This window comes from Chitinophaga solisilvae (assembly GCF_009928525.1).
GTDB classification, from domain to species: Bacteria; Bacteroidota; Bacteroidia; order Chitinophagales; family Chitinophagaceae; genus Chitinophaga; species Chitinophaga solisilvae.
On record NZ_JAABOK010000004.1, the window covers coordinates 521,362 to 579,032 of the forward strand.

The window sequence follows — 57,671 nt, forward strand, 5'->3', positions numbered from 1 at the left end:
TGGAGCTGGCGCCGCATTGCTGGGGTTCCATCGTTTCCTTTATGGCTGGTATCAATGTAGCGTTTGCTTCTCCTGCTGCCACTATTATAGAGTTCTCCCTCGGTGGAAATCCTATGATGTATGAGCTGGTGAAAGAACAAATCACGGTAACAAACGGTATGATATCAGCGCCTGTTGCTCCCGGATTAGGGGTAGTCCCTGACTGGGACTTTGTACGGGAGTTTAAGCAAAAAGTTTAGAAGTGGTACTTGTAAATAGTTAGTTATGGCCAAAGCACTTAAAATTAATCACGTAACACTGATCGTTGATAATCTGGAAAAGGCAGGTAATTTCTATCAGCATGAATTGGGCCTGGAACCGCTGCCCGCCTTCCGGTTTGATTACCCGGTGATGTTTTTCAGGTTCAACGATGAACAGCAGTTGCATATCTCCGAGTGGGAAGACCGTACTTCCTTCCGTGGACATATCTGTGTACAGGTAGATGATTTCAATAGCCTTTTTTTCCGTATGAAGGAGCTGAATACAATTGATGTAAATCCCTGGGGAAAGGTGAGGAAACTGCCGGATGGCGCCATGCAGATGTTTCTTCGGGACCCTGCCGGCAACCTCGTGGAAATCTCCTCTGTACCGGGAGCGGAGATTGATCCCCGTATATTCACAGATGAACTCTACGAAGAGGGATTGTATGTATCAGGTAGAAATGATTTCAGAGGCTACAGGTCTGATGATGCCACCTTATATCATAAGTAACAGATGAGAAAGAACGTATTGCTGCTCGAAACCGTGGCAGAAGAAGCTTTAACCGTCCTGCAGAATAATGTGAACATATTTACAGGATATGATGAGGCCAGCGTAACAGCTGCTTTGAACAATGAGAACATCCATGCTGTCATTACACGCGGAAAAGGCCTGATCAACAGGCCGCTGATGGATGCCTGCCCGCATTTAGAGGTAGTGGCCCGGTGTGGGGTAGGACTGGATAATGTAGACGTTGCGGAAGCAACTGCAAGAAAAATTATGGTGATCAATGCGCCTGGCAGTAATGCCGCTACCATGGCAGAACATACCTTGTCCCTGATGCTGATGCTTATGCGCAATATGTATGGATCAGTATTTCAGGTTAAACAAGGCAACTGGAACTGGCGCAATCAATATGCAGGAGATGAATTGAACGGAAAAACCCTCGGCGTGCTGGGAATGGGGAATATAGGAAAGCGGGTGGCCCGGTTAGGGGAGGCCTTTGGAATGAACGTGCTGTATTGGGGTAAGTCTGTTCAGGACCTGCCTTATAAATATATGGATCTGGAAGATGTGTTGCGGTTTTCAGACGTAGTGAGCCTCCATCTCCCGCTCAATAACGAAACAGATAACATCATGGGAGAAAAGCAACTTGGGATAATGAAAACCGGTGCGTTATTGATTAATACAGCCAGAGGTGCATTAATTGACCATGCAGCACTGTTACAAGCGTTGAATGCAGGTACAATTGCAGGTTTTGCTGCTGATGTATTACCTGATGAGCCCCCGTTGCAGAGTATGGATATAGTACGTCATCCACGTTCAATCATTACACCTCATTCTGCCAGCCTTACCGCCGCCACATACCGGCAGATATGCCTGCTTACCATAAACAATGTGGTAGCAGTACTTACAGGTAAAACGCCTGAACCTGGCAGTGTGTATAACCGCGAGGCGCTTCAGTAATCCAGAAATCAGGTATGTAACCGCTCCGTTAATCTTACCTTGCGTTGCGTACAAAACGGTAATCAATAATCTTTGTTTAAATGGAAAAATTCTGCGTTTGTTTATTGATCCTGATTGGTATCAGCATGGCAACCACTCGCTTACTCCTTGCACAGGCTTCCGGAACGGCTAAAAAACCACTGGTGGTTTTTGTGACAGGCGACCACGAGTACAGCGGTGAGGAAACCCTTCCGTTAATAGCTGCTGCACTGGAGAAGGACTATGGCATGAAAACGGTTGTTCTCAAAGCATCCCCTGATTATAACAGCGAAGAAAATATTCCTGGCCTTGAAGCCCTGGAACATGCAGACCTGGCAGTTTTCTTTTTACGCTGGCGCAGGCTTCCGGCTGATCAGTTGGCGTATATCGAAGCTTACCTGAAAACGGGTAAGCCGGTCATAGGTTTCCGCACCACCACACATGCTTTCCACTTTCCGGAAGGACATGCCAGCGAAAAATGGAATGCCTTCGGTGAATTTGCGTTAAATGCTCCTCCCGGTTGGGGGGGCGCTGCCAAACATACCCACTATGGCCATGAAAGCAGCACTGATGTAAGCGTCATTCCTGAACAGGCAGGTAATCCGATACTTACAGGCGTAGCAAAAAATTTCCATGTACGCTCATGGTTGTACCGTGTTTTACCTGACTATCCTGTAAAAGGTTCCACCTGGCTGCTGATGGGAAAGGCGGTAAATCCCGATAAGGAAGCCATCGAAAACCCGGTTGCCTGGACTGGTACCAACTCCTTCGGCGGCAGGGTCTTTATGACCACGCTCGGCCACCCGGAAGATTTCCGGCAGGAACCCTTTCAGCGCCTGGTGATCAATGCTGTGCACTATGAACTGGGCCTTAAAGTTCCTCGAAAATGGAAAGGCAAATTAGACATTCACGTGCCTTACCGCGTAACCCAATAAGTACATAATGTTTCCTGATCTTGCTAAATATATCTAAGATGCCCAAACCATCAAAAAAATTGATTTATGTGCCTCTTATTCCCATAGCACTGGCGATAATGATTTTGCATGCCTGTAATCCTGAAGGGCCTGCTCCGCTTACTATTTCCGCAACATCCCATATCTCGCTGATCGGTAATAACCTTGGATCGAGGATGATAAATTATGATAATTTTGAAACGGAGCTGTATGTCCGTTATCCGGAATATCAGCTAACTATCCGCAATATGTGCGATGGTGGCGAAACACCGGCTTTCCGGCCACATTCCGGCAGAAACTCCCCCTGGGCATTTCCCGGCGCTGAAAAAACACGGCCTGCGCTGGCGCACCAGGTCGAAACCAATGATGACCCAAGTCAAGGGCGCTTTGAAACACCGGACCAATGGCTCACCAGGCTCAAAACAGATGTGATCATTGCCTTTTTCGGCTATAATGAAGCTTTTGAAGGTAAAGATGGCCTTGCTGAATATAAAGCGGAGCTGGATACATTTATTAACTGGACCCTGAAACAAAAATACAACGGCACCTCAATACCACAACTAGCGCTGGTTTCACCAATTGCGTTCGAAGACCTTTCTGATAAATATGATCTTCCCGATGGTAAAAGAGAAAATGAAAACCTGGCCATGTATACCCAGGCCATGAAAGAAGTGGCGGCGCAGCATAAAGTACTGTTCGTAGATGCCTTTACCCCTTCTAAAAAATGGTATAATAATTCAAAAGACCCGTTGACCATCGATGGCTCCCAACTGAATGAAGAAGGATACAGGAAACTGGGTCTTTTACTGGCGGATAAGATTTTTGGAGCTGCATCTCCCAAAGCAGAAGCCAACCGGAAACTGGTGCACGATGCGGTAAAAGAGAAGAACTGGATGTGGCTCAACGATTATAAGATCCCGAACGGGGTACACGTATATGGTCGCCGGTATGATCCGTACGGACCGGATAACTATCCCGCCGAAATAGAGAAGATCCGGGAAATGACGAGTATCAGGGATACTGCGGTATGGCAGGCTGCTTCCAAAGGAACAAAAATGGATATTGCGGCGGCGGATAAAAAAACCAAAGTATTGCCAACCATTAAAACCAACTATAACCCCAAGGAAAATGGCAGCCTGCGGTATCTCACCGGGAAAGAAGCGGTAGCTAAACTGAAAGTACCTCCGGGGTACAAGATAGAACTTTTTGCTTCGGAAGAACAATTCCCGGATCTGGCAAAACCAATGCAGATGTCCTTTGACAACAAAGGCCGGTTATGGGTGGCATTAATGCCCAGTTATCCGCATTATAAACCCGGCGATGCCAAACCCAATGACAAGATTCTTATTCTTGAAGATACCAACAATGATGGTAAGGCCGATAAACAAACCATCTTCGCGGATAGCCTGCATCTTCCAATAGGATTTGAAATTGAGCCTGAAGGGGTGTATGTTGCCCAGGGTACAAACCTCAAACTATTAACAGATACAGATGGGGATGATAAGGCCGATAAGGAAGAGATATTGCTCAGCGGTTTTGATGATCACGATACACACCATAGCAGTCATGCTTTTACGGTAGACCCTTCAGGCGCCATCTATTCAGGGGAAGGAGTTTTCCTTTACACAAACGTAGAAACATCCTATGGCACCGTTCGTGGAACTAACGGCGGCTTTTACCGGTACGATCCGCGTCGCAGAAAACTGGAACGCACAGCCCAGATGTCTATCCCAAACCCCTGGGGTATTGCATTCGACGACTGGGGACAACCTTTCTTTGCTGAAACATCCAGCCCGGATATGCGCTGGATGCTTCCCGGAACAGTGCTGCCCAGGTATGGCCAGGCTACGCATAAATCCATTCAGCTGATTGAAGACAAACATAAGGTACGGCCTACATCAGGACTGGAGTTTATATCCAGCCGCCATTTTCCGGATGAAGTGCAGGGAGACTTCCTCATCAACAATACCATAGGTTTCCTGGGCACTAAACAACATACATTGGAAGATGATGGAACAGGCTATAAAAGTCATCATCATATGGACCTGCTGGTAAGCGGTGACCCCAATTTTCGGCCGGTAGACCTGGAGTTCGCGCCCGATGGATCTTTATATGTGATCGATTGGCATAACATTTTGATAGGACATATGCAACATAATGCGCGAGATCCGCTGCGGGATCATTCACACGGAAGGATCTACCGTATCACTTATCCGTCCAGACCATTGGTGAAACCGGCAAATATTGCGGGAGCCGGCATAGAAGAACTGCTCAATAACCTGAAGTTGCCGGAATACAGGACTCGCTACAGAACCCGTCGGGAGCTGAGAGGACGTAATGTTTCAGAGGTGCTTGCAAAACTGAAAACATGGACTGCCAGCCTGGATAAAAATGATCCGCGATACGAGCATCACCTGCTCGAAGGCCTCTGGGTAAGCTGGGGAATGGGTAAGGTAGATCAGGACCTGTTAAAGGAGGTATTAAAGGCTAAAGATTATCATGCAAGAGCTGCCGCTGTTGAAGTAGTGCGTTATACCGGGTATCAGATACCTGACCAGGCAGCGTTGCTGATGCAGGCGGTAAAGGACGAGAACAGCCGTGTGCGGCTCATGGCTATTGTAGCCGCTTCATGGATCGGTAAGGAAAAAGGCCTTCCCATTTTGGAAGAAGCAAAAAAAATGCCGCTGGACAAATGGATGATACATGCCTATGAAACTGCCGTAGCGCACCTGAATGGCGAAAATGTGAAAAGGGAAAAGGAGAGGAGCGGCAACTCAAATCTGAAAGGTAATGCGCTGGCACAGTTTAACCAGGGACAGAAAATCTATTCTATAGAAGGATACTGTAAAACATGCCATCAGGCAGACGGTAAAGGGCTTCCTGATTCCGGTTTTCCTCCGCTTGCAGGCTCTGCATGGGTAACAGGAAACGAAGAGCGGCTGATCAAACTGGTGATAAAAGGCTTATTGGGACCGATAGAAGTAAATAATAAAATGTATCCCGGTAAGGTGCCTATGACGCCCTTTGGCGGACTGCTCAAAGATGACGAGATCGCTGCAGTAATAACTTATATCCGGAATTCCTTTGGTAACAAAGCCTCCCCCGTCTCCACCGAAAAAGTAAAAAAGGTAAGAATGGCCATTGAAAATAAAAAGGATTTCTATTCTGCCGAACAATTGCTTAAAGAACATCCAATGGGGAAAAAGTAAAAAGTATACAGCCTGGCATTCAATTTTTCGATTGTTAATTTACGAAGCATCACATGTAAATATTGATTTGTACATCAAGTAGTGTTAGGATTGGTAATTATTATAATGCTTAATCACAAGGATAGTTATCTTAAAATTTCCACGGAGAAACCTGAAATAATCAACTAAAATATAGCGCACCGATATGTTACTGCCCGGGTATTGGCCGGGTATGGAAACCTTATGTGCTAACATAAGGCACCGTCTTTAAGATCTGCAGCCTGACCAATGTTTCGGAATGATAGGATATGATCATTTTTTACCTGATAATTTTTTAATTATGAAAAAATTTTCCACGCTGACTTCGGGAATGCTGGCATTACGTCAGAAAATCATTTATTCCGCCCTTGCCTTATTTATGGGAATTGCCACCCAGGCGCTTGCGGGAGGGCCGGCATCTCTTAATTATTCACACATATCACTGATGGATGTACGTGGTAAGGTACTGGAAGAGACTGGCGGGCCTGTACCCGGGGTGAGCATCAAAGTAAAGAATGTCAACAAGGCAACAACAACAGATGTAGACGGTAAATTCAGCATTAAAGGACTAAGTGAAGATGCTGTGTTGATTATTTCATATATAGGTTATGTCACCCAGGAAGTTAACGTTACTGCCGCTGAGATGGTGATAAGACTTGTGCCACAGGTAAAGAAGATAGACGAGGTGGTGATAGTAGGTTATGGAACCACTAAAAAATCAGACCTGACTGGTGCCGTTGGTGTCGTTAAAGCTGAAACATTGCAGGAACGGCCGTCTTCTTCATTAAACCAGAGTTTATCCGGCCGGGTGACCGGCGTAAATGTGTCCTCAAATTCAGGAAGGCCAGGCGGCAGGACCAACATCCGTATCCGTGGCTCCAGCTCCCTGAGTGTTTCCAATAATCCGTTGTATGTAATAGACGGAGTGATCCTGAATCCGGTGGACCTGAGAAATGGCAGTACCCCCATTGACTATATCAACCCTAATGATATTGCTTCCATAGAGGTGCTGAAAGACGCATCATCTACAGCTATCTATGGCGCCAGGGGCGCCAATGGGGTGATCCTCGTTACAACCAAAAGGGGTAATTCCGGCGGCGGAAGGATTACCTACGATCCTGATTTCAGTATTGGCGTACTGCCCAGAAAACTTGACCTGCTGAATGCAAGGGAGTTTTTGGCCGTAGAAGACCTGGCTTATGCAAACGCACAGAAATATGACCCTGTGGGATGGGCTACAGGTACAAAATATACAGATCCTAAAACCAAACGTACCAACCCTAAATTGTTCGATTCACAGGGAAACCCGCTATACGATACAGATTGGCAGGATGAAGCATTCCAGAGAGCGTTCACTCAAAATCACCAGCTCGGATTTACTGATGGTGACGAGAAAAGAAGTTTAGGTGCTTTTTTAAACTATCGCAGCCAGGAAGGGCTGGCAAAAGGTTCCTGGCAGGACCGCTATGCCGGTCGCATTGTATATGACAGTCAGCTAAGGGATTGGTTAAAGGTAGGAGGTACCATGAGCTATACTGATCAGCGGGAGAAACAGGTGGACCAGCTGGATGGAGGCGGTATCACCATGATGCGGCAGGTGCTGGAAGCGTTGCCTATCATTCCCGTTAAATATGCGGATGGTACGTGGGCAAGTAACCGCGACTATCCCGGAATGGAAGGTGGAGATAACCCTTTAAGAGTAGCGGCAGACAGGATCTCCATCCTGCATACCCAAACCCTCCTTGGTAATTTGTATGCAAATGTTCGCCTGGCGCCGGGGCTGGAGTTGAGATCAACCCTTGGTGTCAATGTCATCAATCAGCGGGAAGATTATTTTGCTGCAAAGGGAATGCAATATATCTCAGATAACGGAAATGCCTCCATCAACAATAACAAATACAACTCGTGGCAGTTTGAGAACTACCTCACCTACAACAGAAAGTTTGCAAAGGTGCACTCTCTGAATGCCATGGCAGGTGTGTCCTGGCAGCATATCGACCGTTTCGAAAATCAGGCGAATACGGAAGGCTTCAACGATTCCTATTATCAGTACTATAACCTGGGCTCCGGTTCCAGCCCTCAGCCTCCGTCCTCTATAGGTACAGCAAACGGGTTGAACTCTTATTTCGGGCGTGTCAACTATGGCTTCCGCAATAAATACCTGGTCACCTTTACCGGCCGTATGGATGGATCTTCCAAGTTCGGACGTGATAACCAGTTTGCTTTCTTCCCTTCTGCTGCCCTCGCCTGGAGGGTTACGGAAGAAGACTTTATGAAAGGTGTTCCCGTTATTTCAAATCTAAAGCTCCGTGCCAGCTATGGCGCTACCGGTAACTCAGAAATTCCGGCCTACAGGGCACTTGCCGGCATGGGAAATTACAGCGTAATTTTTGATGGGGCACGTAATTCCGGCGTTGGTATTGATCGTATAGCCAACCCGGGGTTACAATGGGAAAAAACAAAACAGGTTGATTTCGGCCTTGAACTTGGCCTGTTTTCCAACAGGGTTAACCTGGAGCTGGACCTGTACCGGAGAAGGGTAGATGGCATGTTGCTGGACGCTCCTTTACCGTACACCACCGGGCGTGAAAAGATCTTCTCCAATGTAGGAAGTATGGAAAATAAAGGCATTGAGTTTGGTATCAATTCCACCAATATCCAGACAGACAATTTTTCCTGGAGCACCACGTTCAACATCTCCGTAAATAAAAATAAAGTGCTTGCGTTGGCAAACGGTGATATATCCTCCGGTAACGGCATCATCAGGGTAGGTGAACCGGTAGGATCCTTCTTTGGAAGGCTTAGCCTGGGAACATGGGGTACCAAGGAAGCTGAAGAAGCAAAGAAATATAACATGCTGCCCGGTGATATCAAGTATAAAGATATAAATGAAGATGGCGTAATAAATGACCAGGACAGGGTCATCATCGGAAAAGGTATCCCTGACGGATATGGCACTTTCCTCAACACATTCCAGTACAAGGCTTGGTCCCTCACAATAGACCTGCAGTTCATGTATGGTAATGATGTGCTTGACAGGAGTATACACTCGGCAGAAGACAGGCAGGGTATCGCCAACAGTTATAAAACCGTGCTCAATGCCTGGACGGAAACAAACCAGCAAACACCTATTGCACAAATACGCCCTATTAATGCCTATTACACAACAAATAACGATAGTCATAAAGTAACAGATGGATCGTTTATCCGTGGCCGTAACTTAATGCTTGGATATACCTTTTCATCGAAAGCCGTGTCTACGTTAAAGCTTAACCGCCTGAGAGTATATGCTTCCGTACAAAACTTTTTCCTGGCCACTAAATTTAAAGGATACGATCCTGAAGTGTCCAACTCCAGCTCCCCTTTTGATCAGGGGCTGACTTTGTACGATTATCCAAAACCAAGGGTATTCATGCTGGGGCTTAATGTGGGGTTATAATATTATGCAACCTTTTAATGAAAAATTATGAAAGCAACAATATTGAAATATGGACTGCTGATGTTAACAGCCGGAACAATATGCCTGACCGGTTGCCGGAAATTTTTGGATGAATCGGATCCCAGCAACTATACAGAAGATACTTATTTTACAAAACCTGAACATGCAAGAGCTTCTGTAAATGCTATCTACCAGAGCTTGCGGGCGCCATTGTCCAGTGGTTTTGGCGGTGGTGCCTGGACGATGACGGAATTTGCCACCGGCCAGGCTGCCACAGATCTGGGCCAGGCTGTCAGCAGCTATTTTATAAAAGACCTGAATAACACGGCGGATAACGCCTATGGTGAAAGCTACTGGAAAAATTATTACACAGGCATTGCCAATGCTAATCTCTCCTTAGCCAGAATACCTGGCATTAATATGGATAAGGCAGAAGCCAGAAGACTGCTGGGTGAAGCCCGCTTTTTACGCGCATGGTACTATTTTAATCTGATACAGATGTTTGGCAATATCCCCCTGGTTACGGCACCCGTTGACCTGAATTCAGATCAGTTAAAGCCCAACCAGGCGCCTGTAGAAGAGGTATACAAACTGATCGTGGAGGATCTTACCACAGCGGAAGCATCCGGATTGCCCTGGGCAGATGCCAGCGGTAAGGTAACCATGGGCGCTATAAAATCATTGCTGGCAAAAGTATATCTCACCATGGCCGGATATCCTTTACAAAAAGGAAGTCAGTATTTTGATCTGGCAGCAAAGAAAGCGGAAGAAGTACTGGATTCAAAACAGTATAAACTGTTTGCGTCCTACAATGATCTGCATAACCCGGCAAAGAAGAACATAGAGGAAAATATTTTTATGATTCAGTTCAAAACCCAGGTTATTCCAGGCGACTGGCAGGTATTGATTATTCCTTATAACAAAAATATCTCTGCCTACTCCTCTGAAACAGGAGGTATCTATGCTACAGCTGATTTTGTAAAGTCCTATGACCCTGCTGACCTGAGAGCAAAGGAAGGCCAGTTCTTTTTTACCGAATTCACCAACCAGGACGACAGGACTCAGAAGGTAAAACTCGGAGGGTATTTTATCTACAAACTTTTCGATGTTGTAGCGCAAACTACCACCGCCAACAGTGATCTTAACTGGTCAGCGATCCGCTACGCTGACATATTGCTGGTATTTGCGGAAGCCGCCAATGAAGTAAGCGGACCAGGTGCAAAAGCGTACGATGCCGTTAACCAGGTGAGAACAAGGGCACAATTGCCGGCGTTAACAGGACTTACCCAGACTCAATTACGCGAAGCTATCTGGCGGGAACGTTGGTATGAGCTATGTTTTGAAAATATTACCTGGTTTGATATGGTACGCCTTCGCAAAGCATTTAATCTGACCACCAAAGGCTTTGATAATTATGTAGGTCATAAGTTCTCTTATGGCCCGGTTTTAAAGGAAAGAGAATTGTTGTTTCCAATACCAAGCCGTGAGCTGAGGAATAATCCTAACCTGGTACCGACAAAAGGATATTAATATAAGCAGGATAAAAGCGGTTGGGGGATATGAATGTTTTTTGTTTGCCACCCGGTTACTGGAATGGCTATACGTAGTTTGAAAGGCAAAGAAGGCAAAGACTGAAAAGTGGAGCCAGCCGTAAAGTTGCAGATTTCCGAACAGGACAGGCCCAAAAATTATTTTTGTATCAGCAATAAAACAACAAAGCCTTATGGGACACGAGGCAGAAGAACAGTTGGCTGCCTGTCTACGCACTGTGATAATTGATAGTCATTACAATGTTGGATAAATCAATTACTTATTCATAATAATAAAGAAGGGGCAATTCAATGCTCCTTTTTTATTTCCTGGTTAAAACATTTACATGATTTTGATACATATGCCAGTAACCGGCTAAAGCAATTATCCTGTTTAAGAAATAATGTACGGGACCATAAAACATATATAGTTTATTTTTCAATGATTTTAGATTACGTCTGGCCCCTGTATTACTGGTTGTCATCCGGGTTTTCTCCTGTCCTGTTTTATCTCTCCGGCTCTGCCCCGGAAAATCTTTCTAACGACGCGTTGGCAACGAAAAAAAAATTGTACCTTTTTTGTAATTATGCCAGCATTATTATACATCACATTCAATCCCGATTTAAAAACCTTATTATGTCATCGTTAAATAATTCATCGCAGGAAAATTCTACTTCACACAATTCCGTACTCATTGCTGTTACGCTCTCAGGCACTAGTCCTATAACTGTTTGCGATTCCCATAAACTATTGATGCAGATATGTTTCTGTATATTGAAATGATAAACATTTATCTACCCATTAATATGTATTTCATTGACTTTAGAGTAACCTGAAATTTATTAACCCCATTCACTATGCCCAAAAACAGCTTTGTCCTCCATCCTGCCCAACAGGATATTTATGTGGACCAATTGATCCATCCGGACAGCCCCCGCTATATTGTCACAGGATATCTTATCCTAAACGGCGCCTTCTCCATGGAGGCGTTCAAAAAAGCATTGCACATCGTCAATTCAGGGCATGACATTTTTGCCATGAGTTTCGATCTGGCAGACCAGCAGCCTATTGGTTATGTGGCAGATAAAACTAATCCGGGTACACTCGGATACCAGGATTATCGTCAGCAAAAAGATCCGGAAGAGTCAGCCAGGCAATGGATACAGGAGCAAGGCAATATCCCTTTCCATTTGCAGGAAGGGAGTAAATTATTCGAGCACTGTCTGATCAGGATCAGTGAAGAATGTTATTGGTATTACTTCCGTTTCCACCATCTTTTGATCGACGGAATCGGCTACCAGGTATGGTTGAATGCAATTGCAGAAAAATACAGGCAGGTGGTCGCAGGGGACATACCGGATACTACCTATCCATCTTATGCCACAGAGATAGCAGATATGCTGCCATTCTACAGCAGTGATGAATATCAACGGCAACTACAATACTGGACCAGGAAACTGAAGAACCGGCCAGCAAAGCTCTTCACATTTAAATATAACAACGCAGATACAGGAGGGAAAACCAGCGGTTTGTTCTCCTATGCATTGACGGAAGCGGAGAGAAGTTCCCTGGACAAATTATTATTCCCCGGCATGACGCTTCAAAAGCTTACGGTGGCCGCTTTGATCATCTATTTGGCCCGGGTAAAAGGGCAGTCTGAATTATTGATAGGCATTGTACGGCACAAACGTAAAAATGTTGAACAGCGCAGCGTTGTCGGGATGTTCTCAGGAATCGTTCCATTTATAGGAAGTTATGATCCGGACATGCGCTTGACCGATTTTTTGGACCATATCAGCAAAAGTCAAAAGGAAGATTATAATAATCAGCATGTGACATTGAATGATCTGGGTACATTGCTTAAAGACACATCGTCCGATGATAATCTTTTTGAGATCGTAGTCAATCACCTGATGCTGGACCTGGATCTGGATTTTGGAGCGGGTGTCAGTAATACTTTCCACCAGTGTTGGAATGAATATGAAAAAAGGCCATTGCGCGTATACTGGCAGGATTATGGAAAGCATCAGCCGCTGCAATTGAAGGTCATCTACCATACTGCATATTTTCTGCCCGGAGAAGCCGCTCTTTTTCCTGCCAGGCTGATGTACATCCTGGAGCAATTCCATGGAAATATGAACAACCCGCTGCACAGCATAGATATTCTGCCCCCTGCGGAACGCAGATCCTTGCTGGCATCTGCAGGAGATATGATTCCCCATGACCCGGAGGCAACGATCGTTGGCAGGATATGGCAACAGGCTGAGCGCACTCCGGATAATACAGCCATATCATGCAACGGATTGCATCTGACCTACAGGGAGCTGCTGGGAAGATCAGCGCACCTGGCGGAATATCTGAGAAGCCGTGGGGTCGGAAGGGGAACGTTGGTACCGGTTTGTCTGGAACGATCGCCGGATATGATCATTGCCCTTCTTGCCGTTTTACAGGCGGCTGGAGCGTATGTGCCGATCGATCCGGCATATCCGCGCGAAAGGATCCGCTTTATGATCGAAGACACTTCCGCGTCGCTTGTCCTTACCTCCCGCGAATGTTTGCCGCTTGTTACCCCGGTATTCGACGGAGAGATCATCCTGCTGGATGATGAGGTGCCTCCCGTTGGCCGCAACGTCCCGGTTACTCAAACCAGTACTTCCGGCGCGTATGGACCCGGAGCAGACGATGCAGCCTATATCATCTATACTTCTGGTTCCACCGGCACACCTAAAGGGGTGATCATCGAACACAAAAATGTGATCAGCCTGTTTGATCAGACCAGGGACATTTATGGTTTTCATGCCGGAGATGTATGGACCATGTTCCATTCCTATTGTTTTGATTTTTCGGTATGGGAAATGTACGGTGCATTACTCTATGGAGGAAGGCTGGTTATTGTACCCAAACATATGGCCCGGGATACGCCTGCATTCGCTGCTTTATTGATAGCGGAGAGAGTGACTGTCCTGAACCAGACACCCGCCGCCTTTTACGTGCTTCAGGAATATATGACAGACAATCCGGTAATGTCATCCACTCCGCTGCGATATGTCATTTTTGGGGGAGAAGCATTAAATCCAATGTTATTAAGACCCTGGAAAAAAATGCATCCTGCCTGCCGGTTGATTAACATGTACGGTATCACGGAAACGACCGTTCACGTTACCTTCCAGGAGATCAAAGACGATTTGCTGGATAGCTCAGGCAGCATGATCGGCCGTCCGATCCCATCCCTGGGGGTCTTTATTCTGGACAACGACCATGCCTTGCTGCCAATCGGGGCGCCGGGAGAAATGTATATTGCCGGTGCGGGTCTGGCAAGGGGATATCTGAAACGTGATGACCTGACATCCGCGCGGTTCATTCCAAACCCATTCAGTAAAGGAAACGACAACCGGTTATATAAAACGGGTGATCTGGCCAGATGGCATCCGGGGGGAGTATTGGAGTATCTTGGCCGGATAGATAACCAGGTAAAAATAAGAGGTTACCGTATCGAACTCGGTGAAATAGAAAGCGCCCTGCTCCAAAGCGAGCATGTGAAACAGGCATTTGTCATAGCCACCTCTGACAAGGCGGGCAATGCCGGAGAACAACAATTGGTCGCCTATATAGTGGTCACACAACCCGTCGATCATGACAGTATCTTATGGAGCCTGCGCAGCAGGCTTCCGGAATACATGATCCCCGCAAGTATTATCCAGTTGGAAAAAATGCCGCTTACGGCCAATGGCAAGATCGACAGGGCTGCATTACCTGCCAGAGAGCGCCAGGTCCGTGTCAATGTTGAAAAAAAATGGCCGGTTAATGAAACACAAAGCAGGATTGCTGCCATCTGGGAAGAGATACTCGGCGTGAAGGACCCTGGCATAGACGATAACTTCTTTGACCTGGGAGGAGACTCCATCCGTTTGATAAGGATCGTTAGCCGGATGCGAAAAATATTCGGTAAAGAAATACAGGTGGCTGATATTTACCGAAAGGCGACTATTGCCGCCCTTGAGGCGCTGATAGGGGAGATGGAAAATTCCTCAGAGATCAAAGAAACATACCAGCAGATCCTGGAGTCCTTAACAAGCCAGCAACAAACATTGCTGGCTCAGTTGCCGGATGCCCATCTTGTAGAAGACATTTTTCCGATGAGCGCTGTTCAGCAGGGAATGATCTTCATTTCAGCCCGTGAACCTGAACAGGCCATCTACCACGATCAGTTCACCTATTGGTTGCCTGAAGACACCGATATATCATTGTTCGAAAAAGCACTGTCCCTGATAACCGAAAAACATGGGATACTACGGACTGCCTTTCGCCCTGACTGGCATCCTGCAGGCATGCAAATAGTCTACCGGTCTGTTCCTGTCCATATTGAAGTAATCGATAACAGGCATATTGATGATCAATTTGCCCCGGAACATATCCGTTCCTGGCTCCGGGAAGAAAGGAAGACTCCATTCGATTGCACGCAGGCTCCCCTTTGGAGGACATCGGTCCTCACTTTCAGCACGCGCAGTGTTTTCATTTTGCAGACCCATCATGCCATCCTGGATGGATGGAGTGTGTCAGCGCTGAACACCGAACTCAATAATTGTTACCTGCGGCTCAGGGATACAGATGCACCTGTCAGGTTACCCGCCTTGCAGGGAAGCTACAAGGATTATGTTATCGAAGGTATCGCCGAAAGCAATCATCTTTTGTCCAGGACCTTCTGGCAAGGAGAAATGCATGGTTATAAGCCTCTTGATATCTTTTCAACAGAAAAGATGCTACAGCGATATATCCATAAATATGATCCGGCCATCTTCGAAGCAATAAAAGCAAGGGCAAGGAATGAGAACATCCCGATGAAAAGCTTGTTCCTTGGAGCTTTATACTATACCGTCAGCTTATTTACTTATGAAGAAGAGCTTACTATCGGGCTCGTAACCAACAACAGGCCTATCGTTGAAGATGGCGACAGGATATTGGGTTGCTTTTTGAATACCATCCCTTTCAGGTTTCCGGTCCCATCTCCCGGAACCCGATGGAAAGAATTCATCAGGCAGATCGATCAGAAGCAACTCGAACTGAAGACCTATGAAAGGCTGCCGCTTGCTGAAATAGCAACTGTGAACAAGGAAGTCCGCGACAATGGAAATCCGTTCTTTGATATACTTTTTAATTTTATCAATTTCCATGTATACGACCAGTTGGAAAAAGGGCTGCTCCATGGCTCAGTAGATGATGACAACAGTATCACCTATGGCAATTTTGCCACCACCAACACTTACCTGGATTGTTCGATAAATATCACCGGCAATACGCTGTCGATCCTATTCTCCCAATCCCGGACATTTAAAAGCGGAAAAACGATTGAAATATTCCATCAGTATTTCGAAAGGGCACTGACCCAAATCATTTATAATTTCCATGAAGAGATTGACAGGTCGATGATCCTGACCTCCGGGGACCAGCTGGTAGTACCGTCTGTCCCCATTTCCTATCCGGCAGATAAAACGATCAGCACCCTGTTTGAAGAACAGGTAAGGCTGGTGCCGGAATCGATCGCGCTGCAGGCCGGAAACGCAGTGATAAGTTACAAAGAACTGGACAGACAGGCTAACCAGCTGGCCGGCCTGCTTGTCATGAAAGGCATCCGTAAGGAGCAGCTGATACCTGTATGTATGCACAGGTCACCGGAACTGATCATTGCCATCCTGGGCATATTGAAAGCAGGGGGCGCATATGTGCCATTGGATCCAACCTATCCCATGCAGCGCATTGAACGCATGCTGGAAGAATTGGCGCCTGCATTAATCGTCACCTCAACATTTGCGCACCCCCTTTTGAAGGAGCTGTCACCGCAGTCAGCGCTCATCAATATAGACGATATACAAGAACTGCCGGAAACCGTAGCCGGAAAGGAAATGCTGACCGGCAACAACCCCGACAGCCTGGCCTACCTGATGTATACTTCCGGATCTACCGGACAACCCAAAGGCGTTATGATCACACAACGTGGGGTAGTTAGCCTGGTCAAAGAAGGGAATTTTGTATCCCTCGGGCCATCAGATAGATTGCTTGCCACCGGTTCCCCTTCATTTGACGCCACTACTTTTGAATATTTCGGGATGCTTTTGAATGGCGGCCGGTTAGTACTTTGTCAGGAAGATGATCTCCTGGATACAGACATGCTTCGTTTGGCGATCCGTAATAACGGCATCACCCTGATGTGGTTCACAGCCAGCTGGCTGAATCAACTGATCGAAAACGATATTACGATATTCAACGGTCTGCGGGCTGTCATAGCTGGCGGTGAAAAACTATCGGTGACGCATATACAAAAATTGCGTTCAGCCTATCCTGACCTGGAGATCATCAACGGATACGGACCTACAGAGAATACTACATTCTCACTGACCCATCGCATAAAGGAGGTACCTGATGGTAACATTCCGATCGGTCGTCCGCTTGCGGGCAGATCTGCCTTTATATTGAACGCTCACCGGCAGAATATGCCGGTTGGTGTAACCGGAGAATTGTACGTAGGCGGAGATGGACTATCCAGAGGATATTACCAGCGTGCCGATCTGACCGCAGAGCGTTTCGTAAATGAAGCGGGGCTTGCCACCGGCCGGGTATACCGAACCGGTGATCTGGCCCGTTACCTGTCCGACGGAACTATTGAATTCATGAGCCGGGCGGACCAGCAATTGAAGATCAGGGGATTCCGGGTGGAGCCGGGAGAGATCGAAGAGGTTATCCTCAGGAGCGGTCTTGCAAGGCAGGCAGTTGTGGTTGCCCGTCAGACAGACAGGAAATTCCTGCAATTGATTGCCTACGTCGTATTACCGGTAGGGTCAAATGAAATCACCGCCCTGCAAGCGTATCTTGCCGCATCATTACCTTCCTATATGATCCCGGCCATTATTCATCCGATGGCTTCCCTTCCTTTAACGGCCAATGGCAAGATCGACCGGAAAGGGCTGCCTGACCCGGACCCACAGGCAGCAACAGGCAATGGATATGAAGCGCCTCAAAACAGCCTGGAAAAGGCGCTGGAAGCCGTATGGCAACAGCTGTTGCAGTTGCCGGCTATCAGTCGCAAAGACGATTTCTTCCTGTTGGGAGGGCATTCACTACTCCTGATGCAGTTAAGGGCGCATATTAAGAAAGAATTCGGGATCACTATAACGGTTAGTGATCTGTACAGGCACAGAACGCTGGAAAAACTGGCCTTATTCCTTGCCGGCAAGGCCCCGGAAAATTCATTGATAGAAGACATTATTCCATTTGACCGGCAGGCTATTCCGGCAATACCCCTTTCTTTTGGCCAGGAAGAATTATGGCAGATCGACAAACAATATGGATCCGTTCATTATCACATCAACCGGGTTTACAAGGTTACCGGCGATTGTAACAGAGATGCATTGGCAGCAGCCTTCGCAGGCATCATCAGGCGTCATGAGGCGCTTAGAACCATCATACAGACGGATCAGTCAGAAGGCACCAGATACCAGTCCTTCCTTACCGGAGACGATTGGGAATTACATCAGCTTGATCATTCAACGGCCGATCATTCTGATGCATCCCTCGATGACCTCATCATGTCTCTGGTGAATACCCCTTTTGATCTTTCCAGGCATTACATGCTGAGAGCTAGTCTGGTGCGTTTGGATAAGGAGGAGCACCTGCTGGTCATCGTGCTGCATCACATTGCTGCGGATGGCTGGTCATTATCGATCATCATGAAGGAATTCATGGACATGTACAATGCATTTGTTGCAGGAGGCTCCGGCCATCAGCCTCCTCTTGCACTGCAGTTTGCGGACTATGCATTATGGCAGCATCGGTATATCGCTTCAGGCATGCTGGAAAAAGGGCTGCGGTATTGGAAGGAAAAATTACATGGATACAGACCCTGGCTGCTTCCATCGGATAACAGGGGAAATTCATACACAATGACCAGGGGCGCCATGCTCTATTTCCGGCTGGACATGGAACTGGTCCAATCACTCCGGCAGTTTTCACAACGGGAGGATTGCACGTTGTTCATGACCCTGCTGGCAGCGTTTAAGGTCGCCATATATCGTTACAGCGGCAAACATGACATCTGCATTGCTACGGCAATGGCTGGCAGGAACAGACATGAACAGAAAGGACTGGTAGGTTTCTTTTCCAATAATCTTCTGCCTCTTCGCAGCGACCTGCGTGGCCATCCGGATTTTATTCAATTGCTTCATCAGGTCAGGAAAGTGATCCTGGAAGCATATGAACACCAGGATGTGCCTTTGGAAATGATGTTGGACAATTTTGAATATCCTCCTGACCAGGAGCAATTACCGCTTTTCCAGGCGATATTTCTCTTTCAGAATATGCCTGATGTTCCTAAACTAGACCTGGAAGGTCTTTCGGTATCGGAGATCAGCATCAGGCATGAAACCAGTCAGTTTGAACTGAATATTGCCGCCCGGGAATATCACGATGGCTTGCGGCTCGCAGTAGAATATAATACAGATATCTTTCAGCGGGAAATGATTCAGGCCCTGTTTGAACAGTATATGGTGATCCTGCAGCGTATCATACAATCACCGTATGATAGGATATGAGATGTGCGGCTTTTGATTAATTAACTTGTGTGTCATCTCCGGGCTGAACAGGGGGGAAGATTTTACCGCAGAATAAATAAGATCGAACGCTGTCCGGTCCTCCCGGAGTTTCTATACGATGAGGATAAAGATCCGATTACATTGTCACTTCTTCACGAGTGGTAATCTTAACTTACCTGCAAACAAGTTGCATCAGGTATTTCTATTTTAGATGCCATTAGTTATCAGACAATGTCAATCTAAGTTATGAAGGGTATGCGTAATAACTAAATGCCTGATGCTTGCCAGTATAAAAGTTTGTTTATAAAACCCGTTTATCTATTTAAAATTCAGAAACATGAAAACAACATCCCTATTACTTACCCTTGTAGCAGCTTTCTCTTTATTGAGCCCTAAAGATGCGGGCGCTTTGGGTAGCAGCCAGGAAAATGAAACTGGCAATAAAGCAATGTCCTTTTCTCCAGGTGTTTCTTTAACCATGCGTTCTACGATTGAGAAGAGAGCCTATCGGATTATCCATGAAATAGCGGCAGTTGATTATTCAGAAATCAAGCCGGAAGCCTCTTTTGTAGATGATTTGGGAATGGATGATCTTGATTTTATCGAAATGATTATGGCTGTGGAAAAAGAGTTTGGTCTGGAGATACCAGATGAAGATGCAGAAAAGTTTAAAACAGTGGGAGATCTCATTAAATACCTCAAGGAAAAAGTAGAATAACCTAATGGGAAAATATAGAAGATGATTTTAAGAGCCTTCAAATCCATATTTGAAGGCTTTTTGTAATTGCTGGAATAAAGTAGCTGCAAACCAGCTTATATCTGTTCTGATAAAATTTTTTTCAGCTGAAGCAAACGTAAATAAAATCAGATATAGGTATTCCCGCCATTGTGCGCTCTGTTTAACTGTAGCATAGTGTAAGTTTTCTGGCATGTAGGCGTATGCTAGACTTAATTGAAATCTTTCTCCCTCAAATCTCCACCTGAGTCTAATCCTGTCTACATGATGGTTATCTATATTATTTCCCCTTTTGGGCTACATCTTTCTATTAAATCTCCAATTTTACCACAAACAAAAAAGCCCTACAACTCTTTGTTGTAAGGCTTTCCTTAATTTTAAACTACCACCACCTTTTGATATAAATCTCACCATTGCGCATGATACTGCTTTCTGTGAAGAATCTCTTCTTCATCCATTGCTTCTTGTTTTTAGAAATAATTTTCCAGCTAGGAGGATATTTAAACTTAATAGGTGGTACTGCATCCCCACAGTAAATCATGCAACTAATAGGACTGTCCGAACAGTTATGCCAAAATGTAGGATGCCAGGGGCACCATGAACACACTGAATACATTTCTTTCAGAACAAGGTTATAAGTCCTGCGATGGTCAGTAGTTTTGAGAATTTTCTTTTTTTTCACTTGTAAACACAATTGGTGTTACAAGGCGTCAAGGAGTTTTTTCATGATAAGTAGGGTTTAATTAAGAAGAACCTTATTTTTAGTAAGGCTCTTTTAAGTCGGGGCGACTAGACGACGCCCTGATATCATAATTTGTTGAATTGCAAATATTTGAATAAAGAGCTTTGGATCTACTCACGGTATTGCCCTTGCAATTACGAAGAGTATCTTTCGCAAGATATAATTTGTACCAATTAATTCCAAAATGTAGTAGTGTGGTTCGAGTGCAACACTGCCTAATATATCATCTATATTGTTTTAGTCTATTTTTTCTGTTTGGTATGGGTATCCCTGTTGCCCAGTCTTCGCCCAGATACATAGATCGTAGGTTATGCAGCATAAATTAAATACAGGTGGGGAGGGATCATTGCAGTCTTCCAAAGTTAAATGGAATTGCAAACAAATGATATCAGTAGATGGGACGTGATCATATTATTGCCCGTAATTTACTGCTGATACGCATCAATTAATACCGCTTTAAACTTCATATTACGTTGCATTCAGAGTTATGAAAGAGCAAACAAGCTCTGCTAATCCAGATCATCCGTGACGATGGCTTCCGGCTTAGTAAATTTTAGGGTAATAGGTTTAAATTTTTCAAAGGAGGTTTCCAATGTAGTCTGCAGCTTTGCCTTCAGCTTTGCATAGTTTATGATCTTTACCGCGCCATATACCGAGCTTTGGGTCATTCGCTTTCCCCTGTACTCCCCATCCCTGAAAAATGGCTCAATAATATCAAGGGCATATTTCAGCTCCCAAATAAAAGGGTTTTCTGCATTATGAATAGTCTTATTGGTCCAGTTATACACCTTCAGTACTAATTTTAAATCTACATCAGCTATTTTAATATGGTCAGTCTGTTGCCGGATGAAATCGGGAAAAAAATTATGCGGTATTTTAAGACCATTATGATCCTTGTCCTGAATTTCCAATACACCACAAATACGTTTGAATTTTATTTCCAGAGCCTGCCTCATAGTAAAGACAGCAATATTTTCAGCCATCTTCTGATCAAAAATATTTTGCTTGTAAATCCCGTTCCAATAAAGGTTCTGGCTAATATTTTCCAGTTCATGAGAGGTATTATGAAATGATTTCCATCCCTTGAACAAAACAAAATTCGGATTCTTTTTCCGCTCGAAGTATTCAATAAATGGTTTGAGATCGAAAAGATAGGAACGGATCAAATCTACATGACGGGTAATGGTGGTCAATTTTAATCCAGCATCTTTCTTTTGCAGGTCAGCCACTAGGAGCTTAAAACAATGATTGCCGACACAAAGGCTCACCTTCATATAATTCTCGGATTCAGATTTTGTTTTAGGCTTGCCCTGATGCTTATAAATGGTCCCGACAACATAATCATAGTTTTCGGATTTATCCTTCTTGACATGACGGTCCACAATATCCTGTAAATAGGATGCAAATCCCAGTAGGCAATCTTTGGCGGATTCTTTTACTTTTTTTTTACTGTGCTTTCTTATCGCTAGGTGATGACACTTGAATATCAGCTTCTGCGCAAAATTTTCCATAATACATTTACTTTATGTAAATTTAATCTTCCTTTATTACCAACCTGTATTTTTATGCAATGCACCTCAAAATTGGTATTCTTCCTGCTGCTCTCCACTTTCAAGTTGTATAGCCAGGACTATAGCTCAAAAATTATCGAAAAGACCTAGTATTTCCCTGTCAGGGAATGTTACGCAAACAGCAATAACCGTAAGGCCGCACAAACCGGCTATTACCAGTAAATCAGTTTTCTGGATAGGAAACGCTGTAGAATGAATGATCATGATGGTACCTATATACTTGATAGAAGTACGGTGACTATTACCAATGCTCAGACACGGCTTTTTATTACTTATCATATTTCAGAATGTACCGCTAGTTTCGTTAAAATAAAGGATAAGGGCATGATGTCTACGCTCAATGACCGGTCGATTATTCGTGAAATTGGAAAATACAAAGTAAAAAGGTAAGTATGAGTTCTAGGGGTACACTTGCTGTGAAGTTTAAGTAAGCGTTCGGTGATTGAATTCACTTAGCTTTATAAAGAGCCTAATTACAGTATGCCAAATAATCTATCTCCTGCGATATTTTTAGGCAGTTTTTAAAACATTTTGCTTTGTTGAGGCTTACTAAGTATTCTTACTTTTAGTTTTTACAATTGTTGTTATAAAATATATATCGGTTTCCTTCTCATGATAAAACACAAATTTTAGATGGTATTTTTCATTGAATGGTAATGAAGATACTATTCTTCTATCGTCTCTAATCTTATTGTCGTTTACAAAGAATGCTTCAATAATAGCCGCATAAATGGCCGTAGGGTGGTTTATTTCGTTTCTGTCCGGTTGTGTTGATAGCGGCACACCTTTGTAACTATAATGCTTAAAAGCATGAAATATTCCCCCTTCAAATTCCGTTTCTCCATTTTTTGCATCTTTTTCAGTTCTGATGTCCCTGAACAATTCTAGCCGCAGAATGTCACCTTTTATTTCGCCGTCTTCTAGTTCCACTACCCAGGCAAAGTGTTCTGTATTAAGAAATGTTTCATATTCCGCGAGGTTTCTAATTAGAGGAGGAGGCATGACTTTATAAAGAGCCTCTAACACCTTATAGGCATTTCTTTGACCAAATGATTCAGGGTATTTTTCGGTGGCGGTTGAGATGACATCTTCCAGCATGATAAGAAATACGTTGTTGGGGATAATTACAAACTCTCTGCCTTGAACCGACATTTTTCGATAATTGCTAATGTCCACCCCAATTCTTGCAAACTCTCTTTCTTCGTGTGTTTTTAGTCGCGTAGCTTTTTTCTCAATTAGATTTCTGATATTATCAAATTCTAGTCTACCTATAAAATGTAGCATATAAGATATGTTTTTATGTAGGTTAATTTTCGGATGATGCCCAAGGGACGGTATCAATACTCTTTGCTGCGACAGGCATACTAACAGTCCTGTTAAAGTATTTTCCATTGTATCCAAGTATTTTTAGTATGATCAACTCAATGTACCAGGTACCGAGCTGTGCACCATCAAAGGTTACCATAGGCGAATAATTGCGTAACCGTCTTCTTTTTGCTGGGTCGGCGTGAACATAAGCGTTGCGAATAAAAGAGAAGATAACTGGCCCCGTTGAAATCAGGTCCCGCTCTGTTTCGGCGAAATGAATAAGGTGAGGATATCCTGCGGGGATATCAATCGGTATCCCAAATGACTCAAGTAGGTTGTTTAACTTGTTGCTAAATGGCTTAATGTCTGATTGAGCTGTTACCAGTCCTTTTTCATAACACCAATTGCATAATAATTCAAGACCATTCTGAGCCAGTACGATTGCACCTTCTACACTACCAGAATTATTATTGGCCTCTACATACCAGTGTAATGCCATAGTAAGGCATTCCATATCATCTTCATTCTTATACAGGGTATAGAAATTTTTCCATAACTCAGAGAAACCTTCAGTATGCTGTTCAGAAGCCCAGCACCAGACAAATTTGTATGGGGATGTTAAAAAATTACTAAAATTAAAAGCAATCTCTCTGGATTGTAGTAGCCCTTTTCTCAATAGCGGTGAACATTTTCTGCCGTTTATGAGCTGCAAGAAGTAGGCGAAGGCATTTAGTACTTTATTTAATTCTATAAAGGCTACTCTATTGACTAGTTTAGGTTTTATTATGCCTGTATATAACAGATCAAATCCTTTAGTCTTTTTTAGATTTTTAAATTTATTGGCATAGTTATCTTGTTTATCAATAGTAATAATATAATCATCATCTTCAAATACAATTCTCCCATTTTGATATCTATTTTTATTGGTTATTAGCCTTTTTATTGGTTCTCCTTCAAAGTTTCTGAGATTGGGGAGTTCAAATGTTATACTATCTACTTGGTCATTTAAATTGCCGAATGCCAAAGTGCTTTCTATTAAGCCTTCAATAACGGTTGGTCCGCTTTCAAAACCTACACTAGTATGAGTAATACAGACTTCCGTTAGAATGTTCATTTTTTGTACAATTAGCTGCCCGAAATTGAGGTGTTGGATGTCAATATGTTGGGTAGTTTGTCCTTCAAATTTCAACCCTATGTCTGGGAGCCATTGTTGCATTATCCGACCATTTAACTTATAAACCAAGTTATTATTACATAATTCAAAATCCCCTTCGTAAAGAACTATGTCAGTATTGGGTTTAGGGAGACTAAATGTGGGTTCTATTCCAATGTGTGCTTCTGCTGCAGTTTTGTTTTCCATAATATTGAGATCAGTTATATATGGGTTTTTTTAAATGTAATTAAGGGCTTTCAATTGTCTTAATCACAAATATAAATTTACATCTACGCAACGTATCTGCGCACTTTTATTTTTTTTAACCTCCCTGCTTCGCTGGAACCCGCAAGATGTTCGATTATATCACAATCGATCTTGCAATTTCCTGCATGGCAGAAATTTGCAAGATAACAGGTTGTATCACAACCTGCCTTTTGGGCGCTTTCCCTCCAAAGTCGGTCTCTGGTTTTACCCCTTTAAAACTTTTAGAGGTCTGGTTATTCCCTGATTACCCCCTCATATCAAGCCCTGATCAGAGTAACACTTTAAGCGGGTTGTCTCCAGGCCAATGAAACCCTTTGCGCTGTACTGGATAAGGATAAAAAAAATGGAAAATACATCACGGATTTTACTGGCTTTACCAGGATCCCGTTAATAAATTAGTAGCATTTGACTACTAGGAAGACCGTAATAAAGAAGGATCTTCTACTATGTTAGAGCACTTCAAATGTACCTTTCAGTCTGACGGGTTTGCGGTGTATGATGGCATGCTGAACAAAAAGGCATTACTCTTATCCATTGCTTAGCACATGCCAGGCGCTACTTTGTAGAAGCAAAGACCAATGATAGGACGTATGCTGAATATGTGCTGGAACAAATTCCATTATTATATCAAATAGAACGCTACTGCAGTGAGCAGGATTACAACGCTGACATCCGTAGGTTGGAGCGGCATGAGAAATCCGTCCCCATACTGGAAACGTTAGACAAATGGATGCTGGACGCCTACCAGTAGGTACTTCCTAAAGCTCTATTGGAAAGGCACTTGCTTACAGTGTTAAATGCTGGGACAAGCTAAGTGCCTATGCCCACAGCGAAATATTACTCACTGACAATAATAAATGCAGTTGATCAATATTCCTCAAATACCTATGTGTACAATGAAGTGGAAGAAGGAATTTTTGCTTTATTCGAACGTGATTTTGCATCTCCAGGTCAGCCCCCGGCATTCCTGCTCGTTTATAATGAGGATGAAGACCCGAACTACATCGCAACATCATTAATAGTTACAGTGGAGGCAGCGCACAAGGTATTTGAAGTAGAAGACGTGGATGAATGATAAAATCTGGCGTTTCATGCGGCCCTCAATACGAGGTACAATTTCAAATTTTAACAACTAAATTCCACCAACGGTAGTTCAATTTCTCACATTTTTTCGTATATCCTTATAGGATGCCCTTTTTTATTTTAGTTTTTACCACAAAGAAAAAAGCATTATACCCTAAAGTATAATGCTTTGATTTTAAGTCGGGACGACTAGATTCGAACTAGCGACCCCTTGCACCCCATGCAAGTGCGCTACCGGGCTGCGCTACGTCCCGAAATTTCCGGTACGTCTCTTTTCAGTGACGGGATGCAAAAGTAGCTAATTATTTGATTTTTAAAAATTTTCAACACATTTTCTTTAAAAAATATTTTCAACACCCTCAGCATCAGCCATTAACCCCGTCTGCTGCCCCTTGATATCAGCCAGATAATCAGCGCCAGTACCACCGCCACCGCAATGATGCCCGTCCATACTCCCGCCTTGAAAATACCCCCGATCACCTCGCAGCTGCTCAGCATCAGTACCAGCATTCCTAATGTAAAAAATGTGAGTGGTTTCATATTTTATCAGTTTAACAGGTTATCAGATAAAATCAGCAACACATATCCCGTACCAAAAAAAATTTGCAATTGTCAGAATAAATGAGCAGCTTTATCTGATTCAACCAGAATTGTATGAATACAGGGAAAGCGGTACGCCCCGGCATGAACGTAGTGCCGTCCCCATCCTCCCTATGGGAACGTTTCCTGGAAGGTGACCGGCACGCATTTGCAGAAATTTATGATTCACATATTGACCACCTCTTTCATTATGGCATGCATTTCTGCCAGGATAAGGAAAGAGTGAGGGATTGTATTCAGGACCTGTTCCAGGATCTGTGGCTGTCCCGCGAACACCTGACCACCAGTATCCGGCATATCCGCTATTACCTCATCAGCAGCCTTCGCCGCCGCCTGCTACGCTCCCTGCAGAAAGACCGCCGCTGGCAACACCGCGAGTCATGGGAAGCCTTTGAATTCGAATTCACCTATCCGCAGGAAAATAAAATCATCCTGGAAGAAACAGCTGCGGAACAGCAACGCCTCCTGCAACAGGCCCTGGCCGGGCTTACCCGCCGTCAGCGCGAAGCCATCTACCTGCGCTTTTACCAGAGCCTCAGCTATGAAGAAGTAGCAGGTATCATGTCTATGCAGGTGGATTCCGTATATAATACCGTCTCCAAAGCCATCAGCATCCTTAAAAAGAATATCAGCCTGCCTTTGTTACTACTCTTGCTGGGGAAATAAAAAAAAGTATTGAAAAACTGATGAGATTTAACCCGTCACCTGCTCTCTTATAAAAAGCACATCACTTGGCCCGTATCAGTTACTTATCATACACCGCCCGTGAATTCGCACTGGACGAGGATTTTCAGCAATGGGTATTGCAGCCTGATGTGCGTAACGTATTCTGGGAGCGATGGCTCCAGCAGCATCCGGAGAAGGAAGCGGTGATACGCGAGGCGCGGCAGCTGGTGCAGGGCATTGGCTTTCGTTCCTACTCCCTTACGGCCGGTGAAAAAGAACAGCTGTGGGAAGCAGTGTGGAACGGCCTGGAGGAAGATACCGTACAGCCGCAAACCACTGTCCGCAAAACCTGGTGGCGCCGCAGCTGGAAGTACGCGGCAGCACTGCTGATCGGCGCCTGCCTCTCAGGAGGGTTCTGGTTCTGGAAAGGCGGTAACAAACCGGTGCTCCTCAGTACCTATACCAGACTCGGAGAAGTGAAAACTTTCCTGCTGCCGGATAGCTCGGCGGTAACGCTCAATGCGGACTCAAAACTGCTCTATGCAGAGCAGCAGGGCCGCCACCGCGAAGTGTGGCTCGACGGCGAGGCTTTCTTCCATGTAAAACATACCCGCAACGACGCAAAATTTGTCGTCCACACCTACGATAAAATAGATGTGGAAGTACTGGGAACACAGTTTAATGTCAACAGTTCGGGGAAAGAAATTGTGGTGGTACTGCAACAAGGCAGTATAAAACTGGATATCGGCGATAAGGGCAGCAACCACCCGACAGAAATGTACCTGCATCCGGGAGAGATGCTGCGGTATAACAAACAAGACGGAGACTTCTCCAAAAGCAGCGCCAATGCCGGAAAATTCACTTCGTGGCATACCGGCCGCCTGATGATGGAAGATTATACCCTCGCAGATGCCGCAGCATTTATGCAGCAGGTATTCGGAAAAACGGTCATTGTCAAAGATACACAGCTATTGAAATATAAAGTATCCGGCTCCATGCCGCTGATATATAACGCTGACACCATGCTGGTGCAGCTGCAGAAAGTTTTCCGTATGCAATTCAACCAAAAAGGAGACGAAGTCTGGATTCAAAAAAAGTAATACGGAGTTAAAAGGCAGGCCACCTTTAACCATAAATCGCTTCATTATTAATCATCGTTAAAACCCGTTCACATGAAAAGAGGTTTACGTGTGGTGCTAATGCCGTCATTAGCCCTGTATTTCCTATCCCAATCTGTATGCGCGCAGGACCTTGCCGCGGGCAGCCCGAGAAAAGCGCCCCCCGGTAATGAAAACACAGCAGACCTGCAACCTGATGAATCATCCCTGAAAACTGTGCTGCACCTGATCGAAGAAAAGTTCAGGGTGTCTATTGCCTATAAAAGCAACCTGGTAAAAAGCAGAAGGGTAGTGCTATCCGTCGCTGCCTGCCAGTCGCCGGAAGAAGCGCTGCTCAAGGCGCTTGCTCCCTTCCCGCTCCGGTATGAAAAACTGCGGGACCGGTTTTATATGGTCTCTGAAAAGCCGGAACCTGCCCCCGTCCCGCACGACGCCTCCGTGCACCAGCAACGCCCGGTAAAAGGTATTGTCCGCGATGAAAAGGGAACACCTGTCGCCGGCGTTACCGTGAAAGTGCCGGGTACCAGCATCGGCACCGTCACCGGTCCCGATGGCAGCTATACCATCAACGTGCCCAGCGGCGGCAACGATCAGCTGGAAATCACCTTCATCGGTTTTGAAACACAGCGTTTAGCCGTTGGCGATAGATCGCTGATCAACATCACCCTGAAAGAAGGCGCCAGCGCCCTCAACGAAATCGTAGTAACCGGCTATACCACCCAGCGTAAAAAAGATCTCACCGGTTCTGTAGCTGTAGTGAATATCGATAACCTCATCAAACAACCTTCTGCTCAGGTAACGGAACAGCTGCAGGGACAGGCTTCCGGAGTATCTGTCATCGGCTCCGGACAACCCGGCTCCTCACCACAGATCAGGATACGCGGCGTGAATACCTTCGGTACCAACTCGCCCCTGTATGTGGTGGACGGCGTACCTACTACAGATATCTCCGACCTCAATCCGAATGATGTGGCTACCCTCCAGGTACTGAAAGATGCCGGCGCCGCCTCTATCTATGGCGCACGCGCTTCCAACGGTGTTATCATCATCACTACCCGCCGCGGTAAAGGAAAGGTTTCCGTTACGTACGACGGCTACTACGGCCGCCAGTATCCTAAAAAAGGAAATGTATGGAATACCCTCAACCCCACGGAACAGGCGCAGCTGCGCTGGCTGGCATATAAAAACTCCGGCAGGGACCCCGGTACAGATCAATACGGTCACGGCCCGGATCCCGTAATACCGGATTATATCACGCCCTCCGGCGGCAAGGATGGCGACCCGGATACGGACCCCTCCAAATATTATGTAAACCCCAACTTTACAGATCAGGATGACTACAACAGCTTCCACCGTATCGTAAGAGCCAACAAGGCAGGTACCGACTGGTACCACGAAATATTCCGTCCTGCACCCATTACCAGCCACAACGTGGCAGTAAGCGGCGGCGGCGACAAAGGAAACTATCTCTTTTCCCTCAATTATTTTAATCAGCAGGGAACCTTAATGAATACCTACCTCAAAAGATATACGATCCGCTCCAACACGCAGTACAATGTTACGGATCATATCAGGGTAGGAGAGAACCTGGCCTTCTCCATGACTGACAACCCCGCCGTTGAAATCAATACCTCTGATGCCGCTATCGGACACGCTTTACGCGAGCAAAGCATTATCCCTGTATACGACATCAAAGGAAATTTTGCAGGCTCCTGGGGCGACGCACTCGGCGACGCGCAGAACCCGGTAGCCATGCAATACCGCACCCGCAACAACAAAGGACTCAACACCCGCCTGTTTGGTAACATCTACGGTGAGGCAGACTTCCTCAACAACTTTACTTTCCGCACCAGCTTCGGCGGTGAAATATATTCTTCCTGGTCACACTCTTTTACCTACCCGCAGTATGAAAATAAAGAGAATGCCACGCAGAACTCCTACTCTGAAAGCGCTACCAACGGACATAACTGGACCTGGACCAACACCCTGACCTTTCATAAACAGTTTAACAAGTCACACGACCTGAAAATACTGGCCGGTACGGAAGCATTCGACAGCCGCAACCGCAATGTTGGCGGTACCACCAAAGACTACTTTACCTTCGATCCCAATTTCCCGGATCTCTCAACAGGAACAGGTACGCAGACCAACTACAGCAACCGCTCCTGGGAAAGCCTGTATTCCCTGCTGGGCCGCGTAGATTATGCATTTAAAGATAAATACCTGATCAGCGCCACCATCCGCCGCGACGGATCTTCCAAATTCATCAACAATAAATTTGGCTGGTTCCCCGCTGTAACCGCCGGCTGGCGCCTCTCGCAGGAAGAATTCATGAAATCTGTTTCCTGGATATCTGACCTGAAAATCCGCGGTGGCTGGGGTGTAATGGGCAACCAGATGAACCTGAGCGTGAACAACGGCTACTTCCTCTATGGCGGCAGCCGCAGCTCCACCTATTACGACCTCGCCGGTACCAATAACAGCATCATCGCCGGTTTTGCCGGTGTGCAGATCGGTAACCCCGATGCGAAATGGGAACGTGATATCAACGCCAACTTCGGTCTGGATGCAACACTGTTCAACGGACAACTGGACTTTTCCGTGGACTACTACCGCAAAGATATCAAAGACCTCCTCTACAACCCTGAACTGCCGGGCCTCGCAGGCACCGCCAGCCAGCCGTTCATCAACATCGCGCAGATGAAAAACCACGGATTCGATTTCTCCGTTGGCTGGCACAAGGATATCACCCGCGACCTGAAACTGAATGTAACCGGTACGTTCACCACCTATAAAAATGAAATCCTGAAGATTGCCGACGGAGTGGATTATTTCGATGGCGACAGCCGCCGCTTTGATGGCAGCAACATCATTCGCAATGCGGTAGGACAGCCGGTTTCTTCTTTCTTCGGATATAAAATTATCGGATTCTGGAACAGCGATAAAGAAGTACAGGATGCTGATGAAAGCGCCCGGAAAATTACCAATAACAGAGATGCATTTTATCAGGATGGCGCCGGCAAAGGACGCTTCCGCTACCAGGATACCAACGGGGATGGCCTCATTACGCCGGAAGACCGTACCTTCCTCGGTAACCCGAACCCGGATTTCTCCTACGGCTTCAACATCGGCCTGACCTACAAGGGATTTGATTTCAGCATCTTCCTGTTCGGTACTCACGGTAATGAAATCTGGAATAACGTACGCTGGTGGCGCGATTTCTACCCGTCTTTCGATGGCGCGAAAAGCAAAACTGCCCTGTATAATTCCTGGACAGAAAACAACCACAACGCCAAAGCGCCTATCCAGGAAGTGGATGGCTCAGCCAGCACACAGAGCGTACCCAATTCCTACATGGTGGAAAATGGTTCCTACCTGCGCGCTAAAAATATGCAGATCGGATATACACTCCCCGCAAAAGCGTTGGCGCGTTACCGTGTGCAGAAACTGCGTATCTACCTGCAGGCTGCCAACCTCTTTACCATCACAAAATACTCCGGTATAGATCCTGAAATCGGCGGCTCCGATATTACAGACTTTGGCGTGGATGAAGGCGCATACCCCAATCAACGCCAGTTCCTGATCGGTGTTAACCTGGGTTTTTAAACTTAAAAATGTATGACTATGAAATCGATTTCTCATATAGTGCTGGGCGCTGCCATCCTGACTATCGCAGCGGCAGGATGCAGTAAAGGTTTCCTCGAACGCGCACCGCAATCTTCCCTGCAGGAAGAGGCGCTGACCAATAAAAAAGGAGTGAACACCCTGCTGATAGGCGCTTACGGCGCACTGGACGGCCAGGACTTTAACGACGGTAACATGACGGATCTGGCAGGCGGCAGCGGCTATGGCGTGTCTCCGGACAACTGGATCTACGGCAGCGTGGCCGGCGGCGATGCGCACAAAGGCAGCGATCCCGGCGACGTCGCAGCGGCACTGCAGATCGTCACCTTCCAGGCCAACGCATCCAACAGCTTCTTCAACGATAAATGGCGCGTGAACTTCGAAGGTATCCGCCGCTGTAACTTCACCCTGCATGTGCTGGCCAACGTACAGGACATGACGCCGGATGAAAGGAAACAGGTGGCCGGCGAAGCCCGCTTCCTGCGCGCACACTACTACAGCGACCTGAAAAAGATGTTCGACAAGGTGCCCTGGGCAGATGAAAATGCAGCAGATTATAAAAACCTGCATGTAGATGATTTTAAAATACCGAACGACAAAGACGTATGGCCGATGATCGAAGCGGATTTTAAATTCGCAATGGATAACCTGTCCGAGGCAAAAGGCGAAATAGGCCGGGCCAACAAATGGGCAGCAGCAGCTTATCTCGCTAAAACATATCTGTATCAGAAAAAATATGCGGAAGCGGCGCCCATCCTGGAAAATGTTATCAATAACGGCGTTACCGGCAAAGGGCTTCATTTCGATCTCATGGAAAATTTCCATGATAATTTCGATGCCTTTACAGAGAATAACAAGGAAGCGGTATTTTCCATACAATACAGCGCCAACGACGGTTCCGGCGGTACCGGAAATGCCAACCAGGGCCAGATGCTGAACTATCCCTACAACGGGCCTTTCAGCTGCTGCGGCTTCTATCAGCCATCCCAGGACCTCGTGAATTCATTCCGTACCAGCGCTACCGGATTACCATACCTTGACGATTATAACGACCATGGCGTTGTCAGCGACCTCGGCAAAAGTTCAGATCAGCCATTTACGCCGGATGAGGGATTCCTGGATCCGCGGCTCGACTGGACCGTAGGCCGCCGCGGTATTCCTTTCCTGGATTGGGGCCTGCATCCGGGTAGAGACTGGATCCGTAACCAGAACTCCGCCGGCCCTTACTCTGCCCTGAAAAATGTATACATGCAGGTGAACCAGGATAAATATTACGATGGTAACGGCTGGGCCCCTGGTAATGCTATCAACTATGTACTGATCCGTTTTGCAGACGTATTGCTGATGGCGGCAGAATGCCAGGCCAACCTGGGCAACTACGCCAAAGCAGGCGAATATATCAACCGGGTACGTACCCGCGCAGGCAACCCTGCCGGCTTTGTAAAAACATATATAGATCCGGAAGATCCCATGGGCGGCACTACCGGCACACCCGCTGCCAATTACCGCGTCAGCCCCTATCCGCTCAGTATGTTCACCGGAAAGGATTTCACCATGAAGGCAATACGGTTTGAACGTAAGCTGGAACTGGCCATGGAAGGACACCGCTTTTTCGACCTGGTACGCTGGGGCATTGCACAGACAGAACTGAACAAGTATTTCAGATTTGAAGTGCAGATTGCTTCCGATATCACCGGCGGCAACTTCGCCCCCCGCAATAACTATTACCCGATACCGCAACGCCAGATCGATCTGAGCGTGAAGAACGGAAAGTCTGTATTGACACAGAATACAGGCTACTAATATATTACGCCGGAAAGCGCAGGGCAGTTTTGTAGCAGAGGATGAATGCATTACAAAACTTTGCCGCGAACTGCTTTGCGCTTTTTCACGGCGGCTTTCACCCGTATTTAAATCATTCACATGAAACACAGCTATTACCTGGCTTTGTTAATGGCATGCGCATTGCCCGCAAAAGCCCAGCAACGCTGGACGGTAGCCGATAAGGTCCTGGACCGCTCCTGGAAAATACAGTCTTCTGCAGTCGCGGCGGAAGACGGAAAACTCGTCTCCTCAGCCGGATACAATGCTGCCGGCTGGTACCCTGCCATCGTACCTGGCACAGTTATGTCTGCCCTGGTGGAGAATAAAGTGTACAAAGATGTGTTCTTCGACAAAAACATGGAGAAGATCCCCGGCGACCGCTTCAACGCACCCTGGTGGCACCGCACTACTTTTGATCTGCCGCAGCCCGCAGCCGGACAGGTAGTACAGCTGCTGTTCAACGGTATCAACTACCGTGCAGACATCTGGCTGAACGGTCAGCAGATCGCGGCTGCCGATACCATCCGCGGCGGTTTCCGCCGCTTCCGGTTTGATGTCAGCCATATAGTACGCAAAGGCGTAAACGTACTGGCAGTAAAAGTAACCGCTCCCGGCAAAGGCGAACCCACGCTGGGTTTCGTGGACTGGAACCCGGCGCCGCCCGATCATAACATGGGCATCTGGCGCGATGTGCATGTACTGCTGACGGGGCCTGTTGCCCTTACTCAACCTTTCGTGCAGACAACCCTCGACACCGTTACTTTAAAGCGTGCATCCGTTAACGTGAGCACCCTGCTAACGAACCACTCCGGCAATTCCGTGGAAGGTACGCTGCAGGGCCGGATTGGCAGCAATATCCTCATCTCCCGGAAAGTATCGCTGCCGCCGCACAGCGCGCAGAAAATTGTGTTCTCCCCAAAGGAATACCCGCAACTGAATATTGATAATCCCCGCGTATGGTGGACCCGCGACCTCGGCAAGCCGGAACTTTACCAGCTGCAGCTGCAGTTTACAGCAGGTACAACGCTCACGGATACACGTCAGCTGCGTTTCGGTATCCGTACAGTATCAGATTACATCAATGAAGACGGACACCGCGGCTACCGGCTCAATGGCCGTAAGCTGCTGATACGCGGCGGTGGCTGGACAGATCCCATGCTGCTCAACGCTACGCCGGAATATGAACGCGCCGGCATCGAATATGCCGTGCATATGAACCTCAACACCATCCGCATGGAAGGCTTCTGGGGCAGCAATCATCATCTCTATGATCTCTGCGATCAGAAAGGTCTGCTGATAATGGCCGGCTGGAGCGCACAATGGGAATGGGATAACTATTTCGGTGCACCGGCAGGCGATTTTGGCGGTATTCAAACGGCGGAACAACAGGAGGTGGTAGCACAGTCCTGGAAAGATCAGATCGTATGGTTACGTAACCACCCTTCCGTTTTTGCCTGGGTATATGGCAGTGATAAATTGCCGCTGCCTGAGCTGGAACGCCGCTACGAAAGCATATTGGCGGAATACGATCCTACCCGCCCCGCACTCAGCTCCGCGCACGATAACACCAGCGAAGTATCCGGACCTGCTGCAGTTAAAATGCGTGGTCCCTACGATTACGTGCCCCCGGTTTACTGGTATGTGGATGATAAGAACGGCGGCGCCTTTGGTTTCAATACGGAAACAGGCCCCGGTCCTGAAGTGCCCTACCTGGAAAGCCTGAAGAAAATGATTCCGGAAGATTCGCTATGGCCCTTCAGCAGCTCCTGGATGTATCATGCTGCCCGCGGGGAATTCAACAACCTGGATAATTACAACAATGCCATGGTAAATCGTTTAGGCGGATACGTAAGTCTGCATGATTACCTGCGCAAAGCACAATACCTCAACTACGAAGGCATGCGCGCCATGATGGAAGCCTTTATGGCCAACCGTCCGCGTGCTACCGGCATCATCCAATGGATGTATAACTCCTCCTGGCCCAAGCTGTGGTGGCAGCTGTATGATTATTATCTGCTGCCCACAGCGGCCTTCTATGGCGCCCGTAAAGCAGGAGAGCCGCTGCACATTTCCTACAATTACGGCAGCCATCAGGTAGATGTGGTCAATAATACCGGCGTAACCGCGCCTCCGCTACAGGCACTGATCCGCGTACTGGATACAAACCTGAAAACGGTCTGGCAGCTGGATACCATAGTAAACAACCTGCCGGCGCAGGATGCTGTCCGTTTACCGGCACTCCCGGCCATGCCGCCAGGTACGCAGTGGTACCTCGATCTGAAGCTGAAATCAAAACAGCAGCCGGTAAGCCGGAATTTTTATGTGCTCTCTGCTACACCGGATGCACTGGATACCGCTAAAACAAACTGGTATATCACACCACAGCAAACCTATGCCGATCTGAAGCAGCTGCAGCAGCTGCCTTTGGTGAAGCCGGATATGCGGACGCAGTTCTCCCGCCGCGGCGATACTACCCTCGCCCGCGTTACACTGAAGAACACCGGCAGCCAGCCCGCCCTGATGATACATTTGGACCTGCGCGGGAAAAACAGCGGCGCTGCCATTGTACCGGTATTCTGGGAAGACAATGACTTTACATTGCTGCCGGGAGAAAGCATCACGGTTAACGGGTACTGCTATACGAAAAATCTGGAGCAACAGCCGCCGGCAGTATCGCTCAGCGGATGGAACATCACGCCAATTACACAATAATGAAACGTAACTATTATATCGTCGGGCTGATTATGCTCACCTTCTTCGTGATCTCTTTTCTCACGAATGTAACAGGGCCGCTGGTACCGGATATCATCCATGGTTTCCGGCTGAGTCTCTCCATGGTAGCGCTGCTGCCGTTCGCCTTCTTCATCGCATACGGCGTCATGTCTATACCTGCCGGTATGCTGATTGAAAAATACAAGGAGAAGAAAATCATGATAGCGGCCTTCCTGGTGGCCTTCTGCGGATCGCTGCTGCTGGCGTTGTTTCCCAACTACCTCACGGCGATACTGTCCCTGTTCCTGATAGGCTGCGGGATGGCGATGCTGCAGGTGGTAATTAATCCGCTGCTGCGCACCTCCGGCGGAGAAGAGCATTATGCCTTCAATTCCGTGCTGGCGCAGCTGATATTCGGACTGGCCTCTTTTGTGAGCCCGCTCGTGTATTCGTACCTGGTAGTAAATATTCATAACGGCACTTTGCCGCAATTGGCGGCGCTGACGCCGCCTGGTCTGCCCTGGATATCCCTTTACTGGCTATTTACCGTGATCTGCCTGCTGATGGTGCTGATCATTTTTCTCTCAAAATTCCCCAAAGTGGAACTGACTGCGGAAGAAGTGGCAGGTCCGGTTAAAACGCACCTGGACCTGCTGCGCAAACCGGTGGTAGTATTGTATTTCTTTGCCCTCTTTTGCTATGTGGGCACAGAGCAGGGCATTGCCAACTGGATTTCCCAGTTCCTGTACACCTATCACCATTACGATCCGCAAACCACCGGGGCCAATGCAGTGGCCTGGTTCTGGGGACTGATGACGGCAGGCGGTGTGTTGGGATTACTGCTACTGAAATTACTGGACAGCCGCAAAGTGCTGACAGGCTTCACGTTGCTGGCCATCATCAGTTTTTCGCTGGCACTGTTTGGCAAAGGATCCGTAGCGCTGCTGGCTTTCCCGATGGTGGGCTTCTTTGCTTCTGTGATGTATCCGATTATTTTTTCACTCGCCCTAAACTCTGTAACAGAGCATCATGGCTCTTTTTCAGGGATCCTTGTCACCGGTATCATTGGCGGGGCGATCCTGCCTTTGATTATCGGCTGGCTGGGAGATCACTGGGGGCTGCGTACCGGTATGTGTTTTCTGTATCTGACGATGATTTACATCGGGCTGATCGGCTTCTGGGCAAAACCTGTCATCACCAACAAAACAATCTCCTTATAATTCGGACCATTGCAGTCCTTCCGGTAACCGGCGGTCAGTGAATTCAATATGCACTACCCGCCGGTTGCTACCGCCGGTACTGCGGGAAGAGGCATGCAGCAGCAACGGACGCATGATCATGATGCCCCCTTTTTTAACAGGGCAGCTGACTTCCGGCGTTGCCTGCAGATCCAGCAGCTCCGGACGTTGTACGCCACGCAGATGAGAACCGGGAATCACTTTCAGCGCACCGTTTTTTTCGTTGGTATCATCCAGGTGTATACGGATGGTGTAATTGTGCTCCAGTATATCCAACGGCGGCTGCACAGCGTACTGGTTATGCTTCACTGTCCACGGACCAAAGCCTTCCAGCTGAATACGCTTGTCAACGGAAATGGTCAGATCCTGATGCCAGGCTACAAACCAGTTGGATTGCCCCGGCTTATCAAAATAGATGGACTTCACCGGAAAATAATCAGGACCAAATAAGGCATGGATAATATGCAGCAGGGCGGGCGTGAATACCTGCACCTGTACGCCGGGCACCACTCTCAGGAACTGCCGTATCGCAAACAGATCCTGCGTTTTACGAAAAGCAGGGTGGGAGCTGTCTGCCTGCCCGATAGCATCAATTATTGCTGCTACCGCTGCTTCGTCAAATACATCTTCTATCACCGTATATCCCTGTGAAGCCAGCGCGGCGCTATGTGCGGTTAAATCCATGGTATCTTCCGTTATTCTCTCCAAATATACATCTTCACTGTTGATCCGCATATTCATTTACCCACCGGAATTTGTAGTTGTTAAGTCTGTACTGTGCTGAATTTTTTCTCTTCAGTCGTATGGTGGCATTTTTATTATCTACTTTACCAGTGAGCACCAATTCATCATTTTGTGGCCGGGCATAATGAAATTCCATATCTGACAGATTGCTGCGAATGTTAATCATACTTAGTTCATTCCGGATTGTATCCGTTTTCAGCCGGAAGTGCGTTTTATCTCCCTGAATATCCCTGATAACCGCATAGCTGATGCTATTTATGTAGAGATCATTCCAGGTAACGATGCCTACAGGCGACATGTATATCACCTCATAACCACCGGCAATGGGCCCCGGCGCCTGCGTCTGCCGGACCTTACAGGTGATGAAGGTCTTACGGGCCTGCAGAGAGATGACAAGAATAAAAGGCAGACAGGTCATTGTGATACGTATCATACGGGGCCATGTATCTATGAATAATGGCGGCGGAGGGGACGGAGAAACCGGTTGGTTCAGGAAGAAGAAATTCAGCAGCCTGCGGCTGTCCGGAATAAGTATAAACCACGATATCAGGAACAGATGTATGGATAATATTTTCACTGGTATATCGTAGGTAAGGTTCATCATGGCAATATTGGCGGTAAGCCCTATCGACAGCAGCGCACCTGCTATTTTTGTGCGCCTGAACAGCAGCAGTGCGCCTGAAAGTATCTCCAGTATGCCTGTAAATGCCGTATAGGCGTAGGAGTAACCCATGAAAGACCACAGCACCTCCATCGGCGATTTTTCGCCGAAACGCTGATCCAGTCCGGAAAAGGAAGTTGCGCCGAACTGCGTTCCCATCACCTTGATAATACCATAGGTAAACATGCAGGAGGCAAGGCCATAGCGGAGCAACTCCATGAAAAGGAAGGCCGGCCTGTCATCATTTTTTCTGCGCTTGTCTGCTATCTGCCATATCAGGGTTGCTGTAAATGCTATCACCAGCAGACAGAAAACCAACAGATAGTTGTAGGAGGTATCACCATACCGGATCGTACTTTCTGAGATAAAATAATCCCTGTCAATGAGCAGCTTACCCGCCAGCGTTACCGGCTTATCCCAGAAATAATCAGGTAACAGGCCACCTGGTGTAAACATGGTCTGCACCGCAAAGATGAAGAAATAAACGGCCAGAAAACGGAAGATGAAAGTCTTTATGATCTTCATCGGATAAGGGTTAAATTACCTTTGAATGAAAACACTTCTCCGCTCTCACAGATCGTCTGAATGAAATAGATATAAGTTCCTGCCGGCGCAAAATGGCCGTTGGACAAGCGCCCGTTCCAGCCTGCGCCCGGCGTATTTATCTGAAAGCGTTGCTTTTCAAATACCAGCGTGCCCCATCTGTCATACACCTGCAGAAAGGCTACTTCTTTCACGCCCTTACCTTTCGGATAGAAAAAGTCGTTCTGTCCGTCCTGATTGGGCGTGAAGGCATTGGGCAGGAAAATAGCGCTCTGCCGGCAGAGCACATGCACGGTAATATCGTCTTTCCCGATGCAGCCATACCTGTTCTCGCCTGCGAGGGTATAGGTGGTACTGAGGTTAGGCGTCACCTGGATGGTAGCGCAGTAAGGGCAGTCAATTCCTGCTGCGGGCGTCCATCTCCAGCGGAGTACATCATTGGTGCCGCTGGCAGTAAGATACAGCGGAACGCCTGCCATGATTTCCCGGTCAGGGCCGGCCTGTACGGTAGGAGTAGGATTTACGCGCACCTGCACGGTGGCTTCATCGGAGAAGCAACCGTCTCTGTCTTTCCCGGTTACTTTATAGGTATAACTGCCTGTTTGGGTGATAGTAGCAATGGGAGATGCCTTATCCGGATTGTTCAGCCCGGCGCCTTCCCATTTGTAAAAGTCGGTACCCCACGCACGCAGCGGTAATTTATCACCCAGGCATAACGAGGTATCCGGTGTGCTGCCTATCTTGAAAGGCTGTACCACACGCAGTTTTATGGTATTGTAATCAACGCAGCCATTCGGTGCGGTCACTTTTACCTGGTAGCTGGTAGTCGCCGCCGGACTTGCTACCGGCGTAGCGCTGAAAGGATTATCCAGTCCTGCCGCAGGCATCCATTCATACGTACCTCCGCCGCCGGCTGTAAAGGTGGTACTGTTGTTCAGGCAGATAAATTCTACCGGTGTGCTGGCATTGATAACCGGCAATGGCTGCACCAGCAGCGGATGTTCTGCACTGGCGCCGCATCCGTCTTTACTCATAACGGAAACGGTTATACGTGTTTCTCCTTCCCGGATATACTGCTGCTGACCCGGATCGGCAAGGGTTGATTGCTGTCCGTTCCCCAGATCCCACTTCCAGGTAACATCTGCGGACTCCGTTACCTTGCCGGCTATATTGATTAATTCCCGGATACAGGCTTTGTCCGGCGCGGTAATGGTAACTACCGGTGTCGGGTATACGTTGACGGTAGCAGTGGCTGTTTTTTCACAGCCGTATACTGTTTTTACATGCAGGCTGAAATCATATTTCCCGGTTTTATCCAGGTGAAAAACGGGCTTCACCGGCGTCGGATCTTTCGGCGTCAGGGAGGGGTCATATGTCCAGGCATAGGCGCCGGGCTTCTTCAGCTCATCGATGGAGTAGCTGTTGAACTCCGGCGCAAAGGTGAGGTCACCTGCTGAACAGATAAACGCAGGATCATGTGGCAGCTTGATATCCAGCTTATCGATAACGATGGGATTATCAAGGAACGCGCTGCCTTTACAACCTGTTTCATCCTGCATGATGAGCCTGGGCTTGTAGATGCCCGGTACAATGAATTTGTGGCTGATCTCCAGGTTGGGCGTCTGTTCTACCACACCGTCCGTAAAATCCCAGGTGAAACTCACCGCATTTTTTACTCTGGCTTTAAAGGTGATTTCCTTTTCGAGGCAGCCGCCTTCTGCGCTGGCGCTGATTTCTGCATAAGGACCGCTGACAATGATAAACTCTTCGGTTTCATCTTCCGTATCAGCATCTCCTTTTACTTTGAGTATTACTTTGTAACGGCCGGATTCTGCATAGATATGAGAAGGGAAGGCAAGGGTAGAAGTGCTGCCATCGCCGAAATCCCAGAAGCAGGTAGCGTAGTTGATGGAGGTATTCTGGAAATAATATACCACCGGCGCACATTTACCTCCGTTGACAAAACTGTAGGTATACTTGAAACCTGCTCCCACACGGGATACCTTTACTTTCCGGGTGGTTTCGTGTTCGCAGCCGTCGCTGTCCTTAACCCGGAGGGTAATGGTATACAGTCCCTTGTTGGGGTAGGTATGATTCGGATTTCTTTCTGCAGAAGTACTGCCATCACCGAAATCCCACTGCCAGGAGATAATATCCGCGCCAACGCCCTGCGACTGATCGTAGAAATACACGGTACTGCCCGGCGCCACAATATCATTATCAGGATAGAACATGGCAATAGGACCGTTTACCTGCAGGGTTTTGGCGTCATATACGCTGGTACATCCGTCTTTGTCCGTTATCTTCATCCGTGGCCTTATGGCTGCTCCGGCAGCCAGGTAGGTATGTTTAAACGGCGGACTGGTAAAGGTTTCCTTGAAACTGTCATCGCCGTATTCCCATTCCCATTTCTGAATACCACTGCTGTAGGTGAGGTCAGAAGCGTCTGTAAATGTTACTTCGCGGTCGCGGCAGCCTACAAAGGACGGCATGTTGTAATTGGCAACAGGCCCGCGTACCGTTACCGGTATGATATTACTTTTATCGATACAGCCCTGCAGATTGACGCCATAAAACTGCAGATCCACTTTTCCCGGCGCCATGACAGGGTAGGTGAAGGAGGTATTGTAATTATACCACCAGTCTTTGGGTTCGCCGTTAGCATACCATTGGTAGCGGTCGAGTATGGAGCGGTCATACTGTGTAAGGGTGGCGGTCACCTGATCGGTGCTGCACATAACGGTTTTATTGGCGGTGATGGTGAGCGGCGATGGTGCAATTACCCTGACAGACATGGTTTCAAAGGTGGTGCACCTACCATCGGAGGTGGTGAGCTTTACGGTATAAACACCGGATTTATCGTAAATATGTTTGATCGGGTTACTGCGTGTGGTGTAGGAAGTATCGCTTTTGCCGTCTCCCCAGCTCCATGTCCAGCTGGTAGCGCCGAGGGAGGCTTCTGTAAAGCTGAGCGTAGTACGGTTGTCGCAGTCAATGCTATTCTGGTAGAATCGCGGAAACGGATTTACGGTTGTGATGTACGCTTTTTTGGTAATGGTATTGGAGCAGCTGTGGTTGTAAACCGTCAGCGTTATATCGTAAGTGCCTGGTTCCAGGTAGCTGTGCGTATAGTTTTTCCCGGAGCCGCCCCTGCCGTCGCCGGTCTGCCATTCCCAGCGGTTACCAATGTCTGACTGATCGATGAACCGTGTACCGGAGTTACCGCATACTGTCGGCGCATCGGGAGAGGTGAATTCCGGCGTAGGTTTTTTATAGACGGAAATGGAATTAGTACAGTTCACCACGCCGGTACAGCCGTTCTTTGTTTCGTAGGTGAGTGTGGCGCGGTATACGCCGGCCTTGCTGTATTCGTGCTGCGGACTGGCTTCATTGGAAGCAGGTGTGCCGTCACCGAAATTCCAGGTATATTTTTTTATTTCATCGTTGCTGTTGGAACTCACATAGGCGTAATAGTTAGCCTTGAGGCCCTCGCAGCCGTCGGTGTTATTGGAGTAGGCTTCAACGGTGGTGTTGCTGACATATACATATCCGTCCGCTCTGCTGCTGCACCCGCTTTTGTTGGTAGCAGTGACATTGACATGGAAAGAGCCTTGCGTGCTAAAGGTATGTTTAGGATTTTGTTCTGCAGAGCTGCTGCCATCACCGAAACTCCACTGCCATTTATCTGCATTTTTGCTGTCTGCTTTAAAGTCCAGGGTTACCGGTACCTGACAGAATGGTTTGCGGTCGTAGTCAAGATTTACCGAAGGTGATTCATTTACCGTCAGCGTTTTTTCCACCACATCCTGACAGGCGCCATAGCGGGCTGTCAGCTTTACTTTCATGGGGCCTGCGGTATTGGGCGTCAGATACAGTGCAGATGAACCAGACCAGTAGTACTGGCCATTAACCTCCCAGGTCACATCATAATTGGAAAGCTGCGGGTAGTAGCTGGGCGTGATAGTAATGTTGCTGTTGGTACATATCAGTGCCGGCGCTGTAAAGTCAGTTTTGTAGTTGGCCACATTAATATCGCTCACGGTATGGGTAGCCTTGCAGTTTCGTTCATTCGTTACCGTTAATGATATGCTGTGGGTACCTTTGGCAGTGATATGATATTTGCCGGGGTCTTTCAGGGCAGAGGTGGTGCCGTCATCGAATTCCCATTTATACTTCAGGGTTCCGGGGCCGCTGGAAGTATTGGTAAAGAATACATCCACTGGTTCCCGGCAGAGCATTTTTTCCGGTACATTGAAGCTGGCAGTGAGTCTGCCGGCTACATCTGCCATATCGTTAATGGTTTTATAGCTGGTGCAGCCCTGTACGTCAGTAACGGTTAACGTTACCGGATATACGCCGGGCAGGCGGTCATACATATGGCTGATGGTACTGCCCCCGCTGGTAACACTGCCGTCTCCGAAGTCCCAGGTAAAGCTGGCAGCCGGCTGGGCCAGGGGATCCTTATCAGGATTATAGGTAAAAGCAGGTTCAAACGGAATACACCCTTTGGAGGAAGAAATGCTGAAATCCACTTTGGGCTTGGGATATACCGGTGTAATATCTTTGGTGACAACATTAGACGTACCGGACGCATCTTTTATGGTCAGCTTTACGGTAAAGGTGCGTTTGCCTGCCGGATAATCTTTTGCATAGTAGGTGGTAGCAGGATTTTTGGCGGTAGACGTATAGCCGTTACCGAAATCCCATAACCAGGAAGTGGGGGTGCCGGTGGAAAGATCCGTAAACTGAACGACGGCTGATTCACACGGATTGTTGCCTTTGAAGCTGAAATCGGCTTTCAGCTGAGCCAGTACGGAAGCCGGTAGAATAATGCTGCACAGAAAAATTACTGAGATAACAAATTTGCGTCCGGTAGGGATAGACAGATACATCGTAGTTGCTTGGTATATAGAACTCCAAATTACGCCGGTTTTTTGAATTATACAGCTGTGTGAAGCCCTGGCAGCCGGGAAGAGCAGGCAGTGAGGCCGCAGTCGCAGCTTTCCGGATTTCATAAAATGCAGATTATAACGGCACAACGACTTTCAAATATTCTTGTATTGCCTGTGTTAATGACTGGTTAATGAAGAGCCAGCTGCAGCGGGTAGTTTATCCTGAAGGTAACTCACGGTAAACCCTATACGTCGATATCCCTGCAAGGATACCGTGCTCGCAGGTTAACAGGATTTACGTAATTTGGCAGGAAGTTAACATGAACCCAATAATCAATCGTGCTTATGTCTCATTTGTTTAATCCTTACCAGCTCAGGTCGGTGGTTTTGCGTAACCGTATAGCGGTATCGCCCATGTGTGAATATTCTTCGGAAGATGGCTTTGCGAATGACTGGCACCTGGTGCACCTGGGCAGCAGGGCAGTAGGCGGGGCCGGGCTGGTGCTGACGGAGGCCGCAGCGGTATCTCCGGAAGGTCGTATTTCACCGCAGGATCTCGGCATATGGAAAGAAGAGCATATCCCCATGTTACAGCGCATTACGCAGTTCATCGCAGAACAGGGCGCTGTGGCAGGTATACAACTTGCGCACGCAGGCCGTAAGGCCAGTACCCTGCGGCCATGGGAAGGCAATGGTATGGTAAGCCCCGGTAATGGCGGCTGGGAAGTAGTTGGGCCTGGAACTGTTCCGTTCAATGAAAAATACCCGGTACCGCAGGAGCTAACGGAAGCGGGCATACGTAAAGTAACCGCCGATTTTAAGGCGGCAACAGAACGCGCCGTCCGTGCCGGATTTAAAGTGGTGGAGATACATGCCGCCCACGGCTATCTGCTGCATAGTTTTTTATCGCCGCTCACCAACCAGCGTACAGACCAGTACGGAGGTCCGTTTGAAAACCGTATACGGCTGCTGCTGGAAACAACTGAAGCGGTACGCGCCGTATGGCCCGCTGAAAATCCTTTGCTGGTCCGTATTTCGGCTACCGACTGGGCAGAAGGCGGATGGAATCCGGAAGAATCCGTACAACTTGCCACTATCCTGAAAGATAAGGGCGTAGACCTGATCGACTGCTCTTCCGGAGGGCTTGTTGCACATCAGAAAATCCCTGTCGGACCGTTGTACCAGACCCATTTTGCTGAAAAAATAAAGAAGGAATCCGGTATCGCCACCGGAGCAGTAGGGCTGATTACTACCGCTGAAGAAGCGGAATCCATTATCGCGGCAGGCCGCGCGGACCTTGTGCTCATGGCCCGGGAACTCCTCCGCGACCCCTACTTCCCCCTCCACGCTGCTCACCGGCTGCAAACAGATATAGCATGGCCCGCACAATACCAACGGGCAAAAATGTAGTCATTTAGTTATTTTATTATTTGAGATTTTGTAGCTCATCGTGATGTCCTCTGAAATTTACAGAAGACATCACGATGAGCTACAAAATCTCAAATAATAAAATAACTAAATGCTTAATATTTTTTCTATGCGCTCCAGTTCTTCTTTGTCGAAGGCGGTGTTTTTCAGGCAGGCCAGGTTATTGTCGAGTTGAGCAACGGAGCTGGCGCCGATGAGTACGGTGGTGATGCGCCTGTCTTTAAGTATCCATGCCAGCGCCATCTGGGCGAGTGACTGGCCGCGTTGCTGCGCGATATCGTTTAATTTTTTTACTTGCTCAATTCTTTCTGCAGATACTTCTTTTTCCTGGAGGAACCCGGTTGGTTTGCTGGCGCGTGAGCCGGCAGGGATGCCGTGGAGGTAGCGGTCTGTCAGGAGGCCCTGTGCCAGCGGGGAGAATGGTATACATCCTACGCCGTTGGCTTCCAGCACATCCAGCAGGCCGTTTTCTACCCAGCGTTCAAACATGCTGTATTTAGGCTGATGAATCAGGCAGGGAGTACCGAGTGATTGCAGGATGCTGACTGCCTGTTGTGTTTGTTCGGCAGAGTAGTTGGAAAGACCTACATAGAGCGCTTTTCCCTGTTGCACGATGCTGTGCAGCGCACCCATCGTTTCTTCCAGGGGAGTTTCAGGGTCAGGGCGGTGGGAATAGAAAATATCCACGTAATCGAGCTGCATACGGCGCAGGCTCTGATCGAGGCTGGAGATCAGGTATTTCCGGGAACCCTTGTCGCCATAAGGGCCGGGCCACATGAGGTAGCCGGCTTTGGTAGAAACAATCAGTTCGTCCCGCAGGTGGCCGGTGAAATCCTTTTTGAGAATACGGCCGAAATTCTCTTCTGCGCTGCCTGGCAACGGACCGTAGTTATTGGCCAGGTCGAAGTGGGTGATTCCTTTATCAAAAGCCTGGCGGATAATGCTGCGTCCATTTTCAAAATTATCAATTGAACCGAAGTTGTGCCATAATCCTAAAGATACGGCCGGGAGCTGGATACCGCTCCTGCCGCAACGGTTGTAGATCATGCTGTCATATCTGTCAGCTGCGGGAGTGTAATGCATGGAATTTTATTTAGGTGGACAAGATAATAGAACTTCCGGGAAATAAAAAAGGAGATGCATGTGCATCTCCTTTACAGGTAATAAGGTAATAAATTATTAATGTTCTTCCATTACCGGCAGCTGCTGGCGCTGTTCCGGTGTCATATCTTTCAGTTTGTTGCTGTTCTGTACCTTCTCCGGCACCGGGCGTATTTCCCATACAATGCCCATCCATCCCAGCATTCTGATAACGTAATAGCTGATATCGATTTCCCACCAGTAGAAGCCCTGACGGGCAGCACTCTGATAGTAGTGATGGTTGTTGTGCCAGCCTTCTCCGAGCGTAATCAGCGCCAGTACCACACTGTTGCGGGACTGATCGCCGGTGTAGTAACGTTGCTTACCGATTTTATGCATCAGGGAGTTGATGGTGAAGGTACCATGATACAAAATTACGGTGCTGAGGAAAAATCCGATCAGTACGGTAGATAAACCTGCGGTCCAGTCGAACCAGCCGGCTCCGTTCACCTTGTTACCTACAAAATAAACCGCGATCATGAGCACGATGGCAGGCACCATATGCCACTTGTTGAGCCAGAAAAGCTCTTTGGCTTTGTGGTCCTTAATCAGCTCAAAGCGGGTAGGTTTATATTCAGGGCCCATGATCCAGCCGATATGTGCGTACCAGATACCGTAGATATTGGCAGAGTGCGGATCTTCAGGCGTGTCGCTGTGTTTGTGATGTATACGGTGATTGGCTGACCACCACAGGGCGCCTTTCTGTAAGCTGCTCTGGGCGCCGCCCGCAAGGATGAATTGAAAGAATCGCGAGGTCTTGAACGCGCGATGCGAGAAATAACGATGGTAGCCCGCCGTTACAAAAAACATGCGTACCACATACAGTACGCCACATAAAATCCAGTCAAATGCAGTCGTGCCGGTGAAAATAGCCAGCAAAGGTATTGCATGTATTCCCAGGAAGTCCACCTGATGCCACCAATTAGGTGGTTTTCTGTCTTGCTTGATCGCCTTGTTCATTCCACAAAGATAATTTCCGTCTTTCGTTTAATCTATGATTTAAATCATTTTGATCAAAGGTAGTGGTTTTCATCTTTTTTTGCGGGGCCCGGCCCCGAACTTTTTAAGGAGATAGCTGTTTTAAAGTCTATAGATTGTCATTATTTTATAACATTAAAATAAATTTAATATGGGACAAATACTATCTGCTATCCGGAATAATGTAAAGTATTGGTGGTTGTACCTGCTGAACGGTATTATTTTTCTGATTGCCGGGTTCATTGTTTTCAGGAATCCTTTCAGCAGTTATGTATTGCTCAGTATCTTTTTCAGCGTTACGCTCTTTATCACCGGCATCATGGAAATAGCTTTCGCTGCCGGTAACCGCAAGCAGATGTATGGCTGGGGATGGTCCCTGGCTTCCGGTATCATAGATGTGATCATCGGGTTTATACTGATGATATATCCGGCTATCAGCATGGCTGTAATTCCCCTGTTCCTGGGCTTCTGGTTTATGTTCAAGGGTATCAGCCTGATTGTATTTGCCATTCAGCTCAACACGGATAAAATTCCTAACTGGGGATGGGTGTTGCTGGGTGGTATCTTACTCATCATACTCTCCGTGGTAATTCTTGATAATCCCGCCCTCGGCGCCGCCACCATATTGGGCCTCATGGCAGCCTCCTTCTGGATCACCGGTATTCTCAGCATCATGTACGCCTTCCGGCTTAAACACGTGAAGAAAATATTTAAATCGGTGGAAGAAAAGTTTTGAAAATAACTATGAGTTAATAATTACGAATTACGAATTGCGAATTACGAATGTAGAAGCGAAGATTAAAACGAAGATGAAAGGGGATAAGTAATTACGAATTACGAATTGCGAATTACGAATGTAGAAGCGAAGATTAAAACGAAGATGAAAGGGGATAAGTATTATATTAAGTACCACCTTTCATCTTCGTTTTAATCTTCGCTTCTACATTCGTAATTCGCAATTCGTAATTCGTAATTATCAAATAGATTTGTTCCTCAATTCTTGTCTCAGAAACTTCAACGCTCTGTTCATCTGCTTTTCTATAGTGCCGGTAGCTATGTCCAGCTGGGAGGAAATTTGTTTATAGCTCAGCGATTGTTCTTTATGCAGTCTGAAAATCTTTTGTTGCTGTGCGGGTAGTTTGCTGATAGTGGATTGTAGTTTCCTGCCGAGTTCCTGTTCTATCATTTTCTCTTCCGGGGAAGGAGAGGAGCTTTCCGGTTTATATTGCGCCAGCGCCTGTTCCCGCCGTGTTTTTTTACGCAGTTCATCGAGGAAGAGATTCCTGCCATAGACTTTCAGCAGGGCCAGGATTTTTTCATCGTCGGTGATGGTATCCAGGTGTTCCCATATTTTGATGTAAGCCTGTTGCACCAGGTCTGCGCACAGGTCGTAATCCCTGCACAGTGCGTACAGCACGCCAAAAAGCCTGTCATAGGTCTGATCTATTATCCGCTGCAACCGTTCTTCCTGTTGATGTGCCAATGACGTTCGTTTTTTAGTTCCGCAAAATTAAGTGTGAGTTTCCGGCAGTTAAGATTAACAAATTGTTAAGCCCGGAATAATTTGTACAGGTTTTTTTCATGTTAAACGTGTAATTAGTGTTGATGCCGGAAGAGGATTGCCGGACGACTTTGATTGACAGGAAACAAATTATATAAAAGTATTCAATGAACAAAGACCTGATTGCAAAATATTTCGCCGGACGCTGTACAGCAGATGAATCGAGGAAGGTGCAGCAGTGGCTGGACGAACAGGGACCTGAATGGGTGGATCAGTATATGGCTGCCCACTGGGACGCTGATGCAATTACTTCTACGGCGGAGGAGCGCTCCCGGCTGGCTGCGGGCATCATATCAATGGCGCCTGTACGAAAAGGCAGGACCCGCTGGCTGCGTATAGCCGTAGCCGCTGCCTGCATCACTGCTATTGCTGCCACCTGCTGGATATTACTGCCCGGCCGCACACAGGCGCTGGCATGGACGGAAATAAGCAACAACAGTGATTCCATCAGAACCATACAGTTGCCGGATGCCTCTGTGGTTACACTGAACAAAACGGCCTCCCTGCGTTACTCATCTGCCTACAACAGGAAAAACAGAATGGTGGTACTGGAAGGAGAAGCATTTTTTGAAGTAAGACCGGACGCCAACCGTCCCTTCCTCGTACAGGCAGGTACGGCCACAGCCCGCGTATATGGCACCGCCTTTAACGTGAATGCCCTGCCGGGAGCGTCAGAACTCCGGGTAGCGCTGCAAAGCGGAAAGATCGGTGTTACCTGCGACAGTAACAGCGCTGAAAAAATAATGACGCCGGGCCAGCTCCTGGTATTTAATAAACAGTCACACGAAATTACTATGCTGCAGTCGCCCGCTGAAAATGCTGACAGCTGGCGGAAAGGAGAGCTGCACTTTGTAAATGCACCTTTCCGGGATGTACTGCTGCAACTGGAAAACACCTACGGACTGCATGTGGTGTATCATGGCCAGCCACAGCAGCAGACCGTAACCGCCAGCTTTCCGGCCGGTAACCTGCCGAAAGTGCTGCAACACCTGTCATTTATCTGGGAGCTTGACTTCCGTCAAAGGGGAGATAGTGTTTTCATAAAATAATTATTGCAACATATGCTATTACATGCATCGCCCACGGGCGGTGTAGGGAACTATTTCTGTCTTAAAAAAAGAAAAAACTTCAAATCAACAGTATGAAAAAAAATCTGAAACGTTGGCTGCCAGGGATTTCCGGATGGCAATACCGCGCAAGGATTGGTTGTACAGCCCTGGTAATGGTGGCCGTGCTGAACGCCCATGTACAGGCGCAGTCCGTCCGCGTAAACCTGCAGGGATCAAACCTCGCAAAAGTGGTGGAAAGTCTGCAGAAACAGGCGCCTGGCTACCACTTCTCTTTTCAGCAACAGGCGCTGGAAAAAGTAAAGGTTGACAAGATCAACCTGCACCAGTCCAGTGTTAAAGACGCTTTGGAGTACCTGCAGAAAAATTACGGTCTTCAGTATCTGCTGGAGGGTAATATGGTGTCCGTGAAATATAATCCGGGCGCTGTCAGGGTGGCGGCAGATAAGCGCCAGCTGCAGGGGAAAGTGACAGATGAAAATAATTTATCCCTGCCGGGTGTAAGCATCATGGACAACCACGGCAGAATGCTGGGGATCACGGATGCTGCCGGCGTATTCATCGTGAAAGCCGATGTGGGCGCAGTGCTTACCTTCACCTATATCGGTTATGCGCCGGAGAAATACACCTTTGCCGGCAATGAAGAAGCCGTGCGGATAACGATGAAACAGAACAGCCGCGACCTGAACGGCGTAGTGGTAACGGCACTGGGCATTTCCCGCGAACAGAAAAGCCTGGGCTTCGCTACGCAGAAACTGGATGGCAGCGCTGTCAGCAATGCACCTACCAACGGCTTCGTGAATGCGTTGTCCGGTAAGGTAGCCGGCCTGAATATCACTAAAGTCGGCGGCCCGATGGGTACCAGCCGCATTGTGCTCCGCGGTGAAAGTATTCTCGATGGTAAAGGTGGCGAAGCCATCCTCGTGGTAGACGGTGTTATTGTCAACAAAAATTTCAACGGTACCGGCCACCAGGGATATCTGGGAAATGACAGCCCTATCGACTTCGGTTCTCCGCTGACAGATATCAACCCGGATGACATCGAATCCATCAACGTGCTGAAAGGCCCCGGTGCAGCGGCCTTATACGGTGCGCGTGGCGCCGGTGGCGCTATCATCATCACTACTAAAAGCGGCTCCCGCAATACCAAAGGCCTGGGTGTAACACTCAGCTCCAACGTAGCGATGGATCAGATCAACAACTGGCCTGATTACCAGTACGAATATGGTCAGGGTACCAACAACGCCAAATATTATTCCTACGATAAAAACCTGGACGGCGCCGCTACCAATAGTACCAGTTCCGCATGGGGACCTAAGTTCAACGGACAATCCTACTTCCAGTATAATTCTCCCGCAGATCCCGTTACCGGCAAAAGAACAGAGCGTACGCCCTGGGTGCCGTACAAAAATAACCGCAAGGACTTTTTCCGTACAGGCCTTACCGTTACCAATACCATCGCCATCTCCGGCAGCAATGAAAAAGGAGATATGCGCCTTGGATTTACACAGATGCAGAATGACTGGATCATGCCTAATACAGGCTACAAGCGCTATGCATTGTCCTTCTCAGGCAATACCCAGGTGAGCAAGAAACTGTCCGTATCCGTGAAGATGGATTATACCAACAAAATTGCGGACAACCTGCCCAACTCGGGTTACAATAACCAGTCGCTGGCTTATTTTATCAACTTCCAGAATCCGAACGTGGACCTGAACTGGTACCAGCCATACTGGCTGCCAGGTAAGGAAGGAGTGGAGCAGAACCATCCGTTCAGCTCACTGATAGATAACCCCTATCTGATTGTGAATGAAATGATCAATGCTTCCAACCGGCATAACCTTACCGGTAACGTGATGGCGAAGTACAAAATCCTGGATAACCTGGAACTGATGGTACGCGGCGGCCTGGACTTCGGTTATGAATTCCGCAACCAGCGCCGTCCGAAGAATACCCAGAAATTCAAGGATGGAATGTACCGTCAGCAGACTGTTATGAACTATGAGAATAACAACGACTTCCTGTTACGTTATAACAAGAACATCGGAGCCGACTTCAACATCGTTGCCAGTGTAGGCGGTAACGTCAGAAATCAGCGCCGTTACTATACCAATCAGCGTGCCGACAAGCTCGCCGCGGTAGGTGTTTACAATCTTGCCAACAGTAAAGATCCGGTGTTGTCCAGTTCTGACCGCCCGGTAGCGCAGGTAAACAGCCTGTATGCGTTTGTGAATACCTCCTGGAAGAATAAATTATTCCTGGATCTCACCCTGCGCCGCGACCAGTCCAGCACGCTGCCGCTGCAGAACAATACCTTCTACTATCCGTCTGTGGCTGCCAGCGCTATCCTGAGCGATATGGTAAAACTGCCGGCGCAGATATCCTTTGCCAAGCTGCGCGCATCCTATGCGAGCGTAGGCTTTGATGCTCCTTTCGGTACCTATTCCCTGGAGAAGGATTACGAAGCAGGTTCCATCACCGGTACCATGGCGAACCCCAATACCATACCAAATCCCAACCTGCAGCCACAGCGCAATAACGCGCTGGAATTCGGTACAGAGTGGCGATTCTTTAAAAATCGTGCAGGCGTTGACGTTACCTGGTACAAACAACGTGCAGTAAATCAGATCTCCAGTATTCCTATTGACAGGTCTACCGGTTATTCCTATCAGCTGGCCAATGTGGGTATTGTAGAGAACAGGGGAGTGGAAGTAGTGTTGAATGTAACGCCGGTATTGCTGAAGAATTTCCAGTGGAAAACAACGGTGAACTGGGCGAGGAACCGCAACGAGGTGGTGAAGCTGAATCCTGAAGTAGGGACGGCCCTGATTATTGCTGAAGGTCCGCGTGGTACGCTCGAAGCCAGGGAAGGTCGTCCGCTGGGCGAGCTGTATGGTATCGGATTCCTCCGCAGTCCGGACGGGCAGATCGTATACAAAAACGGTCTGGCGCAGTTATCATCTGCAGCTACCTACCAGGGCAATGCCAACCCTGATTGGCGAGGCGGCCTGAACAACCAGTTCACCTATAAGAATCTGTCGCTCTCCGTATTATTTGATATGCGTAAAGGCGGAAAGATTTATTCCCTCACGCATGCTATCCTGGCGGAACAGGGTAAGATCAAAAAGACCCTGCCGGGCCGCGACAATGGCCTGATCGGCGAAGGTGTAATGCTGGATGCCAGCGGTAAGTATGTGCCCAACACCGTGTTGGTAACCAACATGGATCAGTACTATAATGCTATCTATGACCGTAATAACGTAGAGGCGAACACGTTTGATGCCTCCTATGTAAAGTTGCGTGAGATGGTGCTGAGCTACAAGATTCCGGCCAGCGTGTTCGGCCGCTCCTTTATCAAGGGTGCCGCCGTGAGCCTGTATGGCCGCGATCTGTTTGTATGGTCCGACTTCCCGGCCTTTGATCCGGAAACAGCGACCCTGAACAGCGCCGCTATTGTGCCTGGTTTCGAAACCGGTCAGTTTCCATCTACCCGTACAATGGGTGTCAACGTAAAAGTTAATTTCTAATCTAACATACGCGCATATATGAAAAAGTATCTGGTGTATCTGAGTGTGGCCATTGGTATTGGCATGAGCGTGTCCTGTACAAAGAAATTTGAAGACATGCAGCACAATCCGGAAACCCTGAAGGTAGTACCTGCAGGCAACTTCCTGAACTCCATCCTCTTCAATGGCGTCAATGCGGGGCTGCGTGAATCGCACCGCATCAATAATGAGCTGATGCAGGTGACCGTCAGCCAGGTGTCGTCCAGCGACTGGCACCGCTATATCATCAAAACTACGGAGTCCGACTACCCGTGGGAGAACTACTACATCACCCTCAATAACGTAAAAGACATGCGCACTTCCGCAAAGCTGGCGGGAGAGCGGAACAGTGAAGCTATTGCCCTGACGCTCTGGGCCTGGATGTTCCAGCAGCTGACGGATATTTACGGAGATATTCCGTATACAGATGCGCTCCGTGGGTATCCTGATAACCAGCTCCAGAACCGGTTTGACAGGCAGCAGGATGTATACGGCGACCTGATCGCCAAGCTGGATACCGCCAATCGTTTATTCATTAACGATAGCATCAGAGGGCTGGAGCAGGGAGAAGACCTGCTGTTCAACAGCGCCGCTGTGCCTGCCGGTATGACTAAATGGAAGAAGCTCTGCAATTCCCTGCGCCTCCGTTTGCTGATGCGCATCGCGCATAAGTCAGACGCCGCGCGCCAGGAGTTGGCCAATATGCTCGCCGACCAGCGGAAATACCCGGTGATGATGAACAATGACGAATCCGCTGTACTGAAGTATACCAACGTAAAACCTTTCCAGAACCCGTTCTTCAGCGCGCGTGACTACGATTTCAATACCGACAGAGGTATCGGTGCTTACTTCGTGGACGCCCTGAATTCCTGGAAAGACCCCCGTATCCCCATCTGGATACAACCTGCCGGCGACGGCGCTTTCAGGGGACTGCCCAGCGGCTTCAGACCAGAAGTATTTGATACCGTAGCCTCCGTAAAGGCAGCCACCCTGCATGTCAACCTGAAAAAATCCAATCTCATCGGGACCATCATGACCTACGCAGAGGTGGAATTTATCAGGGCAGAAGCCATCCATCGCGGATATGCTCCCGGCAATGCGCAGACAGCCTACGAGAACGGCGTGCGCGCTTCCATCACCTACTGGGGCGCCAAAGTACCGGATGATTTCTTCTCCCGTGCCGGCATCGCCTATAACAACTCCCTGGAACAGATCTGCACCCAGAAATATTTTGCCCTTTTCTTCAACGACATGCAGCAGTGGTTCGAATACCGCCGCACCGGATTCCCTGCCATCCCACGCGGAGACGGTATCCCGGCGGGCACTAATATGCCGCAGCGTATGATGTACCCTATTATAGTACAAACCATCAACAGCGCCAACTACAACGATGTCATTGCCCGTCAGGGTGCGGATGCACTGGCAACGAAAGTCTGGTGGTCTAAGTAGGGAGTAATTATTAATTATTAATTATGAATTACGAATTATGAATTATGAGTTGAGGCGAAGATTAAAGCGAATGATTGCAACCATTCGCTTTAATCTTCGCCTCAACTCATAATTCATAATTCGTAATTCATAATTAATAATATATATTTAAGGCGTACCATGAACACTTCTAACAATGACCACTTTTATGAAACGCTGCTCACTTGCTACAGTATTGCTCTGTGGAGGTATGCAATATGCGGGCGCTCAGCAGGCGCCGGTGTCTGCGAATTATGACCATCATGCCGCTTTCTCTCCCTTGTTCTATACTGCCGACGGGAATGAATTCAGAAGCTCCGGCGGCCAGCCCGGTCCTAAATACTGGCAGAATAGCGCCGATTATAAAATAGATGCTTCACTTGATACGTTGGAACATCGTATAACCGGTACCGTAGTCATCACCTATAAAAATAACAGTCCGGACCAGCTGCCGTTTGTATGGCTGCAGATGGATCAGAACATCTTCCGCAGCGATTCCAGAGGAACGGCTACCGTAGGGGCTGTCGGTGACAGGTTCTCCAACCGTAACTATACCGGCGGCTTTGAGCTGAAAGAGGTAAGCCTGGTCAGCAACGGCAAAACAACGCCGGCCGACTACCTGGTGAATGATACCCGTATGCAGATACGGTTGAAAGATGCTATCAGAACAGGTGGCTCCCTGCAGATAAAAATTCAGTACAGCTACGTGATCCCGGAATACGGTACCGACCGCAGCGGCCGCCTGCAGAAACGCCACGGATGGATATACGAAATAGCACAGTGGTATCCGCGTATGGCCGTATACGACGATGTGCTGGGATGGAACAACATACCCTATCTGGGCGCATCTGAGTTCTACCTGGAATATGGCAACTTCGACTACAGCATCACCGCTCCCGCTAATATGCTGGTGGTAGGCTCCGGCGCACTGGTGAATGAAGCACAGGTACTGACACCCGCTGAGACCGCGCGCCTGGCTAAAGCGCGCAACAGCGATCAGACAGTTATGATCCGCGATACAACCGCCTTCTATAAAAATGCTGCCGGCAACCGCACCTGGCATTTCGTCTGCAAAAACTCACGTGATGTAGCCTGGGCAGCTTCCCGCGGATTCATCTGGGATGCGGCGCGTATCAATCTCCCTGACGGGAAGAAGGCGCTGGCACAATCCGTTTATCCCGCAGAATCTGAAGGAACACATGCCTGGAGCCGTTCTACAGAATACGTGAAAGGCTGCATCGAACAATATTCCGGCAAATGGTTTCCCTACACCTATCCGGTAGCTACCAACGTTGCCGGCATCGTTGGCGGCATGGAATATCCGGGTATTGTATTCTGCAACTGGAAATCGGCCAGAGGCGGACTCTGGGGAGTGACCAACCACGAATTCGGACATAACTGGTTCCCGATGGTGGTCGGCTCCAACGAACGTAAATACGCCTGGATGGATGAAGGGTTCAACACCTTCATCAACGGTATTGCTACCGCCGCATTTAACAATGGTGAGTATAAAACCAACGTACCGGCGCAAAAACAGGCTGCCAGCCTGT

The 57,671-nt window shown here is 47.7% G+C and carries 33 protein-coding genes and 1 tRNA gene (2 of these 34 only partly in view); 23 read left to right on the top strand and 11 right to left on the bottom strand.

Annotated elements, in window-relative coordinates; translation table 11 throughout:
- The 9 genes from GWG06_RS10555 to acpP form a co-directional block, all read left to right on the top strand.
- Positions 1-239, top strand: partial view of a mandelate racemase/muconate lactonizing enzyme family protein gene (locus GWG06_RS10555; protein WP_202182991.1) — the end only. Its footprint begins 832 nt before the window's first position; only the last 239 of its 1,071 coding nucleotides appear in the window; its start codon lies beyond the left edge, outside the window; the stop codon is at positions 237-239.
- A 25-nt stretch (positions 240-264) separates the two neighbouring features.
- Entirely contained in the window at positions 265-750 is a 486-nt protein-coding gene (locus GWG06_RS10560) for a VOC family protein (RefSeq protein WP_127040924.1), read from the top strand.
- Between the two features lie 3 nt (positions 751-753).
- Complete coding sequence (locus tag GWG06_RS10565; RefSeq protein WP_160713132.1) at positions 754-1,704, top strand: 2-hydroxyacid dehydrogenase; 951 nt, start codon at positions 754-756, stop codon at positions 1,702-1,704.
- Between the two features lie 80 nt (positions 1,705-1,784).
- A complete protein-coding gene (locus GWG06_RS10570) occupies positions 1,785-2,657 on the top strand; it encodes a ThuA domain-containing protein (RefSeq protein WP_160713133.1) in 873 nt (290 codons plus the stop codon).
- Between the two features lie 38 nt (positions 2,658-2,695).
- A complete protein-coding gene (locus tag GWG06_RS10575) occupies positions 2,696-5,884 on the top strand; it encodes a PVC-type heme-binding CxxCH protein (RefSeq protein WP_160713134.1) in 3,189 nt (1,062 codons plus the stop codon).
- A gap of 319 nt (positions 5,885-6,203) precedes the next feature.
- Positions 6,204-9,341 (top strand): SusC/RagA family TonB-linked outer membrane protein, encoded by a 3,138-nt coding sequence (locus GWG06_RS10580; RefSeq protein WP_202182992.1) that lies wholly within the window; start codon positions 6,204-6,206, stop codon positions 9,339-9,341.
- 27 nt (positions 9,342-9,368) lie between these two features.
- Positions 9,369-10,871 (top strand): RagB/SusD family nutrient uptake outer membrane protein, encoded by a 1,503-nt coding sequence (locus tag GWG06_RS10585; protein WP_160713136.1) that lies wholly within the window; start codon positions 9,369-9,371, stop codon positions 10,869-10,871.
- Positions 10,872-11,728: 857 nt separating this feature from the next.
- Entirely contained in the window at positions 11,729-19,453 is a 7,725-nt protein-coding gene (locus GWG06_RS10590) for an amino acid adenylation domain-containing protein (RefSeq protein WP_160713137.1), read from the top strand.
- Between the two features lie 337 nt (positions 19,454-19,790).
- Positions 19,791-20,171, top strand: coding sequence for an acyl carrier protein (acpP, locus tag GWG06_RS30920; RefSeq protein WP_338076689.1), 381 nt, complete (start codon positions 19,791-19,793; stop codon positions 20,169-20,171).
- Between the two features lie 1,269 nt (positions 20,172-21,440).
- On the opposite strand, the gene GWG06_RS10600 is transcribed toward acpP, so the two are convergent.
- The 3 genes from GWG06_RS10600 to GWG06_RS10610 form a co-directional block, all read right to left on the bottom strand.
- Positions 21,441-22,442, bottom strand: a complete 1,002-nt coding sequence (locus GWG06_RS10600) for a hypothetical protein (protein ID WP_160713138.1) — start codon at positions 22,440-22,442, stop codon at positions 21,441-21,443.
- A gap of 609 nt (positions 22,443-23,051) precedes the next feature.
- Complete coding sequence (locus GWG06_RS10605) at positions 23,052-23,786, bottom strand: hypothetical protein (protein WP_160713139.1); 735 nt, start codon at positions 23,784-23,786, stop codon at positions 23,052-23,054.
- A 22-nt stretch (positions 23,787-23,808) separates the two neighbouring features.
- A complete protein-coding gene (locus tag GWG06_RS10610) occupies positions 23,809-25,170 on the bottom strand; it encodes a YopA family protein (protein ID WP_160713140.1) in 1,362 nt (453 codons plus the stop codon).
- Between the two features lie 580 nt (positions 25,171-25,750).
- Between GWG06_RS10610 and GWG06_RS30845 the strand changes: the two genes are divergently transcribed.
- Together GWG06_RS30845 and GWG06_RS10620 are read left to right on the top strand one after the other, a co-directional pair.
- Entirely contained in the window at positions 25,751-25,981 is a 231-nt protein-coding gene (locus GWG06_RS30845) for an IS66 family transposase (protein WP_160713244.1), read from the top strand.
- A gap of 69 nt (positions 25,982-26,050) precedes the next feature.
- On the top strand, positions 26,051-26,305 hold the full coding sequence (locus GWG06_RS10620; protein WP_160713142.1) for a hypothetical protein: 255 nt from the start codon (positions 26,051-26,053) through the stop codon (positions 26,303-26,305).
- Between the two features lie 188 nt (positions 26,306-26,493).
- Here the strand turns inward: GWG06_RS10620 and GWG06_RS10625 are convergent.
- Both GWG06_RS10625 and GWG06_RS10630 read right to left on the bottom strand, forming a co-directional pair.
- Positions 26,494-26,567, bottom strand: a tRNA-Pro gene (locus GWG06_RS10625).
- 118 nt (positions 26,568-26,685) lie between these two features.
- Positions 26,686-26,853: a phosphatidate cytidylyltransferase gene (locus GWG06_RS10630; protein ID WP_127037395.1), complete on the bottom strand. Its 168-nt coding sequence runs from the start codon at positions 26,851-26,853 to the stop codon at positions 26,686-26,688.
- 114 nt (positions 26,854-26,967) lie between these two features.
- On the opposite strand from GWG06_RS10630, the gene GWG06_RS10635 reads away from it, so the two are divergent.
- The 6 genes from GWG06_RS10635 to GWG06_RS10660 all read left to right on the top strand — a co-directional run bounded on the left by GWG06_RS10635 (position 26,968) and on the right by GWG06_RS10660 (position 38,077).
- Entirely contained in the window at positions 26,968-27,579 is a 612-nt protein-coding gene (locus tag GWG06_RS10635; RefSeq protein WP_127037397.1) for an RNA polymerase sigma factor, read from the top strand.
- A gap of 65 nt (positions 27,580-27,644) precedes the next feature.
- Positions 27,645-28,679, top strand: a complete 1,035-nt coding sequence (locus GWG06_RS10640) for a FecR family protein (protein ID WP_160713144.1) — start codon at positions 27,645-27,647, stop codon at positions 28,677-28,679.
- 72 nt (positions 28,680-28,751) lie between these two features.
- A complete protein-coding gene (locus GWG06_RS10645; RefSeq protein ID WP_160713146.1) occupies positions 28,752-32,303 on the top strand; it encodes a SusC/RagA family TonB-linked outer membrane protein in 3,552 nt (1,183 codons plus the stop codon).
- A gap of 18 nt (positions 32,304-32,321) precedes the next feature.
- On the top strand, positions 32,322-34,124 hold the full coding sequence (locus tag GWG06_RS10650) for a RagB/SusD family nutrient uptake outer membrane protein (protein WP_235938265.1): 1,803 nt from the start codon (positions 32,322-32,324) through the stop codon (positions 34,122-34,124).
- 120 nt (positions 34,125-34,244) lie between these two features.
- Positions 34,245-36,857 carry a glycoside hydrolase family 2 protein gene (locus GWG06_RS10655; protein ID WP_160713150.1) on the top strand — a complete coding sequence of 871 codons (2,613 nt, stop codon included), beginning with the start codon at positions 34,245-34,247 and terminating at the stop codon, positions 36,855-36,857.
- Positions 36,857-38,077: an MFS transporter gene (locus tag GWG06_RS10660; RefSeq protein WP_127037407.1), complete on the top strand. Its 1,221-nt coding sequence runs from the start codon at positions 36,857-36,859 to the stop codon at positions 38,075-38,077. The genes GWG06_RS10655 and GWG06_RS10660 overlap by 1 nt, the downstream gene beginning before the upstream one ends.
- On the opposite strand, the gene GWG06_RS10665 is transcribed toward GWG06_RS10660, so the two are convergent.
- From GWG06_RS10665 to GWG06_RS10675, 3 genes are read right to left on the bottom strand one after another with little or no spacing between them, the layout of a single operon-like run.
- Complete coding sequence (locus GWG06_RS10665; RefSeq protein ID WP_235938268.1) at positions 38,072-38,836, bottom strand: phytanoyl-CoA dioxygenase family protein; 765 nt, start codon at positions 38,834-38,836, stop codon at positions 38,072-38,074. The genes GWG06_RS10660 and GWG06_RS10665 overlap by 6 nt on opposite strands.
- Positions 38,814-40,025: a hypothetical protein gene (locus GWG06_RS10670; protein WP_160713154.1), complete on the bottom strand. Its 1,212-nt coding sequence runs from the start codon at positions 40,023-40,025 to the stop codon at positions 38,814-38,816. The genes GWG06_RS10665 and GWG06_RS10670 overlap by 23 nt, the downstream gene beginning before the upstream one ends.
- Entirely contained in the window at positions 40,022-44,935 is a 4,914-nt protein-coding gene (locus GWG06_RS10675; protein ID WP_160713156.1) for a PKD domain-containing protein, read from the bottom strand. Before GWG06_RS10675 ends, GWG06_RS10670 begins: the two co-directional genes overlap by 4 nt.
- Positions 44,936-45,280: 345 nt before the next feature.
- On the opposite strand from GWG06_RS10675, the gene GWG06_RS10680 reads away from it, so the two are divergent.
- Positions 45,281-46,345 (top strand): NADH:flavin oxidoreductase/NADH oxidase, encoded by a 1,065-nt coding sequence (locus GWG06_RS10680; protein ID WP_160713158.1) that lies wholly within the window; start codon positions 45,281-45,283, stop codon positions 46,343-46,345.
- A 105-nt stretch (positions 46,346-46,450) separates the two neighbouring features.
- On the opposite strand, the gene mgrA is transcribed toward GWG06_RS10680, so the two are convergent.
- Positions 46,451-47,446, bottom strand: a complete 996-nt coding sequence (mgrA, locus tag GWG06_RS10685; RefSeq protein WP_160713160.1) for an L-glyceraldehyde 3-phosphate reductase — start codon at positions 47,444-47,446, stop codon at positions 46,451-46,453.
- A 96-nt stretch (positions 47,447-47,542) separates the two neighbouring features.
- A complete protein-coding gene (locus GWG06_RS10690; RefSeq protein ID WP_127037417.1) occupies positions 47,543-48,463 on the bottom strand; it encodes an acyl-CoA desaturase in 921 nt (306 codons plus the stop codon).
- A gap of 169 nt (positions 48,464-48,632) precedes the next feature.
- Here GWG06_RS10690 and GWG06_RS10695 point away from each other — a divergent pair, with 169 nt between their 5' ends.
- Complete coding sequence (locus GWG06_RS10695; RefSeq protein ID WP_127037419.1) at positions 48,633-49,217, top strand: HdeD family acid-resistance protein; 585 nt, start codon at positions 48,633-48,635, stop codon at positions 49,215-49,217.
- A 240-nt stretch (positions 49,218-49,457) separates the two neighbouring features.
- Here the strand turns inward: GWG06_RS10695 and GWG06_RS10700 are convergent, their stop codons facing one another.
- Positions 49,458-49,964: an RNA polymerase sigma factor gene (locus GWG06_RS10700; protein WP_160713162.1), complete on the bottom strand. Its 507-nt coding sequence runs from the start codon at positions 49,962-49,964 to the stop codon at positions 49,458-49,460.
- 185 nt (positions 49,965-50,149) lie between these two features.
- On the opposite strand from GWG06_RS10700, the gene GWG06_RS10705 reads away from it, so the two are divergent.
- From GWG06_RS10705 to GWG06_RS10720, 4 genes are all read left to right on the top strand, one after another.
- Complete coding sequence (locus tag GWG06_RS10705) at positions 50,150-51,091, top strand: FecR family protein (protein WP_127044235.1); 942 nt, start codon at positions 50,150-50,152, stop codon at positions 51,089-51,091.
- A gap of 92 nt (positions 51,092-51,183) precedes the next feature.
- A complete protein-coding gene (locus GWG06_RS10710; RefSeq protein WP_160713164.1) occupies positions 51,184-54,636 on the top strand; it encodes a SusC/RagA family TonB-linked outer membrane protein in 3,453 nt (1,150 codons plus the stop codon).
- A gap of 18 nt (positions 54,637-54,654) precedes the next feature.
- Positions 54,655-56,103 (top strand): SusD/RagB family nutrient-binding outer membrane lipoprotein, encoded by a 1,449-nt coding sequence (locus GWG06_RS10715; protein WP_160713166.1) that lies wholly within the window; start codon positions 54,655-54,657, stop codon positions 56,101-56,103.
- Positions 56,104-56,278: 175 nt separating this feature from the next.
- Positions 56,279-57,671: the 5' portion of a M1 family metallopeptidase gene (locus GWG06_RS10720; RefSeq protein WP_160713168.1), read on the top strand. The gene runs 554 nt beyond the window's last position; 1,393 of the gene's 1,947 nt are visible here — the first part of the coding sequence; its start codon is at positions 56,279-56,281; its stop codon lies beyond the right edge, outside the window.

Bases quoted from the DNA above. Each gene is read 5' to 3' on its own strand.
- GWG06_RS10645 (WP_160713146.1), top strand. From the start codon at position 28,752: ATGAAAAGAGGTTTACGTGTGGTGCTAATGCCGTCATTAGCCCTGTAT.
- mgrA (WP_160713160.1), bottom strand. From the start codon at position 47,446: ATGCATTACACTCCCGCAGCTGACAGATATGACAGCATGATCTACAAC.
- GWG06_RS10610 (WP_160713140.1), bottom strand. From the start codon at position 25,170: ATGGAAAACAAAACTGCAGCAGAAGCACACATTGGAATAGAACCCACA.
- GWG06_RS10635 (WP_127037397.1), top strand. From the start codon at position 26,968: ATGAATACAGGGAAAGCGGTACGCCCCGGCATGAACGTAGTGCCGTCC.
- GWG06_RS10665 (WP_235938268.1), bottom strand. From the start codon at position 38,836: ATGAATATGCGGATCAACAGTGAAGATGTATATTTGGAGAGAATAACG.
- GWG06_RS10705 (WP_127044235.1), top strand. From the start codon at position 50,150: ATGAACAAAGACCTGATTGCAAAATATTTCGCCGGACGCTGTACAGCA.
- GWG06_RS10580 (WP_202182992.1), top strand. From the start codon at position 6,204: ATGAAAAAATTTTCCACGCTGACTTCGGGAATGCTGGCATTACGTCAG.
- GWG06_RS10575 (WP_160713134.1), top strand. From the start codon at position 2,696: ATGCCCAAACCATCAAAAAAATTGATTTATGTGCCTCTTATTCCCATA.
- GWG06_RS10690 (WP_127037417.1), bottom strand. From the start codon at position 48,463: ATGAACAAGGCGATCAAGCAAGACAGAAAACCACCTAATTGGTGGCAT.
- GWG06_RS10675 (WP_160713156.1), bottom strand. From the start codon at position 44,935: ATGTATCTGTCTATCCCTACCGGACGCAAATTTGTTATCTCAGTAATT.
- GWG06_RS10670 (WP_160713154.1), bottom strand. From the start codon at position 40,025: ATGAAGATCATAAAGACTTTCATCTTCCGTTTTCTGGCCGTTTATTTC.
- GWG06_RS10650 (WP_235938265.1), top strand. From the start codon at position 32,322: ATGAAATCGATTTCTCATATAGTGCTGGGCGCTGCCATCCTGACTATC.
- GWG06_RS10715 (WP_160713166.1), top strand. From the start codon at position 54,655: ATGAAAAAGTATCTGGTGTATCTGAGTGTGGCCATTGGTATTGGCATG.
- GWG06_RS10600 (WP_160713138.1), bottom strand. From the start codon at position 22,442: ATGGAAAATTTTGCGCAGAAGCTGATATTCAAGTGTCATCACCTAGCG.
- GWG06_RS10590 (WP_160713137.1), top strand. From the start codon at position 11,729: ATGCCCAAAAACAGCTTTGTCCTCCATCCTGCCCAACAGGATATTTAT.
- GWG06_RS10655 (WP_160713150.1), top strand. From the start codon at position 34,245: ATGAAACACAGCTATTACCTGGCTTTGTTAATGGCATGCGCATTGCCC.
- GWG06_RS10630 (WP_127037395.1), bottom strand. From the start codon at position 26,853: ATGAAACCACTCACATTTTTTACATTAGGAATGCTGGTACTGATGCTG.
- acpP (WP_338076689.1), top strand. From the start codon at position 19,791: ATGAAAACAACATCCCTATTACTTACCCTTGTAGCAGCTTTCTCTTTA.
- GWG06_RS10620 (WP_160713142.1), top strand. From the start codon at position 26,051: ATGCCCACAGCGAAATATTACTCACTGACAATAATAAATGCAGTTGAT.
- GWG06_RS10570 (WP_160713133.1), top strand. From the start codon at position 1,785: ATGGAAAAATTCTGCGTTTGTTTATTGATCCTGATTGGTATCAGCATG.
- GWG06_RS10585 (WP_160713136.1), top strand. From the start codon at position 9,369: ATGAAAGCAACAATATTGAAATATGGACTGCTGATGTTAACAGCCGGA.
- GWG06_RS10605 (WP_160713139.1), bottom strand. From the start codon at position 23,786: ATGCTACATTTTATAGGTAGACTAGAATTTGATAATATCAGAAATCTA.
- GWG06_RS10695 (WP_127037419.1), top strand. From the start codon at position 48,633: ATGGGACAAATACTATCTGCTATCCGGAATAATGTAAAGTATTGGTGG.
- GWG06_RS10560 (WP_127040924.1), top strand. From the start codon at position 265: ATGGCCAAAGCACTTAAAATTAATCACGTAACACTGATCGTTGATAAT.
- GWG06_RS10710 (WP_160713164.1), top strand. From the start codon at position 51,184: ATGAAAAAAAATCTGAAACGTTGGCTGCCAGGGATTTCCGGATGGCAA.
- GWG06_RS10565 (WP_160713132.1), top strand. From the start codon at position 754: ATGAGAAAGAACGTATTGCTGCTCGAAACCGTGGCAGAAGAAGCTTTA.
- GWG06_RS10660 (WP_127037407.1), top strand. From the start codon at position 36,857: ATGAAACGTAACTATTATATCGTCGGGCTGATTATGCTCACCTTCTTC.
- GWG06_RS10680 (WP_160713158.1), top strand. From the start codon at position 45,281: ATGTCTCATTTGTTTAATCCTTACCAGCTCAGGTCGGTGGTTTTGCGT.